Source organism: Vreelandella subterranea, from assembly GCF_900111305.1.
In the GTDB taxonomy this organism is placed as follows: Bacteria; Pseudomonadota; Gammaproteobacteria; order Pseudomonadales; family Halomonadaceae; genus Vreelandella; species Vreelandella subterranea.
On the sequence record NZ_FOGS01000001.1, the window covers coordinates 1 to 57,671 of the forward strand.

Genomic DNA, 57,671 nt, shown 5'->3' on the forward strand with positions numbered 1-57,671 from the left:
CCATGATCAAACTCTTCAGTTTACAATCATTGCGGTTCTTACCTGCCACCCGAAAGCGACAGAAGCGAACCAAACTTGGCTCAAGGTTTTCAAACGTTCTCTCAAGATCCGAAGACCTTGGACGAGTCGCTTGCCTTGATATTTGGTGATTTACCACCCTCATCGGCAAGCGCCCACATGAATTACCTGATCACATTATTAAAGAGCGTTTCGCTGTGCTGCTTGACTGACTAAAAAGTCAGTGAAAGGCTCGACCAACCGTTGAACTGCTTGGCCTCAGCGAGGAAGACGTATTCTACGCACTTCCGAAGGATTGTCAATGACTGATTGGCAAAAATCGCGGCGGCGTGACATGACACATGAACCACGCTCGCTTGCCTAACCCGCTGACAAATCTGAGGTTTTACACCTCATCTACCGCTGGCAACGCTGGGCGTCCCCGGCAGCGGATGCGTACTTTACGGCTTTGCTGGCGGGGACGCAAGGGGCGTGCGAAGATTTTTTAACTTTTCGGTTTCGCCTTGCGCATGACGGCCAACACGGGGCCAGAGAGCACATAGGCACCAAACAGCAGGAGTAGCATGACAGACGGCTCAACGGAGATCATCACAAAACCCAGCACCACGGCGAGCAGCACCACGAAAGGCACCGGCTTTTTAAAGTCGAGGTCTTTGAAGCTGTAATAACGAATGTTGCTGACCATCAGTACGCCAGCCGCCGCCACAACCACCAGCATCAGCAGCTTGAAACCAAAAGCATCCGCATCGAAGCTATGGAACGTCCATACACTCGCCGCCACCAGGGCCGCGGCCGAGGGACTGGGCAAGCCGATAAACCATTTTTTGTCCACACTGCCGATCTGCACATTAAAGCGCGCCAGGCGCAGTGCCGCGCAAGCAACATAGAGGAACGCCACCACCCAGCCGGTTTTACCGATGTCCTGGAGAATCCAGGTAAAGGCGACGAGTGCAGGCGCCATGCCAAAAGAAATCATATCGGCCAGACTGTCGTACTCGGCACCAAAAGCACTTTGCGTATTGGTCATACGCGCAACCCGTCCATCCAGGCCGTCAAGCACCATGGCAATGAAGATGGCGACGGCCGCCGCCGTAAAATCACCATTGATACCCGCCACCACGGCAAAGAACCCTGAAAACAACGCCGACGTAGTAAACAAGTTAGGCAGCAGGTAGATCCCCTTGCGGCGAACCTTTTTGCCATCTTCGACCGCTTCTTCAACCACTTCCGTGTCGCGCAAAAAGGCTGCTGCCAAGTCCTCATTGCCGCCTATTTCTGATTGGCCAGCGGTATCTTGTCGCGTATTGCCTGCCTGGTTTTCGCCAGAATGATCTGAACTTGGTTGCTCTTGATCGCGAGCGTCCTGGGTCATAGGTCTCATCCATTAAAAGTAAATCACGGGAACAGCAGTGACCACTTTCATTCTACACGCTGAAGACTTATCAGCCAGCCAATTGCGCCCGAGCGCGCATAAACAGTCGTGCCATACAAAACGGGGCGCGCCAATGCGCACCCCGTCAGTCACCCCTGTGGCGTTAACTGCTTATCACCATCAGTTTTTAGACTTATCAACCAGTTGGTTAGCAGCGATCCACGGCATCATGCCACGCAGCTTGGCACCTACCTGCTCAATGTCGTGCTCGGCATTGAGGCGGCGACGCGCGGTCATTGACGGATAGTTGCTGTTGCCTTCATTGATGAACATCTTGGCGTATTCACCGGTTTGAATGCGCTTCAACGCATTGCGCATAGCAGCACGAGACTGCTCATTGATGACCTCGGTGCCGGTCACGTACTCGCCATACTCTGCGTTATTGGAGATGGAGTAGTTCATGTTGGCGATGCCGCCTTCGTACATCAGGTCGACGATCAGCTTGAGCTCATGCAGACACTCAAAATAGGCCATTTCCGGTGCATAGCCAGCTTCCGTCAGGGTTTCAAAGCCTGCTTTTACCAGCTCAACGGCGCCACCGCACAACACTGCCTGCTCACCGAACAGGTCGGTTTCGGTTTCATCTTTGAACGTGGTTTCGATGATCCCGCTGCGGCCACCGCCTACGCCTGCAGCGTAGGAAAGTGCCAGTTCTTTGGCGTTGCCCGATGCATCCTGATGAATGGCAATAAGATCGGGAATACCACCGCCCCTGACGAACTCGGAACGGACCGTATGGCCCGGCGCCTTGGGTGCGATCATGATGACGTCGAGATCTTTACGCGGCTCGATCTGGTTGTAGTGGATGTTGAAGCCGTGAGCGAACGCAAGCGTCGCGCCTTCTTTCAGGTTTGGCTCGACTTCCTGCTCGTAAATCGCCTTTTGGTTTTCATCCGGCGCCAGAATCATCACCACATCAGCAGTTTGGCATGCCTCTGGAACAGTGGCTACTTTCAGGCCAGCACTTTCTGCCTTGGCCGCCGACGAGGAACCTTTGCGCAATGCAACGGTGACATCGACACCTGATTCTTTAAGGTTGTTCGCGTGGGCATGGCCCTGAGAACCATAACCAACGATGGTGACTTTTTTGGCCTGAATAAGGGACAGGTCACAATCCTTATCGTAATAAACGCGCATGGCGAAACTCCAAAAGCAGGTTGAATCAGAAAGTTGAATAGCGTGTGGTTCAGCGTTGATGGCCACCCGTGCCGTCTTTCGCGGCACTGGGATATGGCATTGAGATCACTCTACGACAGCATCGCCGTTGCGTAAAACGCTATGTTTGCAACATACTATTTCATTTTACGAAATATAGCCGAGAATACTGACCTGCCATGGACTTCCGCTTACTCAAACACGTGGCCACTCTGGCCGAGACGCTACATTTTGGTCGCGCCAGCGAACTGTGCCATATCAGCCCGTCAACGCTAAGCCGTTCGATCCAACAGGTTGAAGCGGAACTGGGCACTCGCCTGTTTGAGCGCGACAATCGCCATGTCACCCTGACCTCGCAGGGTTTGGCGTTTCACCACTATGCGAAAGACACGCTGGAACAGTGGGAAACGCAAAAGCGGACGCTCGCGGCCACCACCGAACAACTGCGCGGCGAAATCAGTATTTACTGCTCGGTCACCGCCAGCTACAGCTTCCTGTATGAGTTGTTAAGCGATGTCCGCACGCGTCACCCGGGCATTGAGCTCAAGCTGCACACCGGCGACCCCGCCAACGCCATGACCCGCGTGCTGGATGGCGCTGACGATATGGCGATTACGCCGCGCCCGCGCATTCCGCCTGGCGCATTGGCCTTTAAATCGCTCACACGCTCGCCGTTAGTGTTCATTGCGCCAAACGAGACACAGGACTGGCTACCCCTCGAACCCGAAAGCTCGACCGCCGCGCAGTGGCAACGGGTGCCCATGATTCTGTCTGAAGCGGGGCTTTCCAGGGAGCACACCAACACCTGGTTCAAGGCATTGGGCATTGCGCCGCGGATTTATGCCCAGGTGGCCGGGCATGAAGCCATCGTCAGCATGGTGGGCCTGGGGTTTGGCGTGGGTGTCGTGCCGAAAATCGTACTGGATAACAGTCCACTGGCCGGGCGGGTCCAGGTGCTGAACGTGAAGCCTGAGCTACCTCACTACGATGTTGGGTTATGCGTACTCAACCGGCGCTTGAAAAACCCCATGATCGACGCCTTCTGGGCCACCGTCAGCGCTCGTTGAAGAACGTCACTTGTAAAAAAAAGCCGCCCCTTCACAGGGGCGGCCTTCTTGAACAGCATCAACGACCAGCAGTTTAAAGCGACAACACCTTGTCACCACGGGCAATGCCCGACACCCCGGTACGTGCCACTTCCAGGATACCCACCGGCGCCATGGCCTGCAGGAAGGCATCCAGCTTGGCGGCATCGCCGGTGATCTGCACGGTGTAGAGGCTCGGCGTCACGTCGACGACCTGCGCGCGGAAGATATCCACCGTGCGCTTCACTTCGTCACGGGCCGCGCCTAGCGCTTTCACCTTCACCAGCATCAGCTCGCGCTCAATATGGTTGCCTTCGGTGAGGTCCACCAGTTTCACCACATCAATCAGCTTGTTGAGGTGCTTGGTGATCTGTTCGATCACCCGGTCATCGCCCACCGTGGTGACCGTCAGGCGGGAGAGCGACGGGTCTTCCGTGGGCGCCACGTTAAGCGTTTCAATGTTGAAGTTTCGCTGGGAAAACAGCCCGACCACACGTGACAGCGCACCCGGTTCGTTTTCCATCAGAATCGAGATGATATGACGCATCAGGTACGCTCCGTTTTAGACAGCAGCATGTCGCGCATGGCGCCTAACGGCACCTGCATCGGATAGACGTGCTCAAAGGGGTCGACCTTCACGTCCAGAAACACCAGTTCATGCTTGTCGGCAAACGCACGCTCCAGCGCTGGCTCCAACTCCTCAAGGGTGGTCACGGTGATCGCAGTAAACCCATAAGCCTCAATCAGCATATGAAAATCGGGCAGCGACTCCATGTAGGAATGGGCGTGGCGTGACTTGTAGTTCAAGTCCTGCCATTGGCGTACCATGCCAAGCGAGGCATTGTTGAGATTGACAATCTTGACGCCGACACCGTACTGCTTGCAGGTCGATAGCTCCTGCATCATCATCTGAAAACTGCCTTCACCGGTGACGCATACCACGTCATCATCCGGGAAGTTCTGCTTGATGCCCATGGCGGCGGGAAAGCCAAACCCCATGGTGCCAAGCCCGCCTGAGGTAATCAGTCGGTTGGGTTTATCGAACTTGTAGTACTGGGCGGCGAACATCTGGTGCTGACCGACGTCGGTCGTGACATAGGCTTCACCGCGTGTCACCCGACACAGCGCCTCGATCACCTCTTGAGGCTTGAGCGCTTCGCCTGGGCTGGACGGCTCATAGAGCTTGCCCTCGCGCTCAGCACGCCAATCATCAATTTTCTGCCACCAGTCGGTGAGCGCTTCCGGATGCGCAACTTCCCGGCCCTGCACCAGGCTGATCATCTCATTGATGACGCTTGACGCCGGGCCCACGATCGGCACGTCGGCGCGCACGGTCTTGGAGATCGAGCTGGGGTCGACATCAACGTGAACAATCTTCGCCGTTGGGCAGAATTTCGATGTGTTGTTGGTGACGCGGTCATCGAAACGCGCGCCGATGGCGATGATCAGGTCCGCATGGTGCATGGCCATGTTGGACTCATAGGAGCCGTGCATCCCAAGCCAACCCAAACACTGCCGGTCACTTTGCGGGTACGAACCAATCCCCATCAGCGTCGTGGTAATGGGAAAGCCCAGTTGCTTGACCAGATCGGTCAAGCCCTCACTCGCTTTATCAAGCACGACGCCGCCACCCGTATAAAATACCGGTCGCTTGGCCTTGAGCATCATGTCAACGGCTTTCTTGATCTGGCCGGTATGGCCTCGGGTGACCGGGTTGTACGAGCGCATCTTGACCTTTTTCGGATAGACGTACTCGTAACGCTCGGTAGGCGCGGTCATGTCCTTGGGAATATCGACCACGACGGGGCCAGGACGACCGGTGGCCGCCAGATAGAAGGCTTTCTTGAGCACTTCCGGGATTTCGGACGGGTGACGAATCGAAAAGCTGTGCTTCACGATCGGACGGGTCACACCGACGATGTCAGTCTCCTGGAAAGCATCATCGCCGATCAGGTGGCTCATTACCTGCCCGCATAGCACCACCATCGGAATCGAGTCCATATAGGCGGTGGCAATACCGGTCACGGCATTAGTGGCCCCCGGGCCTGACGTGACCAGCACGCAGCCGGGCTTGCCCGATGCGCGTGCGTAACCGTCCGCTGCATGGGTGGCCGCCTGTTCATGCCGCACCAGAATGTGCTTCACCTTGTCTTGGCGGAAAAGCGCGTCATATATATGCAGCGCCGCACCGCCGGGATATCCATAAATGTATTCGACGCCCTCATCTTGCAAGAAGCGGGCAATCATATCTGCGCCGGAAAGCAGTTCCACAGTGTTTCTCCCCTGGAGGTCTCGAGTGCGATCCGCAGACGATTCTACGGTGTCGAGTGCGGCGGTATGCCGCTGCCAGCCATTGCTGGCACCTGATGCCAAACCCTGGCATAAGGCCCGGTTAGGGCCTGCACTCTTGTCACGGCGGTTTGCCGTGTCGGGGCGTTGGCCAGGTCGGGCGGTTAGCCCAAGCCCGGAAGTCCTTCGGCGGGTAGAGGCCTTCGCCTACCCTTCGCGCGGGGAGTGGGGGTTACCCGTTGGTTCCGCGCCCGCAAATCAGGAACCCACAAGATTCCATTAGCATCCTCAGCCTGTCAACCTTCGATCCAGCGAAAGCCGACAAACAGCCTGATTCAGGGTAAAAAAAGCCCCGCAGACGTGGTCAAGCGGGGCTGGCAGGTAAAGAAGCAAAGCTTAAGAGAAGACTAATTTACCTTCTTCTGCGCTGATATGAATGGTGTCGCCGGGCGAGAACTTGCCGGCCAGCAAATCCTGGGACAAGGGATTCTCAATACGGCTTTGAATCGCCCGCTTGAGCGGCCTTGCCCCATAGACCGGGTCGAAGCCCACCACGGCTAACTGTGCCAAGGCATCGTCGCTGATTTCCAGGCTCAAGTCATGCTCAGCCAGACGTGCCTTCAGGCGTTCCAGCTGGATACCGGCAATTGCCTGGATTTGCTCCTGACCCAGCGCGTGGAATACCACCACTTCATCGATGCGGTTGATCAGCTCAGGCCGGAAGTGATTGCCCACCACCTCCATGACGCTGTCTTTCATGACGTCATAATTACTGTCCTGGTCATCACCAGCGCCACCGCCCATACGCTGGATGATGTCAGAGCCCATGTTGGAAGTCATGACGATCACGGTATTGCGAAAATCTACCGTGCGGCCCTGACCGTCGGTCAAACGCCCATCTTCCAGCACCTGGAGCAGGATATTGAACACATCGGGGTGAGCCTTCTCTACCTCGTCGAGCAGCATCACCGAATAGGGTTTGCGGCGCACGGCCTCGGTCAAGTAGCCACCTTCTTCATAGCCTACATAGCCGGGCGGCGCACCGATCAGGCGAGCCACGGAGTGTTTCTCCATGAACTCCGACATATCGATGCGCACCATGGCCTCCTCGGTGTCGAAGAGGTAGTTGGCCAGCGATTTGCACAGCTCGGTTTTACCCACCCCGGTGGGACCGAGGAACAGGAAGGAACCGTTGGGCCGGTTGGGGTCAGCCAAACCGGCTCGCGAGCGCCGCACGGCATTGGCCACGGCCTCGACCGCTTCATCCTGGCCGATCACCCGCTCATGCAATGCCTCTTCCATGCGCAGCAGCTTGTCCCGCTCGCCTTCCAGCATCTTGGCGACCGGAATGCCCGTCCAGCGGGAAACCACCTCAGCAATCTCTTCCTCAGTCACGTTGGAGCGCAACAGCTGATGGCTTGAGGTATCCGTTTCGCTGTCGGCGCTTTCGGCGATTTTCTTCTCCAGCTCAGGGATCTTGCCGTACTGGATCTCCGACATGCGACCCAGGTCACCCTGGCGGCGGGCCTGTTCAAGATCAATGCGGGCCTGCTCCAGCTCGGCCTTGAACTGCGCCGCCCCCTGAATACTGGCCTTCTCGGCTTTCCAGATCTCATCCAGGTCCGCGTACTCGCGCTCCAGCTCATGAATCTGGTTATTGAGCGCTTCCAGGCGTTTTTTCGTCGCCTCATCGGTCTCTTTCTTAAGCGCTTCGCGCTCCATCTTGAGCTGAATCAAGCGGCGGTCGAGCTTATCCATCTCTTCGGGCTTGGAATCCAGCTCCATGCGAATACGCGAGGCCGCTTCGTCGATCAGGTCGATGGCTTTATCGGGCAGTTGACGGTCCGTAATGTAGCGCGTGGAGAGTTTCGCCGCGGCAATAATCGCCGAGTCGGTGATATCCACGCCGTGGTGGACTTCGTAACGCTCCTTCAAGCCGCGCAAAATCGCCACGGTATCTTCTTCCGTGGGCTCGTCGACCAGCACCTTCTGGAAACGGCGCTCAAGGGCGGCGTCTTTCTCGATATTCTGGCGATACTCGTCCAGAGTAGTGGCGCCCACGCAATGCAACTCACCGCGGGCCAGCGCCGGTTTGAGCATATTGCCCGCGTCCATGGCACCCTCGGCCTTGCCTGCGCCGACCATGGTGTGCAGCTCATCGATGAACAGGATCACCCGACCCTCTTCCTGGGAGAGCTCCTTGAGCACTGCTTTCAGGCGCTCTTCGAAATCGCCGCGGAATTTGGCCCCCGCCAAAAGCGCGCCCATATCCAGCGACAGCACACGCTTGTCTTTCAGGCCTTCAGGGACTTCGCCATCGACGATCCGTTGCGCCAGACCTTCGACAATGGCGGTTTTACCGACACCGGGCTCACCAATGAGAACAGGGTTGTTCTTGGTGCGCCGCTGCAGCACCTGAATGGTGCGGCGAATTTCGTCGTCGCGGCCAATCACCGGATCCAGCTTGCCGTCCAGCGCGCGCTGAGTCAGGTCCAGGGTGTACTTGTTGAGCGCCTCACGCTGGTCCTCGGCGTTTGGATCGTCCACCTTGGCACCGCCGCGCAAGCTATCAATGGCCGCTTCAAGCGCTTTGCGGGTAAGCCCGACCTGCTTCATCAACTTGGTGATGGCACTGTTCATTTCCAGTGCGGCCAGCAGCACCAGCTCGCTGGCAATAAACTGATCGTCACGCTTCTGCGCTTCGCGGTCGGTCAGGTTGAAAAGCTTGACCAAATCCCGCGAGGGCTGCACTTCCCCATCGAACTGGCCGACCTTGGGCAAATCGTCCAGTTGCTGAACCAAGCCATCGCGCAGACGCGAACTGCTGGCCTCGGCTTTCTCGACCAGGGCCTTGATGCCGGTATCTTTGGTATCCAGCAGCGCCAGCAGCAAGTGGGCAGGCTCAAGCTGGTTGTGCCCGCGACCCACGGCCAGCGATTGCGCCTCGGCAATGGCGGCCTGGAGCTTGGCGGTAAATTTATCAAATCGCATGATTTCCTCCTGGGGTGGCCGCGCGTTTGGACGTGCGGCGTATCCCGATAACCTGTCGTCATTCGTGCTAATCACGATTAGCTTGACTGCTTAAATGGCGGCAGCGCCGGGAGGTTTCAAGGGCAAGAGTGACGGTCTGCTGATTTACTTGATCCAGATCACGCTGGCCATTCTGCCGGTACGGCCTCCGTCTCGGCGATAGGAGTAAAAGCGTGACTCGCAGGCGGTGCAGAAGTGACCACCGCTGATGTGATGAATGCCCAACGCCTCGAGACGAAAGCGGGCCAACCGGTAGAGGTCGGCCATGTGATGCCCCAGACGATAAGGGCTGTGGTCGAACGCATCCGCCGTTTCGGGCTGCGCTGCCACAAAGGCCCCATAGACTTCGGGGCCCACTTCAAACTGCGCGTTCGATATCGCCGGCCCCAGCCACACCAGAATATCGTCCGGCTCACTGTTCATCGCCGAGACCGTGGCTTCCAGAACGCCCGTTGCCAAGCCACGCCAGCCCGCGTGGGCAACCGCCACCTGAGTCCCCGCCCGGTTGCAAAACAACACCGGCAGGCAGTCGGCTGTCAGCACCACGCAGGCGTAGTCGCGGTCATTGGCAATCGCCGCGTCAGCCTCTGGCGCCCCGGCCTGAAAAGCCTGCTGAACGCGCGCTCCATGGACTTGATTGAGCCACAGGAATGGACGCTCATCGCCGAGCTCTTTTCCGAGTAAACGACGGCACAGGTTAACGTGGTCGGCGTTATCACCCACATGGGCGGCTGGATTGAAGGCCGCAAAATCACCTTGGCTGGGCCCTGTCTCCCGGGTAGTGACGAACGCCCCTACGTTAGCCGGTGCCGGCCAATCTGGCACCAACAGCGTGGGCTTCAGGTCAATGGCATCGCTCATCGCATGGTCTCGCTATCGTCGCGCAGGTAGTCCAACAACATTAGTAGATCATCGGGCAGGCCCGCGTGGAAAGTCAGTGTTTCGCCGCTAACAGGGTGGACAAACCTGAGCTTGCGCGCGTGCAGCGCCTGGCGGGGAAATTCGCGTAGTATGTCTTTCAATGGGCCCGCAGCGCCAGGCGGCAGCTTGGCGCGCCCGCCGTAGAGCTGATCCCCAATCAGCGGGTAGCGGGCGTGGGCCATATGGACCCGGATCTGGTGGGTACGCCCGGTTTCCAGCTGGCAGCGCACGTGCGTATGCGCCCGAAACCGCTCCACCACACGAAAGTGGGTCACCGCCGGTTTGCCTGAGGCGTTCACCGCCTGTCGCTTGCGGTCTTTGGGATGGCGTCCAATCGGTGCATCGATCGTGCTGCCCGCGATCGGTTTGCCAATCACCACGGCATCGTACTGGCGGGAAACACTGCGCGCCTGTAGCTGCTCAACCAAGGCAGTTTGCGCGGGCAGGGTCTTGGCCACCATCATCAGGCCGGTGGTATCTTTATCCAGTCGATGCACGATGCCTGCCCGGGGAACTTCCGCCAGGGCCGGGTGATGGTACAACAGGGCGTTCAGCAGGGTGCCATCCGGGTTGCCCGCCGCCGGGTGAACCACCATATTCGCTGGCTTGTTGACCACCATTACCGTCTCGTCTTCAAAAACGATATCCAGGGGGATCGACTGTGGCTCGAAACGCGTATCTTCTTCCAGTGTCGCTTGCAGCACGAGTGTCTCGTGACCGTGCAACTTTGCCTTTGGCTTGGCTTTTTCGCCATCGACCGTCAATTCACCGGCATTGATCCACGCTTTCAACCGTTCACGGGAGTAATCACTGAACAACTCGGCTGCCGCTTGGTCCAATCGGGCACCTGCCAAAGAGGTTGGCACGCGTTGCGTCGCTTCAACACTGCGAGGCATGGGATAATTTCCTTTGACGACACCCCGGCAATGTCATGCGAAGCCTGCGTTTTTTGCCGAGGTGATTTATAGTGGGCTGACTGTGACTTATTCTACCATTTCTACTCATGGCCATCGTCGCTTTTCGGTGATTGAGGCTTGTTTGCAACGAGGATGATGATGCGCGTTTTTTCCGCTGCCAATCGTTTTGGCGTGTTTGCTTTAAGCTTTGCTTTACTGGCCGGCTGCGCCAGCAATGGCAACAACGACACCGCCTCGGACGAGGACGAATACGCTGGCGTTGCCGAGCGTGAACTCTACGAACGGGCACGTGAAGCTCTAGATGGAAACCGCTTCAATATCGCGGTAGAACGCCTTGAGGCGCTGGACACTCGCTATCCGTTTGGCGAGCACGCCGAACAGGCCCAACTGGAGTTGATCTACGCCTATTACGAGAATGGCAATTGGGAAGAAGCGCGCGCCGCCGCCAGCCGATTCATTCGCCTGCACCCCGACCACCCTCAGGTGGACTATGCCTATTACCTGCGGGGCCTGTCTGCCTGGCAGGCAGGGCGTTTCAGCCTGGAGCGCCTGCGCTTGATCGATATCTCCAAGCGCGACCTGGGGGCCACGCGCGATGCTTACAGCGACTTCCGGGAGCTGATTCAACGCTACCCCCAAAGCGAATATGCGCCGGACGCACAGCAGCGGATCGTGTACCTGCGTGAATTGCTCGCCCGCCATGAACTGCACGTAGCCGACTACTACCTGCGCCGCGGCGCCTATCTCGCCGCCGTTGAGCGCGGTCGCTGGGTGGTCGAAAAATACCCTGAATCCAACGCCACCCACGACGCACTCGCCACCATGGTAGAGGGCTACCAGGGCCTGGAAATGAACGACCGTGCCAACGAGGTGCTCGCGGTGCTGCGTGACAATGCGCCCAACCACGACCAGCTTGAGGGTAACCGGTTTGTACCCAAGCATATCGATTAACGCATCGCTATCCGCTCTGTCAGACGCTGACATGAGCTGACAAAGACGCTGTACAAGTTTTTTTTGGTGACAAAGCCTTAAAGAAGCCATGCTCTCGCTTGGCTTCTTTTTTATTCCTTTTTATCAGTAGGTTAACAAAAACTCACACTAAAACCGCTACCAAAAATTGTACAAAAGCTATATAAATGACTACTATCCTCATACCAACATGATCAAGCACCTGAACGGTGCCTAAGGAGAAACTCAATGCTTTTGTCAAACTCACGGTTCACGGGAACCAAGATCAGCACACGTCTTACCCTGGGATTTTCGGCACTTCTCGCGCTTCTCGTGATATTGACGGGCATTGGCATCTACCAGGTCAACCAGATTGATCGTGATCTCTCGATAATCAATGACGTCAACGGCGCAAAACAGCGCCACGCAATCGACTGGCGCGGCAGCGTCCACGACCGCGCCATCGCGCTGCGCGACATTGTTCTCACTCGTGATGGCAATATTACCTCGCTTCAGGAGACCATGCAGCGCTTGCAGGACAACTACGTAAGCGCCTCGTCAGGCATGCAGAGCGTTATCGCCGAGAACGCTGACATGCAGGGTCAAAACAACAGCGAAGAACAGAACTTGCTCAGCCGTATTGAAGAGCAGGCAGAGTCGACCCGAGCGCTCACCGACGAAGTACTGGATGCCCACGCGCAAGGAAATTATCAAGCGGCTGAGCAGTTACTGCTCGATGAAGCCGGGGCTGCCTATGCCGAGTGGCTCAACCGCATCAATCAGTTCATCGACCATCAGGAACAGCTGAATAACGACACCACCGCGTCCGCGCGTGATACTGCATCGGGCTTTCAGATGCAGATGCTCGGTCTGACGGTATTCGCCTTGCTGGTAGGCGGCTTTATTGCGGTCTTCATGACCCGCCAACTGATGCGTGAGCTGGGCGCCGAGCCCCACGAAGTCAAGGCGTTTGCCGAAGCCATTGGGCGTGGCGAACTGGATAGCCAAGGGCGTCTGAAGAAGGGCGACAAGCGCAGCATCATGGCCTCTCAGGTGGAGATGGCTCGTCAGCTTCAGGACATCGTCGCCGAAGTACGGGCATCGGCCCAGGCGGTCGCCAGCAACAGCGAGCAAATTGCCGAGGGCAATAACGACCTGTCATCACGTACCGAGCAACAGGCCAGCGCATTGGCAGAAACCGCCTCGGCCATGGAGCAGCTCAACAGCACCGTCAAACTCAACGCCGACAACTCCGAGCAGGCCAGCCAGGAAGCGAGCAGCGCTTCCCGCACAGCGACACAAGGCGGTGACGCCGTGCGTCAGGTGGCCGACACCATGAATGATCTCAACAAGAGCTCACAGGAAATCGCCGGGATTATCTCCACCATCGATGCCATTGCCTTCCAGACCAACATCCTGGCGCTGAACGCTTCCGTGGAAGCGGCTCGTGCCGGCGAACACGGCCGCGGCTTCGCCGTGGTGGCGGAAGAAGTGCGCAAACTTGCCCAGCGCAGTGCCGACGCCGCCCGGGAGATCAATGATTTGATCTCCAGCAATCTGGAGCGCGTCAAGCACGGCAACGAGCGCGCCGCCGACGCCAACAAGTCAACCGAAGAGATCGTGGCGGCAATTGGCCGGGTTACCGACATCATGAAAGAAATCAGCCATGCCAGCGCCGAGCAGAGTGCCGGGGTACAGGAAGTCGGCCAAGCGGTTACCGAGATGGACCAGGTTACCCAGCAAAACGCCTCCCTGGTACATGAAAGCGCCACGGCGGCCAACAACTTGCGCCAGAATGCGCATAAGCTGATCGACTCCATGTCCATCTTCAGGCTGCCCTCTAGCGGTTCCGACCACGCGAAAGCCCTGGCCTCGTCTCAGGCCACCGCTAACGCTGCGCCAGCCACCTCTCAACCCGCATTGCGCCAGCAAAAACCCCAGCCCGAGTGGGAAAGCTTCTAAGCAAAAGAACGCTGTCTTCATCGCCACGGATAGGCGCTCACCAAAAGGAAGGCTCCCGATTGGAAGGGAGCCTCTATTTCAGACCCTCTGTGCTGAGTCGGATATGAAGCCCACCCAAAGCCTTATCGTGTTTTTCCTGCTGCCCGTCTTGATGTTTGCCGTTCCTGCCTTCGTGCTGGGCATGCTGGCCCTGAACATTGCCAGGGAGCAGTTCCTCGACAGTCACCAGACGCAATCAGAAGACCTTGCCAACCTGGTTGAAATGGCTACCTTCGAGCGCCGACTTGGCGCCCTTCACGAACGCCTCAGCCAGGTGCTTGCGGAAGCCGACAACGACCAGCTCAGCGCATTCGATAGCTATAGCGAATACAGCCAGATTCACCTAAAGCTGAACGAAATGGGCGAGCGTATCGAGCATTTGGCGTCGTCGGGCCTGGTTGATGGCCTGCATGCCGACAGTGCTGAAACGCTACTGTCCGCTTTTCAAAAATATCGGCGTTTCATCGAAATGGCTAACGAAGCCGCCACGCTGAATCAGACCGACATCAGTTTTTTCATGCAGGAAGCTGAAACCAACTTCAATCATTTCATGATTCTCACTCAAGGTACCTTTGAAACACTCACCGAGCGGGCGAGTGAGCGTCATCAACAAACCTTCCATACCCTGAGCCGGTCTATCAATACCCTTGCCTGGGTAGGGCTGGGGTTATTGGGCATACTGGTCGTTGCCGCCGTCTTTGCCGCCTGGCGCATCAACCGTCGACTGGTGATGGTTGGCGATGCCATCCTGGCACTCTCAAACACTCGCCAGGCACTGCCTGACTTTGCCGATATTCAACGCCTCAGCCAACGTCATCGGGGGCCACTGAAGCGTATTGCATCCGCACTGCTATCGTTTCGAAAAACCGAGCAGCAGCGTCGCGAGGCCGAGCGCAAGGTGCACCGACTGGCCTACTACGACAGCCTTACCCAACTGCCTAACTGGCAGTTAATGAAAGAGCACCTTCACCATTCACTGGATACCAACCAGCGGACGGAAACCTACGGCGCGCTGCTATACCTGGACGTAGACGACTTCAAACGCATCAATGACAGCTGCGGCCACCGGGCAGGTGATAGCCTGCTTCAAGAAATTTCCCGGCGGTTATCGGCCCTTGGCGTCGAGGGGACAACCATTGGACGCATAGGCGGCGATGAGTTTGTCATGATTATCGATGGATTGCCGGCGGACCAACTGAAGGCTGCAGAGAAAGCTGAGCTGCTCACCGAGAAGCTCCACCACGCTCTCGGCCAGCCGTATCTTTGGGAAGAAAAGGAACATTTCCTGAGCACGAGTATTGGCGTTGTCCTGTTTGGCGACGCTGCGTATAGCGTCGACAATCTGTTTCAATATGCCAACGCGGCTGCCCACCTTGCCAAGCAGTCAGCTCCCAACGGCCTGAGGTTTTATGACCCGGCGGTGCAAGCGGAACTCGAAGCCAGAACAGAAATGGAGCGTGACCTGCGCGTGGCCATTGAACGTCAGGAATTCGTACTCGTTTATCAAACGCAGGTCGACAGCACCGGGCGGGCGATTGGCGCAGAGGCGTTGATTCGGTGGCAACATCCGCAACAAGGCTTTGTCTCGCCAGGCACCTTTATCCCCCTGGCCGAAGAAACCGGGCTGATCGTGCCGATCGGTCAGTGGGTGCTTGAAGCCGCATGCGAGCAGTTGGTTGCCTGGGCCGACGATGACAGCACGGCGCACCTGACGCTTGCGGTCAACGTCAGCGCCAAACAGTTTCAGCAGCCTGATTTCGTCGATAGCGTACGCTGCGTTCTCGCCAGGACCGGCGCCCTGCCACAACGGTTGAAGCTGGAAATCACGGAAAGCACGGTGATTGGTAATGTGGACGATACCATTGCCCGCATGCATCAGCTGAAAGCGCTGGGGATCAGTTTCGCCATCGATGACTTTGGCACCGGGTACTCATCGCTTCAGTACCTGAAGCGGCTGCCGCTGGATCAGATCAAAATCGATCAGTCGTTTGTCCGCGACCTGCACAAGGACGCGGACGACATGGCGATTGTGCAAACCATCATTGCCATGGGGCAGGCACTGGGACTGAACGTGATCGCCGAAGGCGTGGAAACCCAGGAACATTGGCGCCACCTGAATGATCGCCAATGCCACGCCTACCAGGGCTATTATTTCAGCAAACCGGCCTCCGCTGTCGAGATGGTAAAGCGCAGCCTGGCACCGCCACCAATGCTCAACTAGGCTCGACTAGGCCTCCTGGCACCCGACTACTCGCCGGGCTGCCAGCCGTTGACGATCGGGTAGCGCCGGTCACGGCCGAAGCCACGCGGGGTGACCCGTACGCCCACCGGTGCCTGGCGCCGCTTGTATTCGCAGCGGTCGACCAGCTTGACGACCTGATAGACATCTTCGCGGGCAAAGCCTGCCTCAATGATGGCTTCGGCACTCATGTCGCCTTCGATATAGCGCGCCAGGATGGCGTCGAGCACGTCATAGTCGGGCAAGGAGTCGCTATCCTGCTGATCAGGTGCCAGCTCGGCGCTGGGCGGGCGTTCGATGACGCGCTCGGGTATCGCCGGTGACTGAGTATTGCGCCAGCGGGCCAGCCGGTACACCCAGGTCTTGTACACATCCTTGATGGCGTTGTAGCCGCCCACCATATCGCCGTAGAGCGTGGCGTAGCCCACCGCCATCTCGCTTTTATTGCCGGTGGTCAGGACCATCAACCCCTTTTTATTGGAAATCGCCATCAGCAGTACGCCACGGCAGCGCGACTGAAGATTTTCCTCGGTGGTATCCCGCTCGGTACCGGCAAAGCTTTCCGCCAGCGTGCCCATGAATGCCTCCACCATTGGCTCGATGGGCATGATGTCGTAGTGCACGCCCAGTAACCTGGCCTGCTCGGCGGCATCCTGTTTGGAAATATCGGCAGTGTAGTGATAGGGCATCATCACTGCCTGGACCCGCTGCGGCCCCAGCGCATCCACGGCAATCGCCAACGAAAGTCCCGAATCAATACCGCCGGAAAGGCCCAGCACCACGCCGTCAAAACCGCTTTTATTGACGTAATCGCGCACGCCGGTCACCAGGGCACAGTAAAGGCTTTCTTCGGGCTCGACCTCAGGTTCTATCTCCCCGGGTTGCGGCTCCCAGGTCGCGGCACTGGTTTGCAGCAACTGCACCGGCATCAAGCCGACCTCCCAGTAAGGCGCCAGCACCTGTAGCTGCCCCTGGGCATCGACACAGCAGGAGCCGCCGTCAAAGACCAGCTCGTCCTGGCCGCCAATGGTATTGACGTAGACAATGGGCCGCTCGACATCCTGAGCTCGCTGCTCGAGCAGGCGAAGGCGTTCACTCGGCTTATCCTGGTGGTAAGGCGAGGCATGCAGGGTAATCAGCACCTCGGCACCGGCCGTTGCCGCGGCCTTGATCGGCGTGCCCTCCCACAAGTCCTCACAGATGGCGATGCCCAGCTTCACCCCTTTGTGCTCGTGCACCAGCGTCTCGGTGCCCGGCGTGAAATAGCGCTGCTCGTCGAACACCTGATAGTTGGGCAACGCCTGCTTGGCGTACTCGGCTTCCCATTGGCCGTTGTACAACAGCCCCGCCAGGTTGTAGCAGTGGCCTTCCCGTACACCGGGATAACCGATGATCACCAGCACGTCCCGTGACATCTTCTCGGCCATGCGGGCACGCGCCTCACGCAGGCGCGTTTCCATGGAGGGACGCAGCAGCAAATCTTCCGGCGGATAACCTGACAAAAACAACTCGGGAAACACCACAATGTCGGCACCGTGCTCGATGCGCGCTTCACGCACGGCCTCAATGGCGCGGGCGGCATTGCCGGGAATATCCCCCACCAAGGGGTCGAGTTGAGCCATGACCAGCGTTAAATCTTGCATGGGCGATAAAATCTCTTGAGAATCTTTTAGAATGGAGACACACCATCAATACGCATTGTCCCGCAAGGGCCGCTCGCAGGCAAAGGCCGCGCTTGCAAATTGCATGAGGGCGACAACAGGATGAACCTTTTGATTATTCGGCTAATTATTTTCGCGGTGTTGTTCTACGCCGGTCTCAAGCTTTTCAGCATGTACCGGCAATGGCAGCAGGAGCGCCTTACCCAGCAGCAGCAGGACCAGCAGCACCATGGCGGCCATATGGTACGCTGCCGCTGGTGCGACGTGCATTTACCCGAAGAGGAAGCGCTGCGCGAGGCTGAGCAGTGGTTTTGCTCAAGCGCCCATCGCGACCGCTTCCTGCAGGAGCAACGGAGCCAGCGTGATAACGACACCGACCCATAGCCTACCCGGCGGTTAATCGCTCTGGCGTCATCCGATACGGCGCCGGATCGATCAACGGCGGGCGCCCGAGCAACTGATCCACCAGCAGGTGCGTTGACGCCGGAGCGAGTACCAGACCATTGCGGTAATGCCCCGCGTTCACCGATATGTTCTTCCATCCCGGCAGTTCGCCGATAAAGGGTACGCCATCCGGCGAGCCCGGCCTCAACCCAGCCCAATGATACGCCACCGGATAATCGGCAAGCGCTGGCACGATGTCCTCTGCACTCTGGCGGAGCGAGATCAGCGCCTCCTGATCGGTGGTCTTGTCGAAACCACACGCCTCAAGGGTCGAGCCGACCAACAGCAGACCATCGGCTCGCGGAATCACATAGCGTCCGTCCTTGAGCACCACGCGCTTTACCAGGCCAGGCGGCGTCTGGTAGGCAAGCATCTGGCCTTTTACCGGCCTCACGGGCAGCGACACATCAAGCGTCTTGAGCAGCGTCCCGGCCCAGGCGCCGCCGCAGACAATCGTATGCGCCGCGGTCAGCGTCCGCTGGGCAGTGCTTACACCCTCGATGCGCTCGCCGTGGCGTACAAAATCCTTCACCTCACACTGCTCATGCAGCGTCACATTGGGCATCGCCGATAACCGGGCACGCAGCGCCTTGCCAAGGCGCGGGTTACGCACGCTGCCCAGCGTTGGCATCCACAGCGCTCCCTCGGTTGGTGGCAGGCAACTTTCCTTGGCCCGCACCATATCGGCGCTGACGCGCTCCAGTGGCTTACCCATCTGCCGCGCCCAGGAAAGCGCAGCCTCTGGATCATCCACACTCAGGTACAGCAGCCCTTTTTGCCGGTACTCCGGGTCGATGCCGGTTTCTTCCAGCAAGCGCAGGGAGAGGCTTGGGTAGGCGCCTTCCGACCAGCGGGACAGTCGGGAAATGGCTTGAGCGTAACGCCAGGGGTACAGCGGCGAGACAATACCGCCACCGGCCCACGAGGCTTCCCGGCCACAGTCGCCACGCTCGACCAGACTGACTTGCTGCCCGGCATCGGCTAGCTGGAGCGCGGTCATCATGCCGATGACGCCGCCGCCCACAATTAAGAAATCGCTCACACACTTTGTCCACTTTGGCTTACATAAAAAAGTATCGGCAACGCCTAAGGTAAGGGTTTCAATACCTGCCGCTCAGTCACGAGCATAACGGCGGGCGTCCAAGGGTCAAGCGCAAGGAGGCGATATGCATCAACCATCCATAGGCCGCATGAGTGGCGCCAAGACGCGGGGATTTACCCTGCTGGAGCTATTGGTCACCCTGCTGATCATGGGAATCATCGCTGTATGGGGCATTCCCAGCTTTCAGGCGCTGGGTGAACGATCGGCGCGCACCGGCGAAGTCAATCGGCTGCAAACGGCGCTGGGCTTTGCCCGCCAGACGGCCATAACCCAGCGCCAGCCGGTCACGCTATGCCCCATTGCCGACTTGCATGATACGTTGCGCTGCGGCGAGAACTGGAGCAAGGCACTGATGGTGGTTCTCGGGGATCAAACGGCGGATATTGCGTCGACCGATGTGCTGCGCGCCTTCCCTGCCAGCGAACGCGTCGAGGTTCGGTACAGCCGGGGCTGGCGGCGAATACGCTACGATGCGCTGGGCCACAGCAGCGGCTATAACGGGCGATTTACCCTTTGCCCCCAGGGCGGGAAATCCCGCACCAGGGGCAGCACCCTGATTCTGAGTCAACTTGGACGCTGGCGGATGGCGCCCGCACCGACCGAATGCAGCGACTAGCCGGGCAAGGCGGGTCGATCAGCCTGTAATGCCGTCCAGGTAACGCTCGGCGTCCAACGCCGCCATGCAGCCGCTGCCCGCAGAAGTGATCGCCTGCCGGTAGACATGATCCATGACATCGCCGCAGGCAAAGACACCCGGCACGCTGGTCGCCGTGGCATTGCCTTCCAGGCCGGACTTCACCTTGATATAGCCACCGCTCATATCCAGCTGGCCGTCGAAAATACCGGTATTCGGGCTATGGCCAATGGCGATGAACAGCCCCGGCGCGTGAATATCCTTGAGGCTGCCGTCTTGGGTCGATTTAACCCGCACGCCGGTTACCCCGGTGTTATCGCCGAGGACTTCCTCCACCTGCTGAAACCACTCCAGCACGACCTTGCCCGCGTCGACTTTCTCAAACAGCTTGTCCTGGAGGATTTTCTCCGCGCGCAGGGTGTCACGGCGATGCACCAGGGTCACTTTAGAGGCGATGTTCGACAGGTAAAGCGCCTCCTCGACCGCGGTATTGCCGCCGCCGACCACCACGACGTCTTGATTACGATAGAAGAACCCGTCACAGGTGGCGCAGGCCGACACGCCCTGTCCCATGAACTGCTGTTCGCTGGGAAGGCCAAGGTAACGTGCGCTGGCCCCCGTCGCCACGATCAGCGCATCGCAGGTATATACACCATTGTCGCCTTTCAAGGTAAAGGGTTTATCGCTTACGCTAACCTCATGGATATGATCGAAAAGCACTTCGGTATTGAAACGCTCGGCGTGCAGCTTCATGCGCTCCATGAGTTCAGGACCTTGTACGCCCTGCGCATCACCGGGCCAGTTATCCACGTCGGTGGTGGTCGTTAACTGACCACCTGCCTGCAGTCCGGTAATCAGCAGCGGCTTCAAATTGGCGCGCGCCGCATAGACGGCTGCCGTATAGCCCGCCGGGCCAGATCCCAGAATGATTAAGCGCTCGTGACGTGTTTGCATGACACCACCTTGTAAAGAGTCGGCTGATAATTTTGCACAGAGTCTGCCTGAAATGGCGTCAAGTACAAGGGATTGCAAGGCCAGCATGGCGCAAAAAGGTCGCTGCGACTTGAAACCGCAGGCGTACAGACCCACCTCTAATAACAACCAAGGGCCATGATGTTCGGGTTTAACGCCCCGGATGAGCCATACTGATAGTCGTCATATCCAGATCAGCCAGAGGAAAGGAAGACAGTGACCGGCGCGCATCGCGCAACGCCAAGCAATAGAGAGGAGAATCGCATGAGCAAGCTTTCTGACACGGAAAAAACATTAACGGTAGGCAATACGTCCTACCATTATTTCAGTCTGCCAGACGCAGCAGACGCCCTTGGCAACATCGACCGGCTACCCAAGACACTCAAAATTCTGCTCGAAAACCAGCTGCGTTTTGCTGACGACGAGAGCGTTTCCCAAGAAGACATGCAGGCCCTGGTCGACTGGCAAAAAGAAGGCAAGTCCAGTCGTGAGATCGGCTATCGCCCCGCCCGCGTGCTGATGCAGGATTTTACAGGCGTGCCAGGCGTGGTCGACCTGGCGTCCATGCGCGCCGCCGTTGAAAAGCTCGGCGAGGATCCTGCCAAGATCAACCCGCTGTCACCGGTGGACCTGGTCATTGACCACTCGGTGATGGTCGACAAATTCGGCAACCCAGCCGCTTTCCAGGAAAACGTCGACATTGAAATGCAGCGTAACCGGGAACGTTACGAGTTCCTGCGCTGGGGTCAACAAGCCTTCGATAATTTCCGCGTGGTACCGCCCGGCACCGGCATTTGCCACCAGGTCAACCTGGAATACCTGGGCAAAACCGTGTGGACCAAGCAGGAAGACGGCCGTACCCTGGCCTACCCCGATACCCTGGTCGGCACGGACTCCCACACGACCATGATCAACGGGCTTGGCGTCCTTGGCTGGGGTGTTGGCGGCATCGAAGCCGAAGCGGCCATGCTCGGCCAGCCCGTCTCCATGCTGATCCCCGAAGTGGTCGGCTTCAAGCTCACCGGCAAGCTGCGCGAAGGCATCACGGCCACCGACCTGGTGCTTACCGTGACCGAGATGCTGCGCAAGAAAGGCGTCGTGGGTAAATTTGTCGAATTCTACGGCGACGGCTTGAAAGACCTGCCGCTGGCCGATCGGGCGACCATTGCCAACATGGCCCCCGAGTACGGCGCCACCTGTGGTTTCTTCCCGGTTGACGACGAAACGCTTAACTACATGCGCCTGACCGGCCGTGAAGACGAGCAGGTTGACCTGGTCGAAGCCTACTCGAAGGCCCAGGGGCTGTGGCGCGAACCGGGCGACGAGCCTATCTTCACTGACAGCCTGCATCTGGATATGACCGAGGTCGAAGCAAGCCTTGCAGGGCCCAAGCGTCCCCAAGACCGGGTGGCCCTTAAAGACATGGCGTCGGCCTTTGAAAAATTCATGCAGGAAGATACCAAAGCAGAGCCGACCGCCAACGGAAAACTGTCCTCCGAGGGTGGCCAGACCGCCGTGGGGGTTGAGCGCAGCTTTGAGCATGACACCAGTCAGGCGGTGAAGCTCGATGATCAGGACTTCAACCTCAACCCAGGCGCGGTGGTGATTGCCGCCATTACTTCGTGCACCAACACGTCCAACCCCAGCGTGATGATGGCAGCCGGCCTGCTCGCCCGCAAAGCGCGGGAAAAAGGCCTCACCACCAAACCCTGGGTCAAGACATCGCTGGCGCCGGGTTCCAAGGTCGTCACCGATTACCTGGAAGCTGCCGACCTGAATTATGACCTGGACGCGTTGGGCTTCAACCTGGTGGGTTACGGCTGCACCACCTGTATCGGCAACTCCGGCCCGCTGGCCGATGAGATCGAAAAGGCCATCTCCGACGGTGACATGGCCGTTGCCTCGGTGCTGTCGGGTAACCGTAACTTTGAAGGCCGCGTGCATCCGCTGGTGAAAACCAACTGGCTGGCATCGCCCCCCTTGGTCGTCGCTTACGCGCTGGCGGGTAACGTGCAGTGCGACCTGAGCAAGGACCCGCTCGGCGAGGACCGCGACGGCAATCCGGTTTATCTCAAGGATATCTGGCCGAGCCAGGCGGAAATCGCCACCGCCGTCGAGCAGGTCAATACCGCGATGTTCCATAAAGAATACGGCGAGGTGTTTGAAGGCGACGATATCTGGAAGGCCATCAAGGTACCCGAAAGCAATGTCTATCAGTGGCCTGAGTCGACCTACATCCAGCATCCGCCGTTTTTCGAGGGTATGGGCCGCGAGCCGGACGCCATCGAGGATGTCCACAACGCCCGCGTGCTCGCCATGCTGGGCGACTCGGTGACCACCGACCATATCTCCCCGGCCGGTGCCATCAAACCCGATAGCCCCGCCGGGCGCTACCTTCAGGAGAAAGGCGTCAAGCCGGTGGACTTCAACTCTTACGGTTCGCGCCGCGGTAACCACGAAGTCATGATGCGTGGCACCTTCGCCAACGTGCGGATCCAAAACGAAATGCTCAACGGCGTAGTGGGCGGCGAAACCCGTCACGTGCCGAGCGGCGAGCAGATGGCGATCTACGACGCCGCGATGAAGTACAAGGAAGAAGGCAAGCCGCTCGTCGTCATTGCAGGCAAAGAGTACGGCACCGGCTCCTCGCGTGACTGGGCTGCCAAAGGTACCCGCCTGCTGGGCGTTCGCGCCGTACTCGCCGAGTCTTACGAACGCATCCACCGTTCCAACCTGATCGGCATGGGCGTGGTCCCCCTGCAGTTCCCGGAAGGTGAGAGCCGCAAGACGCTGGGGCTTACCGGTGATGAAGAGATATCGATTGCCGGGCTCAGCGATTTAACCCCGGGCGGCAGCGTCAAGGTCACCATCAAGCATGCCGATGGCGAAAAAACCGTTGATGCCAAGTGCCGCATCGATACCGAGAATGAACTGGCGTACTTCCGTCATGGTGGTATCCTACATTACGTGCTGCGTAACATGATTGGCGCAGCCTAATCGGGAAACCGACCAATGCTTGCTGGCCCCCACTTTGTGGGGGCTTTTTTTTGCATGACGGTCTAGAAAGCGCGCCGCCGGTAGGTGCGGTATTCCGGGTCCCATGAAGCGCGATCAATGGCAGCACGCAGCTCGGTGCCGCCGGTCTTGAGCGCCACCCCGTTCTGTTGCGCCTGGGCCGCCACTTCAAAGGCAATGGACTGACTGATATCGCGAATACGCGACAGCGGTGGCAGCAGCGCGCCCTTGCCTTCCTTGACCAGCGGTGCCTCCCGCGCCAAGGCCCGCGAAGCACTCATCAACATTTCATCGGTGACCCGCGATGCCCTGGCGGCCACGACCCCAAGCCCAATGCCCGGGAAAATATAGGCATTGTTACACTGCGCAATCGGATAGGTGCGGCCGTTAAAGACCACCGGAGGAAACGGGCTGCCGGTTGCCACCAGCGCCTGGCCTTCCGTCCAACGGATGACGTCCTCGGGCACCGCTTCCGCCTGGGATGTCGGGTTGGATAACGGCATGATCACTGGATGCTCACAGCCCGCGTGCATGGTGCGCACCACCTGCTCGGTGAAAATCCCACGCTGGCCACAGACGCCAATCAGTACCGTCGGCTTGATTTGTGCGATGGTTTCTTCGAGTCCTTGCCCGTTCCAGTCGGCTACCAGGCCTGCCTCGTGGGCCAGGCGGCGTTGAAAATCGCGCTGCCAAGGCTGGTCGTCGGTCATCAGGCCTTCGCGGTCCACCATGTAGATGCGCGCCCGGGCTTCGCTCTCGGTCAAGCCCTCCGTCTGCATGGCCACCACCACCTGTTCGGCGATGCCGCAACCGGCAGAGCCGCCGCCGACGAAGACCACCCGCTGGTCGGCAATGGTCTGCCCGCGGGCCTGGCACGCCGCCAGGAGCGTCCCCACCACTACCGAGGCGGTCCCCTGAACGTCGTCATTGAAGCAGCACAGCTGGTCACGGTACTGCTCCAGCAAAGGCACGGCGTTGGCCTGGGCGAAATCCTCAAACTGGAGCAGCACATTGGGCCAACGGCGTTTGACGGCCGCAATGAACATCGCCATGAACTCGTTGTACTCTTCCTGGCCGATCCGTTCGTGCCGCCAGCCCATGTACATTGGGTCATCCAGCAGCGACTTATTGTTGGTCCCCACATCCAGCATGATCGGCAGCGTGTACGCAGGGCTGATGCCGCCACAGGCCGTATACAGCGCCAGCTTGCCGATGGGAATGCCCATCCCGCCGATGCCCTGGTCGCCCAGACCCAGAATACGCTCACCGTCAGTCACAACAATGACCTTGACGTTGTCCTTGGTGGCGCTGCGCAGGATGTCATCCATGTGCTCGCGGTCCGGGTAGCTGATAAACAGCCCGCGGTGATTGCGGTAGATATTGGAAAATTCCTGGCACGCCTTGCCCACCGTCGGCGTGTAGATGATCGGCAGCATTTCTTCGAGGTGCTGCGACACCAGGCGAAAATACAGCGTTTCGTTATCGTCCTGAATGGCACGCAGGTGAATGTGGCGCTCCAGGTCACTATGGCACTGCTGGTATTGTCGATAGACACGTTCAAGCTGGTCATCGATGGTTTCGACTTTCTGCGGTAACAGGCCGATCAGGTTGAACGCCAACCGCTCCTCCTGAGTAAACGCACTGCCTTTATTCAATAGCGGCATTTCAAGTAGGGAAGGACCGGCGTAAGGAAGGTATAAGGGGCGTTTGCTCGTGGTGGTCATAAGCACTCTCGTTTTTTAGCAAATTTCTATTGCAATGCAGCAACATAGCGCGTCTGCAGCGGTTGAGCGTAATGTAACATGCCCACCCTACAAAGGTAGCAAACAGGCGTTTTAAAGCGACAAAAACGCCCCAACCGAGGTTGAGGCGTCAGATAGAAAAACAGGCTGGAAGTGGCGTTATCTAATGGCTTCTCAACATGTTTTCGCCGTCGGCTTGCGCGCGGCTTCACCGGTGAAAAATAACGGGCGCAGTTTGACGCCTGCCATGTTGCCGACAAATGCCGCCACTAACCAGAGCCAGCCATGCAGGCTGCCGGACGCGATGCCACTGAAATAAGCGCCGATATTGCAACCAAAGGCCAGACGGGCGCCATAGCCCAGCAGCAGGCCACCGATGACCGCCGCCAGTATCGAGCGCAGCGGTATCCTGAAGTTCGGTGCAAAACGCCCGGCAAGGCTGGCCGCTGCTAACGCCCCCAGCATGATGCCCACGTTCATTACCGTGGTCACATCGCCCCATACGCTTGCGCCCAGCGCTGCCGCATTACCCGGTGACTGCCAATAGCCCCACTGGGATACGTCGCCGCCCAGCAGTTCGAAGCCTTTAGCGCCCCACAGCGCGAACGCCGAGGTAATCCCCCACGGACGCCCCGCCAGCGCCAGGGTGGCAAAGTTCAAGACCGCCAGGCCAATGGCGCCCGCCACCAGCGGCCACGGGCCCGTTAGCCAGCGCTGATAGCCCTGCTTGTCTACCGGCGCGGCTTGTTCGAGCTTGCCATGGCGGCCTTTTTCCATCACCACGGTAAACGCAGCAATGGCGGCAAACAGCACCAGGCTAATGGCGATACCGCCACCGGCGCCTGCCACATTCACCAGGGAAACGGGCTGAAAGGCGGGCAGGCTTTGCCACCAGGTAAAGTGCGCGGTGCCAATCACCGATCCAACGACGAAAAAGATCAGCGTGATGACCATGCGGGCATTACCACCACCGGCCGTGAACAGGGTGCCCGAGGCGCAGCCACCCCCCAATTGCATGCCCACACCAAACAGGAAAGCGCCGACCAGCACCGAAATACCTATGGGGGCCACAAAGCCGTACACCTCTTGACCAAACAGGGTGCCCGCGCCCAATGCCGGGAAAAACAGGATAACGGCCAGCGTGAGCATCACCATCTGCGCCCGCAGCCCACGCCCACGCCGCTCTGTGATGAACACTCGCCATGCAGACGTAAAGCCAAACGCGGCATGATAAAGCACCATGCCGAATAGCCCACCGACAATCATCAGCAGGCCGGTATTGGCTTCAAAGACCACACCGATGATCAGCGCGCCGAGCACAATCGCCGCTGTGGCGATAAGTGGCACGCGATACGTAGCGGCGGGGGTTTCAGTCGTTGTCGACATACAATCACCTTCAGCAACACCAAAAGCGCCAGTCGCGACACCGGCGCTTTTGGTTGATATGAGTAATAATGACGAGCTTACCGATCGCTAACGATAGCGTAAAATGCTTTATCCAGCATTTTCTATACCATTAAAGAATATAAACGCAGCACCCGGTGACAGGTACGCTTTTTTAGCCGATTCACCTTGAATCCTCGCCGGTGCGGCTGCATATAAAGAATCAAATTTCCTTATATCGCGAGTCCGTTTATGTCATCCATCATTGATCCTCGCACCGGTGAAGCATTGACCAGTCCTGATACGGGTCAGGACAGCCAGGCCAGTGCCGACCAGCCGCCGGTTCGCCCCGAAGACGTCATCATTGACCTCAACGCCGGTAATATCCAGCAAGTCCTCGAAGCCTCGATGAAAGTCCCGGTACTGATGGACTGCTGGGCGCCGGACTCCGAGCCGTCCAAACAGCTCATGGCGGTATTGGAGCGACTTGCGGTCGAGTACGGTGGGGCCTTCCTGCTTGCCAAGCTGGATACCCAGGCCAACCCTGAGATTGCCAGCCAGCTGGGCGTGCAATCAGTACCCGATGTCAAGCTGATCAGCCAGGGCGGCCTGGTCGACGGCTTCCAGGGTGCGCTCCCTGAAAAACAGGTTCGTGAGTGGCTGAATCGCTATTTCCCAGCCCCGGAAGACGCGCCACCCAGCCCGGAAGAGCAGGCCGAAGCGGCGCTCAACGAGGGCGACCCGGCCGGGGCACGGGACATTTACCAAAACCTGGTCAGCCAGTACCCGGACCACTACCCCTACCAGGTAGGTCTTGCCCGAGCGCTGGTCAGCGAAGGGCGCCGCGATGAAGCCCGCAACCTGCTGGACAACCTGCCCCCGGAAGAACGCGACGCCCCGGCTGCTCGCGGCGTTCGGGCGAGCATCGAGTTCGGCGAGCAGGCGCTGTCCAGCGAGGAAATTGCCGCCCTGGGCGACCGCACCGATAGCGAAGCCCAGTACCAGCGCGCCCTGCGCCAGGTAGCGGACGGTCAGTACGAAGCCGGACTGGAGGCGCTGCTGACGCTAATGAAGCAGGACCGTGCCTATAACGACGATGCCGCGCGCAAGACCCTGCTGCAGGTCTTCGACGCCCTGGGGGCTGATCACCCGCTGACGGTCACCTACCGTCGCAAGCTGTTTGCCCTGCTTTACTGATCGTTTAACGGGCTAGCAATGCATCCATGCGGGTTAATGCCGCCTCCAGCTGTGAGGCGGTGGTGCCAAAGTTGAGCCGCACAAACCCAGGGTGGCCAAATGCCGCCCCGTCTGAAAGCGCCACGCCCGCCTGCTTGAGCAGTGTCGCCTGCGGCGATTCACCCAGGCCCGCCTGGCGCATATCCAGCCACGCCAGGTAGGTCGACGCGGGTGGGTTCATCTCGACTCCCGGCCAGGTCGCGACCCGCGCCTTGAGCGTCGCACGATGCTCGCGTAGAACCCCCAACAAGGCCTGACGCCAGGGATCGCCGTGGCGATAAGCCGCCTCCGCTGCTACCAACCCCAGCACGTTGCCATCCGGCAACAAGCCTTTGGTGGCCTGGGCAAAACGCTTCCTCAAGTGGGGATCGGGTATCACCGCACAGGCAGTGGTCAAGCCTGCCAGGTTGAACGTCTTCGACGGCGCCCAAAGCGTAATGGTGCGCTGGACAAGTGCCGGGAAAGCTGCCACCAGCGGCTGGTGGTGCGCCCCTTCGTCAAGCAGCAAATCGCAATGCAGCTCATCCGACACCACCCAAAGGTCGTGGCGTTCGACAAACGCCGCCAATGCGGCCAGCTCGCCATGCGACCATACGCGGCCGGTGGGGTTGTGCGGGTGACACCAGAGCAGCAGACGCGTTTGCGGGGTTACGGCGGCCTCCAGCGCACCGATATCCAGCCGCCAGTTATCGTCGGCGCTGACCGGCGTGGCCAATGCCGCCTGCTGGGGCAACCGGCCGGTACGCTCGGCCACTGCCAGAAATGGCGGGTAAATCGGGGTCACGGTCAACACGCCATCACCCGGTGCCGTCAGCGCCAGGGCCGCCAGATGCAGCGCTGGCACGACACCCGGCAACCACTGTTGCCACTCGGGTTGAATGGGCCACTGATAATGCTTAGCGCTCCACTCGCATAGGGTTTCTGTTAACGTATCAGGCACTTCACCGTAACCATAAACGCCGTGCGCCACCCTTGCGTGTAGGGTCTCTATCACCGCGGGCGGTGAGCGAAAGTCCATGTCCGCAACCCACAGGGGTAGCACATCATCGGCGTACCGGTGCCATTTTTGCGAGGCCCACCCCTCGTCGGGGTAGCGTCGCTCAATGGGCGTGGCAAAATCAAATGCCATCATTGCTCTCACTTATCTAATCGGGGGTGCTATAAAGCATGCCGCAAGATGACTTTTATACCAAGGTTCGCGAAGGGTGCCCGGCACTTTTGCGCCAATGGCGCGCGCTGGGCCAGGCTGATGCTGACCGGCTCGCACTGATTCTGGCCGAGACGGCACGGGTCGCCAAGCTTGGCGAACCCAGCGAGACGCCATCTGGCGACACGCTGGATGCCTGGAGCCAGGCCCAGAACACCGACATTCCATTATGGGCGCCGCGCACGGCGGTATTCCTGCTTAACCAGATGCCCGCACGCCCCGTGCCCAAGAGCGAAGCCGAAGCCTGCGCCTGGGCTTACTGCTGGTTGCGCAACCGCCATTTTGACCACCTGGAAGACGCACACCAAGCGCTGCCCGCTCATTTACAGGCCCCGTTGCAAAATGCGCTGGCAGCGGCCTGGCGGGACCAGCAAGGGCTTCGCCTGGTGTAATGGCGTGCCATGCGCACTTGACCAAGCGCTTGCTTGGGGTAATCCTGAAGCCTGTCATCGATCAACGGTTGGCATTTCCACGCCACTGACAACTGGCGACGAACACCACGTTAACTGATCTGTTACTGACAACCCGTTACCTACAACAAGCATAAAGGATAGCGCCATGTTCACCCGCACCATCGAGCCTGCTTTTTACGATACTGATGCGCTGGGCCATATCAACAACACACGCCTTCCCGCCTGGTTTGAATTGGCCCGTAACGACCTGTTCAGGTTATTCACCCCCGACCTGAACCCGAACGCCTGGCGGCTGATCATGGCGCGGATGGAGGTCGACTACCGTGCTGAACTGTTTTATGGTCACGATATCGAATTACGTACCTACCTGACGCGCCTGGGCAACAGCTCCTTTACTGTCACCCAGGAAGCGCGCCAGCATGGCAAGTTAACCAATGTCGGGCACACCATTCTAGTGCAGTACGATCATCAGGCTAAATGCACCGTGCCCATCGAAGGCGAATTGAGGGAAGCGCTCTCCGCCCATCTACAGGACGCGCCCGCCCCCGCCTGAACCGCGACGCCCCGTCAACGGGGCGGCCAGGAGTGCCCCATGGCGATCCGCTACAATCTATGGCTAGACCCGGACAACACCGCCCAGCACCGCGCCGTCGAGGCCGACCTTGAGCGCTACTTCATGGAACGCTTTGCCGATTACCCGCATATCCGCTTGTTCGGCGCCGACCCCTACGATTATGATGCGCCGTTCAACCGCCTGTACGATGTACTGATGGCGCGAGCGGCTGAATACTGTGAGCGTACCTGGCATTATGTCGCCTCTCCGGAACAGCTCAATCGCTGCTTTTTTCGCGCCGTTGGCCGGTCCACCAAGTTTGTCCGGGAATAACCGATTTCCCTTACACCTGATGACTGCCTGCAAGAGACTCGCCCATGGTGATTCGCACCAATCAAGCACCCGACGAACGCCAACTGGCGATTATTACCCAGCAACTCGGTCGCCCACCCAAGGGCATCGAGGCCGTGACGGCGACCGACAGCCATGGCACCCCACTGGTGCTGCGCATGGCCCCGGTTGTCGAGGGCAAGCCTTTCCCGACGCTCTACTGGCTGTGCTCCGACGTGCTCAAAATCGAGATATCGCGCATTGAAGCCGTCGGCGTTATCAAGTCGCTGGAGCAGCAGCTACAGGACGACCCCGACTTTCTCGCCGCCTACCAGCAAAGCCACCGCGACTACGTTGAAACGCGCTGGGCACTGATGAGCGATGCCCAGCGTGCCGAGGTCGCCGAGCGCGGCTACACCGAGGTACTGACCCAGCGCGGTATTGGCGGCATCAGCAACTGGCAGCAGGTTCGCTGCCTGCACACCCAGTACGCCCACCACCTTTGCGGCAACAATGTGATTGGCCAATGGCTGGATGCTCACTACCAGGTCGACGCCTGTCTGCCTTGAGCCTTCATCTCGGCCCCATCAGCACAAGGAAGCAAGATGTCCCGAATCTGCGTTTATCTTGGCTCACGGGAAGGCAATAGCCCTGCCTTTCGTCACGCCACCCATGAACTGGGCCACACCCTGGCGGCTCGCGGTCATACACTGGTCTACGGCGGCGCCCGGGTCGGGTTGATGGGTGTACTGGCCAATGCGGCACTTGACGCCGGGGGCGAGGTGATCGGCGTGATGCCGGATCACCTGGTCGAACGCGAGCTGGCCCACTTTGGCCTGAGCGAGCTGATCCGCGTGCCCAACATGCACGAACGGAAGGCCACCATGGCCGCCAATGCCGACGCCTTCATCGCGCTACCCGGCGGCATCGGCACCTTTGAAGAGCTGTTTGAAATCTGGACCTGGGGGTATCTGGGCCTGCATGAAAAGCCGCTTGGGCTGCTCAATGTCGAGAGTTTCTACTCGCCGCTGCTGACGTTTTTGAACAGTACCGTCCAGCAGGGATTCATGGCACAAGCGACGCGAGACATGCTGCTTGATGCCGAAACGCCCGCTGCGCTGCTAGAGGCGCTGGAAAGTTCAGGGGATCGTTAGAAAAAGCCCGATACTTACTGGCAAAGCTGCTGGGTGCGCTGGTAAGTCAGTTGCAATAACCGCGCATCTTCACCGGCGCGGTGGCGGTGGATACCGCGCTCGGCGATGACCGCCTCTTTGGTATCGCTCCATAGCGCCTGCTGGTCTTCGCTGAGCAGGATTCTCAGCGCTTCCAGGCGAAAGCCCGGCAGCATGCCCGCGTGATGAAACAGCAGCGATAGCCAGGTATTGTCGTACCCCCAGCTATCGCTATACGCCTTGCCTTCCTCGCTTAATTCGTCGTTCAGCCAGCGTGCCACCTGACGCACAGGAAAACCCTCGCGGTGCAAGCGCTCCCGGGAGATGCCGTGCAGCAACTCAGCCTTGGGGTCCCAGTGCGTCCATTCATCGAGCGGTTGAATAAGAAACGCACAGGTCGTCCCGTCGGGACGGGCAATACCCACCTCGATCGGGTAGCTACCGCGCCCGAAACCGGACGCCTCAATATCCAACACCGTCGGTAGCGTCTCGGACACGGACGACCTCACTTGCGAAAAAAGGGGCGGCACATCATGCCGCAACAGGGTCAGACGGATCAGCGACCAGGCTCTGCCAATAGGCGGCCTGATCAGCATCCACCGCCAGGCCCAGCTCGCCGACCCGGTAGGCATGCGCCAGACGTTCAGCCGCTAATGAATGGCCGGATTGTGCCGCCCGCGCATACCAGGTCACCGCGTAATCATCACGGCTCGGATACTGCGCGCAGCCGGTCTCATAAATTTTAGCCGCCTGATATTGCGACTTTACATCGCCTGCATGGGCAGCTTCCATTACATAGCGCGCCCCGCGTGCTTTATCGTGGGGCGACAGGCTTCGCTGTAACAGCATGTTGCCATAAACAGAAAGCGCGTCGGGATGGCCCGCCTCAGCGCAGCGCTTGAACAAGTTCAGCGTCAACCGCTGAGTACGCGGTGAGCGTGGCAACAGCCAACGATTTTGAAACAGCCTTTCGGCCAGACGAAACTCGAGCCGAATGAACAAAGATGATGCCTGTGGCATGGCCAACCACCCTGCCTGTTTGTGAAACCTTGGGCCAGCCGTCACTCTCTATGAGACAACCAACCACGCGACAAACCGGCCCTTGGCCGGTCAATGGGCTGGCAAGCATACGCCTGCCATGGCGACGACTCAACCCCTCTTATTTGCTGCCTGGCGAACGCCTCGCTAACATGCCCAACAACCCCGACGCGATGCGCTGAAATTCCCGCGCATTCCGCAGGTCATTGTGTTCATACTAGGAGACCCACCATGCAAACGCGACCACTGGGCAGAACCGGGATGCACGTCAGCCGACTTTGCCTGGGCACCATGACATTTGGCGAACAGAACAGCGAGGCCGAGGCCCACGAACAGCTTGATCGCGCCGTCGCCTTTGGCATCAACTTCATTGATACCGCCGAAATGTACCCGGTGCCCCCCAAGGCCGACACCCAAGGGCTGACAGAGCGCTATGTGGGAAGCTGGCTCAAGCAGCGCGGCGAACGCGACGATGTCATCCTGGCCACCAAGGCCGCAGGCCCCGGGCTTGACCATATCCGCGGCGGGCCGCGCCTGACCCGCGACCACCTCTTCAAGGCGATCGACGCAAGCCTTGAGCGGCTACAGACCGACTATGTGGACCTTTACCAGCTGCACTGGCCCGACCGCAGCACCAACTTTTTCGGCAAGCTCGGCTATACACATAACGAAGAAGAAGATGCCACCCCCCTCGAGGAGACCTTGAGTGCGCTCAAGGAGCTGGTCGACGCTGGCAAGATCCGCGCCATCGGCCTGTCGAACGACACCCCCTGGGGCACCATGCGCGCCCTGCAGCTCTCCGACCAGCTTGACCTGCCCCGCGTGGCCTCGATTCAAAATCCCTACAACCTGCTCAACCGTTCTTTCGAGGTGGGCCTGGCCGAAATCGCCCACCGCGAAGATGTCGGGCTTTTGGCCTACTCGCCGCTGGGCTTTGGCGTGCTCTCGGGTAAGTACCTGAATGGTGCCCAACCACCCAAAGGCCGCCTTACCCTCTATGAACGCTTCAAGCGCTACACCTCGCCGGAAGCCGAAGCGGCCACCAAGGCCTATGTATCGTTGGCGCAGGACTACGGCCTCGACCCCGCGCAGATGGCCCTGGCGTTCGTCAATTCGCGTAGCTTCCTGACCAGCAATATCATCGGCGCCACCACCATGGAACAGCTGGAAAGCAACCTGGCCAGCGAAAGCCTCAAGCTCGACGACGAACTGCTGGAAGCGATCGACGATATCCATCGCCGTATGCCCAACCCCTGCCCTTGATGGCAGACAACGCTATCGACCTTATAGCCTCGGCCATCGCCGAGGCTTGGTATAATACGGATCATTATTTCTGCGACGTCCCAAGGAATCTGCCATGTTGAGCGTTATTTCGCCGGCCAAGACACTGGATTTTGAAACCCCTTCAACCACCCACGACGTCAGCCAGCCGGATTTTCTGAGCGACAGCCAAACACTCATCGATATACTGCGCGACTATTCGCCACAGCAAATCAGCGACCTGATGGGCGTCAGCGATAAACTGGCGGGGCTGAACGCGGCACGCTTTGCCGAATGGCAGCCACCGTTTTCGCTGGAAAACGCCAAGCCTGCGGCACAGGCCTTTCAGGGCGATGTTTACACCGGGCTTGAAGCCGATACCTTCAGCGACGCTGAAAACCGCTATGCCCAGCAGCACCTGCGCATCCTCTCGGGGCTCTATGGTCTGTTGCGCCCACTGGATTTGATTCAGCCCTACCGGCTGGAGATGGGCACCAAGCTGCCCAACCCGGCGGGTAAGGATCTGTATGCCTATTGGAAGCCCACGCTCACCTCAGCGCTTGATGCAGCGATTGCCGACAGCGGTTCCAAGGTACTGGTGAATCTGGCTTCCAACGAGTATTTCAAAGCCGTGGATGCCGGAAAGCTGGATGCCCGGATCATTACGCCGGTGTTTAAAGACGAGAAAAACGGCACCTTCAAGATCATCAGCTTCTACGCCAAGAAGGCGCGCGGCCTGATGAGTGCCTGGATCATTCGCCAACAGGTGAACGACCCCGAGGGGCTGAAAGATTTTGACGTGGCAGGTTACCGCTTCGATGCCGCCGCGTCCCAGGGCGATACCTTTGTCTTCACCCGCCGCGAATCGGATCGTTAAGGTTCCCGCTAGAAAAAGCGGACGGTTCTATCGGCACGCGGTTTCAGGAACTGGCGATGCACGGCGCTGAAAGACGCGGTATCGCAGCGGTGAAGCCACTCATAAGCCACCATATCCGCCGAGACCGCCTGCGCCCCAAGGGCGCAGGCTCGCTCGCGCGCCAAGACGGCCTCCTCGGCACGGCGGCTGGCCGTTGCTTCCGTCAGCCAGTAGACCGCATAGCCCTCGTCCAGCAGCCCCAGCGCCGTTTGCAGGACACAGATATGCGCTTCGGTGCCGCATAGCACCACCTGCTGTCTGCCCGAGTCGCTCAGCGCCTCACAAAATGCCGTTTCTTCCATCGCCCCGAAGTGCTGCTTCAGCCAAATCGTTGGCGCCTGCCGTGCTTCCAATAGTGCCGGTGCCGTACCGCCCAGCTTTTCGGGCATCTGTTCGGTCAGCCATACGGGGATGTCCAGGGCATCCGCTACGCCATACAGCCAATGAGCCTCGGCAATGGCCTGGTCACCCCCGTCAATCACCGGCACTAGGCCGGCTTGAAAATCGACCATCAGCAGTAAGCTTTTATCACGTTGCAGGCGCACGCCATCACCTCGTTTTAGTGGAAACGGCCAAGCCCCACGGCAGACCGCAGCCTATCCATGGTCACCGCCGTTTCTTGCCGCGCTCTTTCAGCCCCTTTCTGCAACACCGCTTCAATATGACCGGGGTCTTCCATGAGGGCGTGATAGCGCTCACGGGGTTTTTCCAGGTGAGCGTTGAGGTACTCGAACACCTGGTTCTTGGCATCCCCCCAGCCGATGCCGTTGGCATACTGCTGACGCATGGCCGCCGTTTCCTCGGTTGAGGCAAAGGCCGCATAAATCTGGAACAGCGTACAGGTATCCGGGTCTTTCGGCTCGCCGGGTTCCAGCGAGTTGGTCTTGATCTTGCGCACCAGCTTCTGCAGTTTTTTCTCGGCGACAAACAGCGGAATGGTGTTGTTGTAGCTCTTGGACATCTTGCGTCCATCGAGCCCACCGAGTACCTGGCTCTTTTCGTCCACCACCGCGTTGGGCAGGGTGAAGTAGTCGCCTTTGTACAGGTGGTTGAAACGCCCCGCGATATCCCGCGCCATCTCGATATGCTGGATCTGGTCGCGCCCGACCGGCACCTTGTTGGCGTTGAACATCAGGATATCCGCCGCCATCAGCACCGGGTAGCCGAACAGCCCCATGGTGATGCCCTTATCCGGATCCTGGTTGCCCGCTTCTTCGTTCTCGGCCACGGCGGCCTTGTAGGCATGGGCACGGTTCATCAATCCCTTGGCGCACACGCAGGAAAGCAGCCAGGTCAGCTCGGGGATCTCCGGGATATCCGACTGGCGATAGAAAATGGCGTTGTCGGTATCCAGCCCCAACGCCAGCCAGGTCGCGGCGATTTCCAGCCGCGACTGCTGCACGCGCTTGGGATCCTGACACTTGATCAGCGCGTGGTAGTCAGCCAGAAAGTAGAACGACTGCACGCTGGGGTCCTGGCTCGCCTCGATGGCGGGTTTGATCGCCCCGACGTAGTTGCCCAGATGGGGCGTACCGGTCGTGGTGATACCGGTAAGGACACGGGTCTGACTCATTGGAAGTTAGCCTATCACTGGAATAATGCGGAACAAACCGAGCATTGGAGTCTACCATGCTGGATATTGCAAGTAGAGGCGTCCTCAACCCCTTAATAGCCTTTACTAAAATGGAGCCCAGGCACTGCTTCCTGCTCCGTCAGTTGCGCTACTAGAGCCATCAATAAAACTTCCCTCACCGATAATGCGGCCAGCCCCCCTTACATCCACGCTTTCTCCCCATAAAGCGCCTCTCAAACCGCCACTTCCGCGAATATCAACAGAGGCAAAGGGCGCATAAATCATGGCCATTGCCTGGGAATTTCCGGTAATTTTGACGTTTTCACCTAATGAGTAAACAGCGAACCTTGGCTGCCCACTTTGCGTCTTCACAGATAAATTTTGCATCTGCAACGAACTTTTTAGGTCTACATCACCTGTCACCAGAACTGTTAAGGAACTATCCCCTGCAAATATAAGCCCTTCATCACCACCGCCTCCAAGGGTTAAGTCGCCATCCACAATAAGCACGGCATTCCCTGTTACTGTTAGGCTGCCGTTTGTTTGGTTAAAGTCCCTCGTTCTCATTACAGGATAATTACCCGTTATCATAGGCACTTCTGATACGTCGTAATCTTCAGCTTCTACCATGACTTGATTTTCACCGGGGTTTTTAGACTCATTAAAACCAATAAGCCCATTACCGCTTATTGTGGCATCAACTAAAGGATATCTCCCAACGCGAACATCGCCATATTCATAAGGGCCTTCTTTCAGCGCCTCTGTTTTTCTATCTAAAGAGGCATATACGTCTTCAATACTCAGTGGATCTTGTCTAACAGAGTCAAAAGAGACATTTTCCCGGAAATTTTTTGTGTCATCTTCATCCCAGTAGTTTGGCGAATCAATCGTCCCAGCCGCATCAATTGAGTCTGGCACCGAAGCACCGCCTTTAATTTCCACGTCACCGCTTGTCGTTATCCCTCCACTCACTCGGGCACTTCCCGTTAACCTAACACCACCCTTGCCTGCCACGACCGCTCCGCTACCGAAGCTATTATTACCGCCGCCTCCCTCACCAGGAGAAGAACCTGAACCACCACTGGCATTTGGGTAAAGCACATAATAATCGACAGCTATGAACTCATTCACCGAAACATCTGCATTACGTTTAACTTGCCCAACAATGAGCTCTGAGCTTTTTCCGGCATTTTGACATTCGGCAAAATAATACCCTGCCACCACATTGCTATTTCCAGCCGCCGACTCAATGGCATTGAATTTTGAAAAATTTGCAGACGCGGCAGCATTACGTTGAACTGATTCTTTCAGCGCTCCACAGCTCACATCACTTTCATTTGTTGCATTTTTCTCGCCTCTGACAATCGCCCCGGACTCTGCCGCCATTTGCGCCAAGGTGGCAGCACGATAATTTCCCGCCAAGCGCTCGTCTACCAAGGCAGTTTGCATACCTGAGAGGCCAAGTGTCATGGCGCCGGCAAGTAGCGCCATCACAATCACTAATGCCGCACCCTGCTGTTTCATGGAGCATCACATCCATTACGATTGGTGTTCAAATTCCCATTCCCAGGCACATAACACCGGTCGTTATACATCTGGTCACCATTCATGTAGTAGCCGGGGTTGTTGGGATCGGGTTGACGGGCATCTTCATCGTTTTCATCATTCTCGTCTCGACTTTGCTCGGTACCTAGTACCGCGGCACGATGGGCGACATGGAAGACAATCGACTCACCGTTATTTTCAATCGGCAGTACGACTCGATAAAGCGCATCGCTATCCGATACTGGCTCGCCCAGCTTGCGCTCTTCCACGAGACAATCCGACAAATTTTCACTGGCAAGGTCTTTCCGGAAACTGATCAGCGGCTGGTTGCCTTCATTGGTATCGGCAACGGTGCAGGTGCATTGGTCTTTTTCCTGCACCTGCTCTAACTCACATTCAAGCGTGAAGCGCCCCGGGCCGTTCTGACGGATCTCGCGGGTAACGCGCTGGGCGATAAATACCAGGTTTTCCTGCTTGCGGCTGATCTTGTCAACGTTTTGAAAGGTTTGAAAAGTAGTGAGAAACAGTTGCCCCGCCCCCAGAATGATGATGGTACCGATCACCAGCGCTACCATCAGCTCTACCAGGGTAAACCCGCGCTGAACGTACCTCATTCCAGGTCCTCCAGGCTAGGCAAGCGAAAGCGGGAGTCCAACTTGTCGTCATCACCGCTGCCCAGCACCAAGATGACCGTGAACTGGCAACTGCTACCTCCACTCTCCCGCGTAATATCGCTTTGCGATTCAACGGCGTTGCGCAGCGGCGAATGGTCCTCATCCTGAAACCAATGGTCTTGCCAGACGGTTTTAACCGCCCCGACATCGATGGCATCACAGCCTTGTCCGGGCTCAAGCGTTGCCCAAAGACGCTCCTGGGCATCAACAGCGGCGACGCTGGCCACCGAGCGCTGGTAGCCCTGGGTCGCACTTTGCAGGGCTTTTAGCTGCATGGCGGCCACGCCCACCAGACCCAGCGACAACACCAGCAGTGCAATCAGTGCTTCAACTAAACTGAAGCCACGCTGTGACATCATAAGGGCACCTTGCGCAAGCTGCCGGTTTCACGAACCCGGATCGTCACAGGGTCGATAGCGTCTCCCGAGAGCGTAATCTCGCACTGGCCATCATCGTCATCACAGTCGCTGATATCCGCATCGCCCAGGCTTTCAAACACTAAAGAGAATCTGTCTTCGGGCTGGGTAATCTTGTCGGTTTGCCCTACGCGCATGACGTTCGCCTCTCCGCCGTCTTGAGCGCTTTCGGCCCAGTAACACCACGGGGCGTCGTTGCACGCTTCAGGGCGGCGCGAAGCGTTGAGTTCGTTGGGCGGGGAAAATTCCACCGTGATGGGCCGACGCTGCTTGATCGCTTCGCTGCGGGCAAAGGTCAGCACCGATTGCAGCTGGTTAACATCACCGGCCAGTTGCTGGCGGGCCATGAAGGTAGTGAAAGCGGGCGCCGCGAGTAGCATCAACAATGCCGCGATAGCCAGCACGATCATCAGTTCAATAAGGGTAAAGCCGCGTTGGGGCATAGGCCTACCAGCACTCATCGGGTTCTTGGTTGCCCTTGGCATCCAGTGTCAACGGCGCATCGCAGCCATCGTCCTGGCCGTTCCTGGTCGTTGCCGTCAATGTATAACCACCGTCTCCACCTTCACTGGAAAAACCAATGGCATAGTTTTGCTCAGGTGACTGTTTCGTTTCCAGACAGCTTGCGGCATAGGCATAAGTGCGCGTGTAGCATCGCTCCAGCTCGGACGCTGCCTGCATGAGCCCCGCATGGGCGTCGGTGCGCAGCGATTTTTGGGCGTAGCGGGTATAGCTGGGGTAGGCAATGGCCGCCACGATGCCGATGATGGCCAGCACGATCATTAACTCAATAAGGGTAAAGCCGCGCTGGCCGTGACGTGACAAGGGGGGATGAGAAACGTAATGCAAGCGGCGTTGCTCCTGTATTGGTTGACTCATACCATTTCAGTATGTCGCAAACCCATACGCATTGCATTACGTAGGCTTGGATTGGCTGCCAGGTATTAGCTGCTGGCGATGACCTGCTCGCGCAGTTCACGAGGCATTGAGAAGGTGATCGTCTCTTCCCGGCCGAGCAGCTCCTGGGGCGCGGTGGCGCCCATGGTCTGCAGACGTTCGATGACACCCTTGACCAGCACTTCCGGCGCGCTCGCCCCGGCGGTTACGCCGATGCGATTGATGCCGTTCAACCACTGAGGGTCGATCTGCTCGGCGTTGTCGATCAGGTAAGCGGGCGTGCCCATACGCTCGGAAAGCTCGCGCAGGCGATTCGAGTTGGAGCTATTGGGGCTACCCACTACCAGCAATAGATCGCTATCGGCGGCCAGTTCACGTACCGCGTCCTGACGATTCTGCGTGGCGTAGCAGATGTCGTCCTTGCGCGGCCCCTGAATCTCGGGAAATTTATCACGCAGCGCATCGATCACCTTGGCGGTGTCATCCATAGACAGCGTGGTTTGCGTCACAAAGGCCAGTTGGGACGGGTCTTTGACATCCAGATTGGCGACATCGTGCTCGTCTTCCACCAGGTAGATGCGCCCACCGCTGGCCGTATCGTAACGACCCATGGTGCCCTCGACCTCCGGGTGGCCCTGGTGGCCGATCAAGATGCATTCCTGGCCGCGCTTGGCGTAGCGCAGCACTTCAAGATGCACCTTGGTGACCAGCGGGCAGGTGGCGTCAAAGACTTTCAAGCCGCGCTCTTCGGCTTCCTGCTGTACCGCACGGGAGACACCGTGGGCGGAGAAAATTACGATCACATCGTCAGGTACTTCGTGCAATTCCTCGACGAACACCGCGCCGCGCTCACGCAGCGTTTCCACCACAAAGCGGTTATGGACTACTTCGTGGCGGACGTAGATCGGCGGCCCAAACACATCCAGCGCCCGGTTGACGATATCGATGGCACGGTCGACCCCCGCGCAAAACCCTCGCGGGTTGGCCAGTTTGATCTCGATGGGGTGTGTTTGCTGCTGTGATTGCATAAGTCGCGCCTTGATGCTGAACACCGTTGGATGAATATCGCCCCTGCCGGTAGGTGGGGGCTCAGTGTGTCGTGACCGGCTTCACGTCGAGCACTTCCACCTCAAACGTCAGGGTACGCCCCGCCAGAGGATGATTAAAGTCGACCTCGATCCGGTCGCCCTCGATCGTTTTGACCACACCCGGCAATTCCGTTCCCGCTTTATCGGCAAATGACATCACCATACCAATTTCGGGCGCTTCATCACCGAAGTCGTCACGCTTCAGCGTTTGAATATTCTGCGGGTTATGCTGACCGAACGCATGTTCAGGGGTAATCTCGAAACTGCCTTCCTGCCCCGCGGCCATGCCCTTGATCGGATGCTCAAAGCCAGGGGGCAGATTGCCGTCGCCATACTGAAAGGTAGCGGGCACTTTCTCTTTGGTCGAGTCGACCACCGTGCCGTCTTCCAGCTTGAGCGTGAAGTGCAAGGACACTTCCATACCGTCATCAATTAAATAATCGCTCATTGCGTTACTCGCAGTTGAAAGGAGGTTAGGACCGCTGGGCTTTTTTGCGTCGCCGTTCGCCCACCACCGACTCCCAGATTAGCCCGGCAGCCCCCAGGGTAATGCCAATATCCGCCACGTTAAATGCCGGGTAGTACCAGCCCGCTACGTGGAAGGACAGAAAGTCGACCACATAGCCGTGAACGAGCCGGTCAAAAAGGTTGCCCAGCGCCCCGCCGATGATCAGCGGCAACGCCACGGCCAGCAGCTTTTCGTCGGCCTTGATCCGCGCGAGCCAAATGGTCAGGCCGATGCTTGCGCCAATCGCGATAATCGCAAAGAACCAGCGCTGCCAGCCGGGATGGTCGGCCAAAAAGCTGAACGCCGCTCCCGGGTTATGCAACAGCGTCAGGTTGAAAAACGGCAGTACTTCCACCGGCTGGGCGTAGTTCAACAAACTGCTGGCCAGGTACTTGGTGGCCAGGTCGAGCACGACCACCGCGACTGCCAGCCACAGCCAGCGCAGCGGCCGGTGCATCGGCGGCCGCTGCGAAGGGGTATCAGGCGTATGGGGCGCGTTAGGCATAGTCACGAATCTCGCCGCTGCCTTCGGGGAGGTTGCTGATACAGCGGCCGCATAGATCGGGATACGCCTCATGGGTGCCTACGTCCGGACGATGATGCCAGCAGCGCTCGCACTTGGTGTGCTCGCTTTGCGCCACCGCGACCTTCAGGCTTTCAAGCTCGGTGGCTTCAGCATTCTTGGCCTCAGCCAGCGGTTTAAGCGTTACCTCGCTGGTCAGCATCACAAAGCGCAGCTCGTCGCCCAGCTTGGTCAGCGTCGCGTTGAGCTCGTCGCTCACGTAAAGCGTGACTTCCGCCGCCAGGCTGCCCTTGATCACCTTCGCATTACGGGCATCTTCCAGACACTTGTTGACCGCATGCTTGACTTCCAGCACCTGCTCCCAGAAACCACGCCCCATCACGGCATTATCATCCAGCGTTTCAAGGCCGGTGTAATAGGTTTCCAGCAGGACGCTGTCGCCGCGCTCACCGGGAATGTGCTCAAAGATCTCTTCAGCGGTGAACGACAGGATCGGGGCGATCCAGCGGGAGAGCGCCTCGACTACGTGGTAAAGCGCGGTTTGTGCGCTGCGCCGGGCCAGCGAATCCGCCTGGGTGGTGTACTGGCGATCCTTGATGACATCCAGATAGAAGCCGCCCAGCTCACGGGCACAGAAACCGTGCACCTGCTGATAGACATCCAGGAAGCGGTACTCGTCGTAGGCGGTGTCGATACGCCCCTGCAACTGCGCGGCGCGGTCGACCACCCACTGATCCAGCGCCAGCATGTCGCCAAACGCCACCTTGTCCTTCGCCGGATCAAAGCCGTTAAGGTTGGAGAGCAGGAAGCGGGCAGTATTACGAATACGCCGGTAGACATCCGCGGTGCGCTTGAGGATCTCGTCCGAGACCGCCATTTCGCCGGAGTAATCGGTCGAGGCGACCCAAAGGCGCAGAATATCGGCACCCAGTTTGTCCATGACCGTTTGCGGGACGACCACGTTGCCGATCGACTTGGACATCTTGCGGCCCTGGGCATCCACGGTGAAGCCATGGGTCAGCAACTGGCGGTACGGCGCGTGGCCGTCGATGGCCGAGCCGGTCAGCAGCGACGAGTGAAACCAGCCGCGGTGCTGGTCGGAGCCTTCCAGATACAGGTCCGCCCGCGGGCCGCTTTCATGGCCATGCGGGTGCGAGCCGCGCAGCACATGACGGTGGGTGGTGCCGGAATCAAACCACACGTCCAGGGTGTCGGTCACCTTGTCGTAATCGGCGGCTTCCGCACCCAGCAGCTCCGACGGGTCGAGCTTGAACCAGGCGTCGATACCTTCCTGCTCGACGCGCTTGGCGGCTTCTTCCATCAGTTCAACGGTGCGCGGGTGCAGCTCGCCGGTCTGCTTGTGCAGGAAGAACGGAATCGGCACGCCCCAGTTGCGCTGGCGGGAAATACACCAGTCCGGGCGGTTGGCGATCATGCTGTGCAGGCGCGCCTGCCCCCAGGCAGGGGTAAACCTGGTCGCTTCAATGCCTTCCAGGGCACGCTCGCGCAGGGTTTTGCCGTCCTTGCCCTGGATATCCATGCCCACAAACCACTGGGCCGTGGCACGGTAGATCACCGGCGTTTTATGCCGCCAGCAGTGCATGTAACTGTGGGTGATCGGCGTGTGGGCCATCAGCGCGTTCACTTCACGCAGCTTGTCGACGATATGCGGATTGGCCTTCCAGATCATCTGGCCGCCGAAGAACGGCAGGTCGTCCGCATAAACGCCGTTGCCCTGCACCGGGTTGAGCATGTCGTCAAATTCCATGCCGTGCTCGCGGCAGGTAATGAAGTCATCCATGCCGTAGGACGGCGCGGAGTGGACAATACCCGTGCTGCCGACTTCGGCCTCGACGTAGTCGGCGAGGTACACCGGCGACAGGCGGTCATAGAAAGGGTGACGGAAATTGATCAGATCCAGCGCCGCGCCCTTGGCGGTGGCAATTACCTCACCGCTCAGTGCATAGCGTTCCAGGCAGCTTTCGACCAGGTCTTCCACCAGCAGCAGCAGACGCTCGCCGGTATCGACCAGCGCGTAGGTGAACTCGGGATGGACATTCAACGCCTGGTTGGCAGGGATGGTCCAGGGGGTGGTGGTCCAGATCACCACGGCAGTGGGCTTGGGCAGCGTGTCTAAACCGAATGCGGCCGCCAGCTTGTCGGCGTCTTCAACGGGGAAGGCAACGTCGATAGCGTCGGACTTCTTGTCGGCATACTCGACTTCCGCCTCGGCCAGCGCCGAGCCGCAGTCAAAGCACCAGTTCACCGGCTTCAGGCCCTTGAACACATAGCCCGCGTCGACCATATCGGCCAGCGCACGAATCTCGCCCGCTTCGTTGGCAAAATCCATCGAGCGATAGGGGTGATCCCAGTCGCCCACCACGCCCAGCCGTACGAAATCGGTCAGCTGGGTTTCAATCTGCGCGGCGGCGTATTCACGGCACAGCTCCCGGGCGGTGTCCGGCGCCAGGTGCTTGCCGTGGGTGGTTTCCACCTTGTGCTCGATGGGTAGGCCGTGGCAGTCCCAACCCGGTACATAGGGCGCGTCAAAGCCTGCCAGGTTCTTCGACTTGACGATAATATCTTTAAGAATCTTGTTGACGGCGTGACCGATATGAATGCTGCCGTTGGCGTAGGGAGGGCCATCGTGGAGCACGAACAGCGGCGCTCCAGCGCGGGCTTCGCGCAGGCGCTGGTAGAGGTTCATGTCCTGCCATGTGGACACCCGCCCCGGCTCCTGCTTGGGCAGCATACCGCGCATGGGAAAATCGGTTTCTGGCAAGTTTAGCGTGTGCTTATAATCCATAGTCCGGTCAGCCGTCGTTATCTTCGGCGGAATCGCCCGCCAAGGAGGAATCAGAAGATGCGGTCTCTCGCCCGAGCGGGGCCGAGGCCAGCGGGAATGTTGCGTTTTTGCCAGCAGCGGCGGTCGCAAAGTAGCGCCGCGCCTGACGCTGATCACGCCCAATCTGCGCTTTCAACGCCTCGATATCGTCAAACTTCACCTCGCCCCGCAGCCGCGCGCAGGGCACCACCGTCATGCGCTGGCCGTAGAGATCACCTGAGAAATCGAACAGGTGAACCTCCAGGGTCGGCCGCGTGGCGCCCACCGTGGGCCGAAAGCCAACGTTGGCCACGCCCAAATGTCGCTCGCCGTTTTCCAGTTCGCCAACAACGGCGTATACACCGCGCAGCGTAAGCGGCTGGGGCAGCATGGGCAGATTGGCAGTGGGCACGCCAATGGTTCGGCCCAACTGCTGGTCGCGCACCACCCGGCCATCCACCGAATAGGGCCGCCCCAGCAGGCGGGCGGCGGCGGTAAAATTGCCGCTGGCCAGCAAGGTACGTACCCGCGAGCTGGAAACGCGTTCATCGTCTACCGTAAAGGTACGGGTATGCTCAACGCCAAAGCCCTGTTCGCGGCCCACGGCTTCCAGCAGGGTGAAGTCTCCGCGGCGGTCGCAGCCGAAGCGAAAGTCGTCGCCGACCACCAGGTGCTTTACATTCAGCCCGTCAACCAGTACCTGATCGATAAATTCACGGCCGGTAAGGCTGCGAAGCGCATCGTTGAACGGCAGGCACAGCACCTGCTCGGCACCGTGATGACCCAGCAAGCGGACCTTTTCACGCAGCCGTGTCAGCCGGGGCGGGGCCTGGTCACCGGCAAAAAACTCCCGCGGTTGGGGTTCAAACACCACCACGGTCAGCGGCCCGCCCAAGCGCGCGGCGTGCTCGCGGCACTGCTGCAGGATCGCCTGATGGCCGCGGTGCACGCCATCGAAATTACCGATGGTTGCCACGCAGCCCCGCGATGACGCCGTTAAATTGTGCAAACCTCGAATGACCCGCATGGCACCTCTGCCGTTGCTAGCCTGCTCACCCGCTCAAGAAGCAGGCAGCAAAGCCACCGATTATAACGAACCTGGCCGCCGTCGTGCAGCGTCAGGCACGCATTTTCAAATGCCGCACCCGCAACCCCAGCGCACCCAACCAGGCAAAGTACAGCCCCGCGCCCAGTGCCACCAGCCCTGACACCCAGGCGACCCGCTGCCACAGGCTCATGGCAAGCCAGGCTGTCCACTCGGGCGCGATGACGTACAACGCAATGCTCATCAATGCACAGCCGCCTAAAAGCTGCACCGCAAAGCGCCCCCAGCCCGGCTGAAACACCAGCACGCCTTCCTTACGCAGTAGGTAACCGAGCAGCCCGGCATTCAAAAACGCCGACAGCGCCGTGGCCAACGCTAACCCGGCGTGGGCCAGCGACCAAACCAGCATCAGGTTGAAGACCATATTGGCGACCATGGCAAAGATGGCCACCTTCACCGGGGTCTTGGTGTTCTGGCGGGCAAAAAAGCCCGGTGCGAGCACCTTGATCAGCATAAAGGCCACCAGCCCGACGGCGTAGGCGCGCAGGCTCATCGCCGCCATCTGGATATCGGTATCGGTCATCGCGCCGTAATGGAACAGCGTGATCAATAGCGGCTCTGCCAATACCACCAGCGCCAGCGCGGCGGGCAGCCCCAGCAGCAGCACCATGCGGATTGCCCAATCGAGCATGGCGGCAAAATGCGTGTTTGACTGGTCAGCATGGCGCTTGGAAAGCGCGGGCAAGATCACCGTGCCAATCGCCACGCCGAACACGCCCAGCGGCAGCTCCACCAGCCTATCGGAATAATACAGCCACGACACACTGCCGGCGGCCAACAGCGAGGCCAGCACGGTATCCAGCAGCAGGTTGATCTGCGATACCGAGACGCCAAACAGCGCCGGCCCCATGAGCTTCAATATTCGCCGGACGCCTTCATGCGCCAGGTTGGGCCATGGAGTGGGCATCAACCCCAGGCGCAGCAAAAACGGCACCTGGAACACCAGTTGCGCCACCCCGGCAATCAGCACGCCCCAGGCCAGCGCCATCGCGGGCTCAGTCATCAGCGGGGTGAGTAACAAGGCCGCCCCGATCAGCGACAGGTTCAGCAGCACTGGAGTAAACGCCGGGACCGCAAAGCGGTTCCAGGTGTTCAGCACGCTACCGGCAAAGGCGGTAAGCGAAATCAGCAGCAAATACGGGAAGGTCAAGCGCAGCATGTCCGCGGTCATGGCGAGCTTTTCCGGGTCGCGGCCAAACCCTGGTGCAAACAGCCAGATCAACCAGGGCGCCCCCAGCATGGCAAGCGCGGTAATCAGCGCCAGAATCGCCGTCAAACTGCCCGCCACGGCATTGAGCAGCTCGCGAATTTCCTGCTTGTCGCGCTGGGTCGAGTACTCGGAAAGTACCGGCACAAAGGCCTGGTTGAACGCCCCTTCGGCAAACAGACGGCGCAGAAAATTGGGGATCTTGAAGGCCACGAAAAACGCATCGGCCCCGTCGCCTGCACCCAATAGCGCCGCCACCACCACATCGCGCGCAAGCCCCATGACCCGCGACAGCATGGTCATGGCACTGACTATCAACCCCGAGCGCATCAATCCACGCCCCCGAGGCTGCTCCTGACCTTCCTGCTGCGATTTCGTGGTCATCGCCTTCGCCATCCTTCCCTTGGCAATCCACAGACACAAAAAAACCGGCCGCAGCCGGTTTTTTAAGGCGCCTGCCGGCTTACGCCGCCAGTGCTTTAATGCGCTTGTTCAAGCGGCTTTTCAGACGTGCGGCTTTCTTCTTGGAAAGGACGTCTTTATCAGCGATGCGGTCGATGACCGGCTGCGCCACCTTGAACTCTTCCATCGCCTTGCCATGGTCGCCTGTCTTAACCGCTTTGAGCACGCGCTTAATGTAGGTACGGACCATGCTGCGTTGGCTAGCTTTCAGGACACGACGGTTTTCGGCCTGGCGGGCGCGCTTGCGAGCTTGCTTGCTGTTCGCCACTGGTATCTCCTTGGAGAATAAGGTTGCCGCTAAAGGGCAACGGATTAACTATGTGTTCGTCGCGAGCCGACACGGCCAATGCGACGCTTCCGTAACAACCAATTGTTTTGGCGGCTAATTTTTGTGCAATAAGCCGACCAAAATAGTGTAGCGAGCAGTTCAATTCAGCTGCCCGCTCACGGGTCTTGTCTGAGAGGATGGCATAGTCTATCACGCAGAATGCGGCCTTGCTAGCGGGTTTCAATAACGCAAGGAGATTGCCATCAGCCCTGTGCGGAGCATCAAACCATTAATCTACAGCAGCCGCTTGTTAACGACTGAGTTCAAGATCTTCCCGAATAACTTCTGGGTGGCGGAAAGCAATCTCGATAAGCGCTTTTGCAGGCCCGGAGGGTTTACGTCGGCCTTGCTCCCACTCCTGCAAGGTACGCGGAGAAATGTGCAGTACCTCAGCAAACTCAATCTGAGTCAGCCCAGTTTTACCGCGCGCTTCTGCCACCTCGTTAGGCTCAACACGACTAATTCGCGCCGCCTTGCCCGCTTTCATTTCTTTAACAGATTGGAGCAACTTGTTGCCAAGCTCCTCTGCACTAAGGGTCTCGCTACTCATTTTCCAGTACCTCACGAATCGACTTCAGGATATGCGCGGGTATGTTCTCCTTGACAGCCTTCTTGTAGATCACCAACAACCAAATCTCACCGTTTGCAAACCTAGTGAAGTAGATGACACGAACCCCGCCACGCTTCCCTGAACCCGCTACCGACCAACGAACCTTTCTACATCCACCGCTGCCTGGTACAAGATCACCAATTTCAGGATTGGCCGCCAGCCAAGTGAAAAAAGCACTTCGCTCCTCCTCATTCCAGATCTTTCTGGCATCCGCTTCGAATGTAGGGGTTTCGATGATAGTCAACATGAAGACTATTATACGTCAATGACGTATCTTTGCAAGATTACGACGTGAAAGGTTAACCGCTCACGAACCTGCTCTAGCTTTTCCCATGACAGGTCATTGCGCTGAGCCAGCAGATTCCTCATCCATTCCTCAGCCCAGACCCAATGACTGATCGAGAGATGAGAGCTCATCAAGCGCTTCAAGCCGTCGCTGATCAATTTCATTTTTATAGGCCATCACATCCATGTACTTTACTTTCCGACTGATCTTACAATCCTAAAAAGCCTCCCACTCAGGCTCACTTTTCTGGGCACTGCGTTGCGGCGTGGCCTGCTTGGGCAGCGACTGAGACGCGGCGCCTGAGGCATCGCCACTAAGCTTGAACGCATCCACCAGGCGGGTGAGTCGGTTGGCTTCCTGCTGAAGGGACGCCGCCGAGCCGCTGGTTTGCGACACCAGCGTGACGTTCTGCTGCGTGGCGGAATCCATCTGCGTCAGCGCCGTGCCCACCTGTTGAATGCCGGATTCCTGCTCGCGCACGGCCAGCGAAATCTCGTTCATCAGCCCTGACACCTGGCGGATAGCCTCCACCGTATCCTGAATCCCCTCGCCGCTGCGTACCGCCTGCTCGGCGCCGCTGGCGATACGCTGGCTGATATCCGTGATCATCTCACGAATCTTTTTGGATGAATCCGCGCTGCGGCTGGCGAGGTTGCGCACCTCGCTGGCCACCACCGCAAACCCACGGCCATGTTCACCCGCGCGCGCCGCCTCGACCGAGGCATTGAGCGCCAGGATATTGGTCTGGAAGGCAATCGAATCGATGACTTCCACAATCTCGCCCACCTTGCGGGAACTGGTCTCGAGCTCGCGCATCAACTCAACAGAGCGCTGAACCTCTTTGACGCCTTTCTCGGCTTTTTCTGCTGCCTGGCTGGAAATGGTATCGGCATTGCTGGCCGACTCGCTGTTCTGGCGCACGATCGAAGACATTTCTTCCATGCTGGACGCCGTTTCCTGCAGAGCGGACGCCTGCTCCTCGGTTCTGGACGCGAGGTCCTCGCTACCGGAGGCAATCTCGTTCGACGCCACATTGACATTGCGGGCACCGTCGCGCACCGCCTGGAAGCTTGTATCCATGCGCTCAATAAAACCATCAAACTCACTGGCCAGCTCACCAATCTCGTCGCGCCGCTGGCTATCAATACGCGCTGTGAGGTCGCCCTCACCCTGGGTAATATCGCGAATGCGCCCACTGACCTGGCGAATCGCCCGGGACATCAGGTTCGGCCCCACCAAGGCGATGGCGAACGTTGCCAGCAGCACCAAGGCAGTGAAGCCCATCACCCAGCGTTGCTGAACGGCGACTGCCGCCAGTGTTTCTTGTTCCAGCGCCAGGCCGCGCGCATCGGCGCTTTCCCCGGCCATGTTGTAAAGCGCCCGCAACGAATTAAAGGCCGCTAAGGAGTCGCCTTCCAACTGCGCCTCGGCGGCATCAAGCTCGCCGTCTGCATGCAGGTCGAAAACACGCTGGGACGCCGCCTCCCATGCCGTGAAACGATCCTCGAACGGCTCAAGCCCTTCGCTTACCTGCGGATATGCCTCTAGCAACGTGAGGAAGTCATGCATTCGGTCGTACGCCTGCTCGGCATTTTCGCGGTAATCGTCGTACTGAGCGCTTGCCCCCTCACTGCCCGGCGCTTGACGTAGTACTTCAATTTCGGCCACCCGTGCCTGGTAGAGATCGCGGTCCGCATTGAGCACCGCTGAAACGGCCGGGTTAAAGGAGCCACTGAACGCCGTCATGCGTTCGCGTATCGACTGGACAAGCAGACTATCGACCACCACGACGCCCAGCAGCGACAAGGCCACCAGGATAAACGCCAGGGTGTATTTCACATTGATCTTGTGGAGTTTCTCCAGCATTGCATCACCTTTTGATTGTCTTGCTTGTTATGGTGATAGCCAACCCTGGCAGAATGTAGCTGTGTCCTGTTTTTTATACTATCGGCTTCGACACGGTGGGCTTGAGTACACACTGTCTAGAAATGTTGCCTTCAAAAGACGTTGTATCCGAGGGGGGAACTCAGCGACTTTATCAGTCTAACATCGCCTGGGTATGCTCGCGCTGCTGCTTCACGGCACTGTCGACAATATCCAGCAGGGCCTGGAAGTCTTTCGGGGATGTTTGATCCAGGCCGTGTATTTCGGCACGCTCGATTGTCGCTTGGGTATCGCGAATTAGCGATTCTAATTCCTGCGCGACGCGTTCGTGTTCATCTGAGTTCATAGTTGGCTCACTTGTTCAGCCGTTGCATTATTGGCCTTGCTGTAGACGCTGCACGCGGTCGTATAATGCCTTGGCACTTTCCACTGCAACGGTTTCGTGTTTATCCAAAGCAAGTGTTACATCGTGGTGATCATCACGGGTGACGGCCTCCAATTCCGTTCGGTAGCGGCTTAGCAAGTGCTGAAGGTTCATACGGATCATCGTCAGCTCCAGCTCGAACTCTATTTTCAGCTTTTCCGTACTCTCTTTTTCCGCGGGCGATTGGCCTGCCGTGATCATGGCTTCCAGGGTGTTGTTAATCTGTCTTTCCAGAGCGTTGAGCTTGGGAATTAAATCGTACATCACCTCGTGGGCAGAAATGCTTTTTTGGCTCATTGGATAACTTCAGCCTATGCCACTTGCCGGTTTATCTTATAAAAAACGGGGCCTTGCGGCCCCGTTATATGTCTTTCAATCAGCCTATTGGCTAACCAATTAACCCAGCAGAGACAGAACGTTCTGCGGGATCTGGTTGGCCTGGGCCAATACCGAAGTACCCGCCTGCTGCAGAATTTGCGCGCGAGTCATGTTGGCCACTTCAACCGCGTAGTCGGCATCTTCGATGCGCGAACGTGCAGCAGAGAGGTTTGTTTCAGTAGTACTTAGGTTCTCAATAGAAGATTCCATACGGTTCTGAATAGCACCGAGATCAGAGCGCAGGGCGTCTACATCAGACAGTGCACTGTCCAAGTCGCTTAATGAAGAACGTTCCTTCTCAGTGACGGCCTCCATGGACAACTCGCCATCAGCATCTTTGTATACTTGGGCGCCAGTATTATCAGTTACTTTGCCATTTTCTTGTGCAAAGTAAGTAGTGGTCGTTACATCGTCAGCCGTTAACTCACCGTCAGCACTTAAGTACTGAACGTCACCACCAGCATTATCTGTAACTTCACCAGCAGCATCTACGTCATACTGAGTGGAATCAAGCGTTACGCTGTAAGCGTTACCGTCTGCAAGATTCTGCAAACCTTCAGCACTAATGGTAGCGCCGGTCACATCAATATTTGTACCGTCACCGGTAAAGGCTGTATCACCAACGGTAATGCTATCACCAGCAGTGGTAGCAACAGCCGCTGCAACGTTAGTTGCCGTTGCTTCAGTTCCAGCAGTTGCATTATTTTTGGTAAGGACACCGCCCTCTAAATATAATTGAGCACCGTCATCTGCAGCAGTCATATTGCCGTTACTGTCGATGATAACGTCTTGGCTACTACCGCCAATATCAACCGTAGCTGCTGTAGTTTCACCTGCCCCAGGAGTGATGGAGGCTGTCACATCTGCCGCTGCAGCATCATCAACATCGAATGAAAAGTTACCGCTCTCGGCATCAAAAGTATAGTCGCCAGCAGCAGCAGCACCTAAACCAGTATCTGTACCCGCGTAAGTCACTGTATCGCCATCAGCTAATGCGGAAAAAAGCGCATCCGATGTAGCAGTTGCATTGTCAGTGTCTTTAGAATACGTAACAGATCCGTTGGCATTGGTTGCACCAGCGGTAAAGCCATTAAGCGTAAGGTCATCAGCAGTAGCTTCTGCATTAGCTACTTCACCCGCACCTGTCACGTTAAAGCCTTCCAGGCCTAATGTTTCACGGTTGATTTGCTTAAGATTTACATCGATAGCTTGGCCATCTTGAGCGCCAACTTGAATGCTAATGGTGCGGCTGGTGGGATCAGAGGCACCTTCATTCGCGCCCAGCACCTTGGTGCCGTTGAAGTCGGTTTCACGCGAGATACGATCGATCTCTTCTAAGCGCTGGTTAATTTCATTTTGAATAGAATTCAAGTCATCCGAAGAGTTAGTACCGTTTTCAGCCTGCACTGCCAGCTCACGAATACGCTGCAAGTTGTCATTTACTTGGTTTAGGCCACCTTCAGCCGTTTGCGCAACGGAGATACCGTCATTGGCGTTACGCTGTGCTTGGGCTAGACCTGTAATCTGACTGCTCATGCGGTTGGCGATGGCCTGACCGGCCGCATCATCCTTGGCGCTGTTGATGCGCAGGCCAGAGCTCAAACGCTCCATAGAAGTTTGCAGATCATTCTGAGATTTGTTCAGGTTCTGCTGGCCGATCATCGATGTGATGTTGGTATTGATCACTGACATGGTGTGATTCTCCTTGCTTGGACACTGGCCTGGAAGGCCCGCTTTTCGGCCACTGTGTGTGCCGTTATATTAATTAACGGCGCCGCGGGGAGAACCTTTAGGGTTAATGCTAAAAAAATACCAAAATACGCCAGAAAAATGTTAACAAACGTAAACACGGTACTTACTGCCATTTTGAGATGCAAACAGGGCCTTTCGGTCCTGTTGATAAAACTCACTCGGTTGCTGGCTAGCTAGCGAACGGGTTACTTGCGGCCCAACTGATAATCCAGCGCATCAAACTGCTGGGTCAAGTATTCGCTGGTACTGTTCATCTGGGCGATCATGGCATCCAGTTGGCCGAACTGAGCGCGATAACGACTAATAGTCCGCTCGATAGTGCTTTCCATACGCTCATAGCGGTCTTTCAAGCTGTCGATGCGATTTTCCGCGCCGCTGATGGCATTGCCCAGGGTACCGTTTTTGCTCATTAGCTGCTCAAGCGTGGTGCTTAGGCTGCTGGCCAACCCTTGAGAGGCATCATTGCCTTCCACGCCTGTAAAGAAGTCACTGAGAGCATCCGGGCTGTTTTTGGCTAAATCGCTGACAGCGTCGTCATCCATTTCCAGCGTGCCGTCGCGCTGCAGGGTAATACCCAGTTGACTCAACGAGGCTAGCTCACCACCCGCCACGCCACTGGTCAGCACGCTGCGCAGGCGGTTTTCAATGGTGCGCACGGTGCTGTCGCCGACCAGCTCGCCTGCCGTATCCGTACCGGCATCATAGTTGGTTGCGGTGCCTATGGTGCTTTTGACGTCATTGAAGGCTTTAACGAATGCGCCGATGGCCTCGCGCACTTTGAGCGTGTTTCGCTCCACGTTGACGGTACTGCTGGCAGTTTCGCCCGCCCCCAGGTTTAGCTCGCCCAGGTTCAGCGTCACGCCTTGAATGGCATCGTCAATACTGTTGCTGGCGCTGGTAATCGCAATGCCGTTAACCGTCAGAGCGGCATCCTGACCGCTTTGTGCGGTGTCGCTCGTGAAGGGGGGCGTGGTAACGTCTGTGCCATCCGCATTCACAAAACTAAAGCCGGTTACCGAGGCATCCAAGCCCGTCTCGCTGGAGCTAAGCGCCAGGCGGTAGCCTTCCCCATCAAAAATCACGCTGGCGCTGACACCTGCATCTTTGCGAGCATTAATGGCATCACGAATATCTTCCAGGCTGCTGTCCGCGGCTACGTCAATATTGACACTAGCTGTTTCTGGACCTGCAAAATCGAGCCGCAGTTGGGTGGCGCCACCCATATCAAGAGGAGTATCGCTATCGGTTACCCGCTGGGAAGCTAACGTGCCACTGGTAGCCAGCGCAGTGACTTCGACGCGGTAGCTGCCGGGCAGGGCATCCGCGCTGGTAGTCGCGGAAATTTCATCGCCACGCACATTGGCGGAAAGACTTTGGTAGAGCTTGGGATCATTCAGCGCATCAACCGCATCCTGGAATTTATCCATGGATGACTGGATTTTGCCGTAGGCGGAAATCTTGGCTTCCTGCTGTTCCTGCTGACGGGTGATCGGTGCGAGTTTGCCGCGTTCAGCATCGTTCAATTGATCCAACAAGCCGTTGAGGTCAAGGCCTGAGCCAATACCTAGAGAGGTAATCGTTGCCATACTGGGAGTCCTCAGTAAAAGGCTAAACCTATCCACTGCACTGCGGGGCCACTCACGCCACGTCAACGCAAAATTTAATAATAATATTATCGGTCAAAGTGAAAACAACTTTAGCGCTTTTTTATTGCTTTAGATATTGATGGCGGCATCGATATGCAAAAAAGCCTGCGCTAGGCAGGCTTTTAAATGTAACCGACTGAATTAACGGAGTGCTAGCGGCCCAACTGAGCATCCAGTGAATCAAACTGCTCGGTTAGGTAGCTACTGGTCTGATTCATCTCGGCGATCATGCCGTCCAACTGGCCAAATTGGGTACGGTAGCGGTCGATGGTTTGACCGATGGACTGCTCCATGCTGGTGTAGCGGTCGCCCAGTGATTCAATCCGGTTTTCACTGCCGCTGATCGCGCCTGATACCGTACCGCTCGAGCTCAACATTTGCTCCACGGCGGTATTCACTTGACCTGCCAGGCCAGGGTTATCGCCACTGCCCGCGAAGAATTCAGATAGAGCTTGCTGGTCGTTGGCGACGACGTCATTTAGCTTGTCGTTATCCAACGAGAGCGTACCGTCAACCTCAAGCGAAATACCTACCTGGCTGAGCATCGAGAAGCCGTCGCCCTCTTGGGCGATACCGCCACTGAGCACGCTACGCATGCGAGACTCGACAGTGCGAACTGTGCTGTCGCCATTGAGCGGCCCGGCCTCGCCGGTCTCCTGGTTAAAGCTGGTCAGCTCGCCTGTTGACTCTTTCAGTGCGTTGAACGAATCCACAAACGACGTGATTGCTTCACGCACGGCGCGGGTGTCCTGCTCTACCGCAACGGTGCTATCCCCCTCGCTTTGCAGGTTCAGCGTAACGCCTTGAATCGCGCCCTCGACCTGATTGGTGGGGCTGGTAATGGCGATACCGTTGACGTTTAAAGCTGCGTCGGTGCCATCCTGCAATGTATTCGCTGTATCAGCGGCGAACGGAGCGGCATCGCTAAATGTGAAATCGCTGATGGACGCATCCGCGCCGGTTTCACGTGAGCTGAGCGCCAAGCGGTCTTGGGTACCATCGTTGATGATAGTGGCGTTAACACCCGCGGTTTCATCCGCGTTAATGGCATCACGGATATCTTCCAGCGAACTGTCAGCGGCGATGGCAACCGTCGTCGTTTCACTGCCGTCGCCAAAGGCGAACGTCATATCCTGGTCAACCGTGGTTAGTGCCGCTTCCGCGTCGTCCACTCCCTCAGAGGCCAGTGTACCGCGTGTGGCCAAGGTATCCACGGTGATGTTGTAGCTACCGGGCATGGCGGTTTCATCGGCGGCGGCGCTGACGGCTTCGCCGCTCACGTTGGTCGATAGGCTCTCGAAGAGAGAACCGTCTGCCAGGGCACTGGCCGAGTCTTGAAAGGTCGAAAGCGCACTCTCAAGCTGGCCATAGGCTGAGATCTTGGTTTGCTCGGTTTCTACCTGTTGCTCAATCGGGACGAGCTTTTCGCGTTCAGCGTCTTGAAGCTGATCGAGCAAGCCGTTCAGGTCTAACCCTGACCCTATACCGAGAGAAGAAATAGCACCCATAAGCTAACCGCCTTTTTTGAAACGAGTGGAGCAACCGCCTTCATCAGCGCCCATTTATAAACCTGATCGGGCTGACGTGTTGCCAACGTCAAATATATTCATGTCGTTACTGATTACCTAGTGACTCGGCTTATAAAGTACAACCTTGAACATTCTAGCCAATTTTTCTGTACCAAAATGTAACCATAGGTATGTAAATGCACGCTATCGCCCTACGCCAAGGTACCTAAGCCCCGCCGCCTCGGCAGCGCTGGGCGTAAATAGGTTGCGTCCATCCACCACCAGCTTGTCGTTTAACTGGCTGGCCAGCCATTCAAGGTCGACGCTGCGGAACGCCTTCCATTCGGTGCAGATCACCAGGGCATCTGCGCCTTTCACTGCCTGGATGCGGTCGCCGGCGAGCAGCAGGTCGTCGCGTTCGCCATAAATCCGGCGACATTCAGCCATGGCCTCAGGATCGAAGGCCTGCACCTTGGCGCCCGCTTGCCACAGCGCTTCCATCAGCGTGCGGCTGGGCGCTTCACGCATGTCGTCAGTATTGGGTTTGAAGGCGAGCCCCCACACGGCGATGGTTTTACCTGCCACATTACCCAGTGATGTTTGCAGCTTGGTGAACAGTGTCTGTTTTTGCTGCAGGTTGACTGTTTCTACCGCGCTTAGCAGCGCCGGGGTATAGCCGAGCTGACGGGCGGTTCGCTCCAGAGCTTGCACATCCTTGGGGAAGCACGATCCGCCGTAGCCACAGCCGGGGTAGATAAAGTGATAGCCGATGCGCGGGTCGCTACCGATTCCCCGGCGCACGTCTTCGATATCCACATCGAGGCGTTCGGCAAGATTGGCCATTTCGTTCATGAAGCTGATCTTGGTGGCCAGCATGGCGTTGGCGGCGTATTTGGTCAGCTCCGCTGCGCGCACGCTCA

General features: G+C 58.1%; 53 protein-coding genes (1 of these 53 running past the window's edge). 15 read left to right on the forward strand and 38 right to left on the reverse strand.

What is annotated here, in order from left to right:
- Positions 1–502: 502 nt before the first annotated feature.
- Both pssA and ilvC read right to left on the reverse strand, forming a co-directional pair.
- Positions 503–1,390, reverse strand: coding sequence for a CDP-diacylglycerol--serine O-phosphatidyltransferase (pssA, locus tag BMX75_RS00005; RefSeq protein WP_092824051.1), 888 nt, complete (start codon positions 1,388–1,390; stop codon positions 503–505).
- 180 nt (positions 1,391–1,570) lie between these two features.
- Positions 1,571–2,587: a ketol-acid reductoisomerase gene (gene ilvC / locus BMX75_RS00010; protein WP_092824054.1), complete on the reverse strand. Its 1,017-nt coding sequence runs from the start codon at positions 2,585–2,587 to the stop codon at positions 1,571–1,573.
- Between the two features lie 197 nt (positions 2,588–2,784).
- On the opposite strand from ilvC, the gene ilvY reads away from it, so the two are divergent.
- Entirely contained in the window at positions 2,785–3,672 is an 888-nt protein-coding gene (gene ilvY / locus BMX75_RS00015) for an HTH-type transcriptional activator IlvY (RefSeq protein WP_066316768.1), read from the forward strand.
- A gap of 73 nt (positions 3,673–3,745) precedes the next feature.
- On the opposite strand, the gene ilvN is transcribed toward ilvY, so the two are convergent.
- The 5 genes from ilvN to rluD form a co-directional block, all read right to left on the reverse strand.
- Positions 3,746–4,237, reverse strand: coding sequence for an acetolactate synthase small subunit (ilvN, locus tag BMX75_RS00020; RefSeq protein ID WP_066316765.1), 492 nt, complete (start codon positions 4,235–4,237; stop codon positions 3,746–3,748).
- A complete protein-coding gene (locus tag BMX75_RS00025) occupies positions 4,237–5,961 on the reverse strand; it encodes an acetolactate synthase 3 large subunit (protein ID WP_092824057.1) in 1,725 nt (574 codons plus the stop codon). The genes ilvN and BMX75_RS00025 overlap by 1 nt, the downstream gene beginning before the upstream one ends.
- Before the next feature lie 414 nt (positions 5,962–6,375).
- Complete coding sequence (gene clpB / locus BMX75_RS00030; RefSeq protein WP_092824059.1) at positions 6,376–8,970, reverse strand: ATP-dependent chaperone ClpB; 2,595 nt, start codon at positions 8,968–8,970, stop codon at positions 6,376–6,378.
- Positions 8,971–9,114: 144 nt separating this feature from the next.
- Complete coding sequence (pgeF, locus tag BMX75_RS00035) at positions 9,115–9,870, reverse strand: peptidoglycan editing factor PgeF (protein ID WP_092824062.1); 756 nt, start codon at positions 9,868–9,870, stop codon at positions 9,115–9,117.
- Positions 9,867–10,826, reverse strand: coding sequence for a 23S rRNA pseudouridine(1911/1915/1917) synthase RluD (gene rluD, locus BMX75_RS00040; RefSeq protein WP_092824064.1), 960 nt, complete (start codon positions 10,824–10,826; stop codon positions 9,867–9,869). Before rluD ends, pgeF begins: the two co-directional genes overlap by 4 nt.
- A 159-nt stretch (positions 10,827–10,985) precedes the next feature.
- Here rluD and BMX75_RS00045 point away from each other — a divergent pair, with 159 nt between their 5' ends.
- The 3 genes from BMX75_RS00045 to BMX75_RS00055 all read left to right on the forward strand — a co-directional run bounded on the left by BMX75_RS00045 (position 10,986) and on the right by BMX75_RS00055 (position 16,017).
- A complete protein-coding gene (locus BMX75_RS00045) occupies positions 10,986–11,798 on the forward strand; it encodes an outer membrane protein assembly factor BamD (protein WP_092824067.1) in 813 nt (270 codons plus the stop codon).
- A 246-nt stretch (positions 11,799–12,044) separates the two neighbouring features.
- Positions 12,045–13,757 carry a methyl-accepting chemotaxis protein gene (locus BMX75_RS00050; protein WP_092824069.1) on the forward strand — a complete coding sequence of 571 codons (1,713 nt, stop codon included), beginning with the start codon at positions 12,045–12,047 and terminating at the stop codon, positions 13,755–13,757.
- Positions 13,758–13,860: 103 nt separating this feature from the next.
- Positions 13,861–16,017, forward strand: coding sequence for a putative bifunctional diguanylate cyclase/phosphodiesterase (locus BMX75_RS00055; RefSeq protein ID WP_092824071.1), 2,157 nt, complete (start codon positions 13,861–13,863; stop codon positions 16,015–16,017).
- Between the two features lie 26 nt (positions 16,018–16,043).
- Here BMX75_RS00055 and BMX75_RS00060 read toward each other — a convergent pair whose 3' ends face one another.
- A complete protein-coding gene (locus tag BMX75_RS00060) occupies positions 16,044–17,678 on the reverse strand; it encodes an NAD+ synthase (protein WP_092824074.1) in 1,635 nt (544 codons plus the stop codon).
- Between the two features lie 120 nt (positions 17,679–17,798).
- On the opposite strand from BMX75_RS00060, the gene BMX75_RS00065 reads away from it, so the two are divergent.
- Positions 17,799–18,080, forward strand: coding sequence for a PP0621 family protein (locus BMX75_RS00065; protein WP_092824077.1), 282 nt, complete (start codon positions 17,799–17,801; stop codon positions 18,078–18,080).
- Position 18,081: 1 nt separating this feature from the next.
- Here the strand turns inward: BMX75_RS00065 and thiO are convergent, their stop codons facing one another.
- Positions 18,082–19,182, reverse strand: a complete 1,101-nt coding sequence (gene thiO / locus BMX75_RS00070) for a glycine oxidase ThiO (protein WP_092824080.1) — start codon at positions 19,180–19,182, stop codon at positions 18,082–18,084.
- 124 nt (positions 19,183–19,306) lie between these two features.
- Between thiO and BMX75_RS00075 the strand changes: the two genes are divergently transcribed.
- Positions 19,307–19,858 (forward strand): GspH/FimT family pseudopilin, encoded by a 552-nt coding sequence (locus BMX75_RS00075; protein ID WP_245748302.1) that lies wholly within the window; start codon positions 19,307–19,309, stop codon positions 19,856–19,858.
- Positions 19,859–19,876: 18 nt separating this feature from the next.
- On the opposite strand, the gene trxB is transcribed toward BMX75_RS00075, so the two are convergent.
- Entirely contained in the window at positions 19,877–20,830 is a 954-nt protein-coding gene (gene trxB, locus BMX75_RS00080; RefSeq protein ID WP_092824083.1) for a thioredoxin-disulfide reductase, read from the reverse strand.
- Positions 20,831–21,112: 282 nt separating this feature from the next.
- On the opposite strand from trxB, the gene acnA reads away from it, so the two are divergent.
- A complete protein-coding gene (acnA, locus tag BMX75_RS00085; RefSeq protein ID WP_092824087.1) occupies positions 21,113–23,845 on the forward strand; it encodes an aconitate hydratase AcnA in 2,733 nt (910 codons plus the stop codon).
- A 62-nt stretch (positions 23,846–23,907) separates the two neighbouring features.
- Here the strand turns inward: acnA and BMX75_RS00090 are convergent, their stop codons facing one another.
- Positions 23,908–25,587: an NAD-dependent malic enzyme gene (locus tag BMX75_RS00090; protein ID WP_092824091.1), complete on the reverse strand. Its 1,680-nt coding sequence runs from the start codon at positions 25,585–25,587 to the stop codon at positions 23,908–23,910.
- Positions 25,588–25,779: 192 nt separating this feature from the next.
- Positions 25,780–26,991, reverse strand: a complete 1,212-nt coding sequence (locus BMX75_RS00095) for a YeeE/YedE family protein (protein ID WP_092824093.1) — start codon at positions 26,989–26,991, stop codon at positions 25,780–25,782.
- Between the two features lie 249 nt (positions 26,992–27,240).
- On the opposite strand from BMX75_RS00095, the gene BMX75_RS00100 reads away from it, so the two are divergent.
- On the forward strand, positions 27,241–28,185 hold the full coding sequence (locus BMX75_RS00100) for a co-chaperone YbbN (protein WP_066316726.1): 945 nt from the start codon (positions 27,241–27,243) through the stop codon (positions 28,183–28,185).
- 4 nt (positions 28,186–28,189) lie between these two features.
- On the opposite strand, the gene BMX75_RS00105 is transcribed toward BMX75_RS00100, so the two are convergent.
- Entirely contained in the window at positions 28,190–29,353 is a 1,164-nt protein-coding gene (locus BMX75_RS00105) for a MalY/PatB family protein (protein WP_092824096.1), read from the reverse strand.
- A 38-nt stretch (positions 29,354–29,391) separates the two neighbouring features.
- Between BMX75_RS00105 and BMX75_RS00110 the strand changes: the two genes are divergently transcribed.
- The 5 genes from BMX75_RS00110 (at position 29,392) to BMX75_RS00130 (ending at position 31,881) form a co-directional block, all read left to right on the forward strand.
- Positions 29,392–29,823 (forward strand): hypothetical protein, encoded by a 432-nt coding sequence (locus BMX75_RS00110; RefSeq protein WP_092824099.1) that lies wholly within the window; start codon positions 29,392–29,394, stop codon positions 29,821–29,823.
- Positions 29,824–29,989: 166 nt separating this feature from the next.
- Complete coding sequence (locus tag BMX75_RS00115) at positions 29,990–30,397, forward strand: acyl-CoA thioesterase (RefSeq protein WP_066316721.1); 408 nt, start codon at positions 29,990–29,992, stop codon at positions 30,395–30,397.
- A 39-nt stretch (positions 30,398–30,436) separates the two neighbouring features.
- On the forward strand, positions 30,437–30,730 hold the full coding sequence (locus BMX75_RS00120; protein ID WP_066316720.1) for a hypothetical protein: 294 nt from the start codon (positions 30,437–30,439) through the stop codon (positions 30,728–30,730).
- Positions 30,731–30,774: 44 nt separating this feature from the next.
- Positions 30,775–31,296: a DUF501 domain-containing protein gene (locus BMX75_RS00125; RefSeq protein WP_066316714.1), complete on the forward strand. Its 522-nt coding sequence runs from the start codon at positions 30,775–30,777 to the stop codon at positions 31,294–31,296.
- A 36-nt stretch (positions 31,297–31,332) separates the two neighbouring features.
- Entirely contained in the window at positions 31,333–31,881 is a 549-nt protein-coding gene (locus BMX75_RS00130; protein ID WP_092824101.1) for an LOG family protein, read from the forward strand.
- Between the two features lie 14 nt (positions 31,882–31,895).
- Here the strand turns inward: BMX75_RS00130 and BMX75_RS00135 are convergent, their stop codons facing one another.
- Both BMX75_RS00135 and BMX75_RS00140 read right to left on the reverse strand, forming a co-directional pair.
- A complete protein-coding gene (locus tag BMX75_RS00135) occupies positions 31,896–32,396 on the reverse strand; it encodes a hypothetical protein (RefSeq protein WP_092824104.1) in 501 nt (166 codons plus the stop codon).
- A gap of 34 nt (positions 32,397–32,430) precedes the next feature.
- Complete coding sequence (locus BMX75_RS00140) at positions 32,431–32,919, reverse strand: tetratricopeptide repeat protein (protein WP_092824107.1); 489 nt, start codon at positions 32,917–32,919, stop codon at positions 32,431–32,433.
- Positions 32,920–33,168: 249 nt separating this feature from the next.
- Here BMX75_RS00140 and BMX75_RS00145 point away from each other — a divergent pair, with 249 nt between their 5' ends.
- Together BMX75_RS00145 and yaaA are read left to right on the forward strand one after the other, a co-directional pair.
- Positions 33,169–34,200 carry an NADP(H)-dependent aldo-keto reductase gene (locus BMX75_RS00145; protein ID WP_092824110.1) on the forward strand — a complete coding sequence of 344 codons (1,032 nt, stop codon included), beginning with the start codon at positions 33,169–33,171 and terminating at the stop codon, positions 34,198–34,200.
- Between the two features lie 94 nt (positions 34,201–34,294).
- The gene (yaaA, locus tag BMX75_RS00150) at positions 34,295–35,074 is read left to right on the forward strand and encodes a peroxide stress protein YaaA (protein WP_092824113.1); all 780 of its coding nucleotides are present in this window, start codon (positions 34,295–34,297) and stop codon (positions 35,072–35,074) included.
- 8 nt (positions 35,075–35,082) lie between these two features.
- On the opposite strand, the gene BMX75_RS00155 is transcribed toward yaaA, so the two are convergent.
- The 23 genes from BMX75_RS00155 to BMX75_RS00270 all read right to left on the reverse strand — a co-directional run.
- A complete protein-coding gene (locus BMX75_RS00155) occupies positions 35,083–35,658 on the reverse strand; it encodes an isochorismatase family protein (RefSeq protein WP_092824117.1) in 576 nt (191 codons plus the stop codon).
- A gap of 14 nt (positions 35,659–35,672) precedes the next feature.
- Positions 35,673–36,686, reverse strand: a complete 1,014-nt coding sequence (locus tag BMX75_RS00160; RefSeq protein ID WP_092824119.1) for a tryptophan--tRNA ligase — start codon at positions 36,684–36,686, stop codon at positions 35,673–35,675.
- Positions 36,687–36,791: 105 nt separating this feature from the next.
- Positions 36,792–38,210 carry a pilus assembly PilX family protein gene (locus BMX75_RS00165; protein WP_092824122.1) on the reverse strand — a complete coding sequence of 473 codons (1,419 nt, stop codon included), beginning with the start codon at positions 38,208–38,210 and terminating at the stop codon, positions 36,792–36,794.
- The gene (locus BMX75_RS00170) at positions 38,207–38,845 is read right to left on the reverse strand and encodes a PilW family protein (RefSeq protein WP_092824126.1); all 639 of its coding nucleotides are present in this window, start codon (positions 38,843–38,845) and stop codon (positions 38,207–38,209) included. Before BMX75_RS00170 ends, BMX75_RS00165 begins: the two co-directional genes overlap by 4 nt.
- Entirely contained in the window at positions 38,842–39,264 is a 423-nt protein-coding gene (gene pilV, locus BMX75_RS00175) for a type IV pilus modification protein PilV (RefSeq protein ID WP_092824129.1), read from the reverse strand. Before pilV ends, BMX75_RS00170 begins: the two co-directional genes overlap by 4 nt.
- On the reverse strand, positions 39,261–39,764 hold the full coding sequence (locus BMX75_RS00180) for a GspH/FimT family pseudopilin (protein ID WP_245748303.1): 504 nt from the start codon (positions 39,762–39,764) through the stop codon (positions 39,261–39,263). Before BMX75_RS00180 ends, pilV begins: the two co-directional genes overlap by 4 nt.
- Before the next feature lie 4 nt (positions 39,765–39,768).
- Positions 39,769–40,200 carry a type IV pilin protein gene (locus tag BMX75_RS18280; protein ID WP_092824134.1) on the reverse strand — a complete coding sequence of 144 codons (432 nt, stop codon included), beginning with the start codon at positions 40,198–40,200 and terminating at the stop codon, positions 39,769–39,771.
- A gap of 65 nt (positions 40,201–40,265) precedes the next feature.
- On the reverse strand, positions 40,266–41,246 hold the full coding sequence (ispH, locus tag BMX75_RS00190; protein ID WP_092824137.1) for a 4-hydroxy-3-methylbut-2-enyl diphosphate reductase: 981 nt from the start codon (positions 41,244–41,246) through the stop codon (positions 40,266–40,268).
- 61 nt (positions 41,247–41,307) lie between these two features.
- Positions 41,308–41,754: an FKBP-type peptidyl-prolyl cis-trans isomerase gene (gene fkpB / locus BMX75_RS00195; RefSeq protein ID WP_092824140.1), complete on the reverse strand. Its 447-nt coding sequence runs from the start codon at positions 41,752–41,754 to the stop codon at positions 41,308–41,310.
- A gap of 25 nt (positions 41,755–41,779) precedes the next feature.
- On the reverse strand, positions 41,780–42,319 hold the full coding sequence (gene lspA / locus BMX75_RS00200; protein WP_092824143.1) for a signal peptidase II: 540 nt from the start codon (positions 42,317–42,319) through the stop codon (positions 41,780–41,782).
- Positions 42,312–45,143: an isoleucine--tRNA ligase gene (ileS, locus tag BMX75_RS00205; protein WP_092824146.1), complete on the reverse strand. Its 2,832-nt coding sequence runs from the start codon at positions 45,141–45,143 to the stop codon at positions 42,312–42,314. Before ileS ends, lspA begins: the two co-directional genes overlap by 8 nt.
- Before the next feature lie 7 nt (positions 45,144–45,150).
- On the reverse strand, positions 45,151–46,188 hold the full coding sequence (gene ribF, locus BMX75_RS00210) for a bifunctional riboflavin kinase/FAD synthetase (protein WP_092824149.1): 1,038 nt from the start codon (positions 46,186–46,188) through the stop codon (positions 45,151–45,153).
- A 91-nt stretch (positions 46,189–46,279) separates the two neighbouring features.
- Complete coding sequence (gene murJ / locus BMX75_RS00215) at positions 46,280–47,857, reverse strand: murein biosynthesis integral membrane protein MurJ (RefSeq protein WP_245748304.1); 1,578 nt, start codon at positions 47,855–47,857, stop codon at positions 46,280–46,282.
- A 79-nt stretch (positions 47,858–47,936) separates the two neighbouring features.
- Entirely contained in the window at positions 47,937–48,203 is a 267-nt protein-coding gene (rpsT, locus tag BMX75_RS00220) for a 30S ribosomal protein S20 (RefSeq protein ID WP_066316664.1), read from the reverse strand.
- 310 nt (positions 48,204–48,513) lie between these two features.
- Positions 48,514–48,813 carry a helix-turn-helix domain-containing protein gene (locus BMX75_RS00225; RefSeq protein ID WP_092824151.1) on the reverse strand — a complete coding sequence of 100 codons (300 nt, stop codon included), beginning with the start codon at positions 48,811–48,813 and terminating at the stop codon, positions 48,514–48,516.
- Entirely contained in the window at positions 48,806–49,120 is a 315-nt protein-coding gene (locus tag BMX75_RS00230) for a transcriptional regulator (RefSeq protein WP_092824153.1), read from the reverse strand. Before BMX75_RS00230 ends, BMX75_RS00225 begins: the two co-directional genes overlap by 8 nt.
- Positions 49,121–49,375: 255 nt before the next feature.
- Positions 49,376–51,025 carry a methyl-accepting chemotaxis protein gene (locus BMX75_RS00240; RefSeq protein ID WP_092824155.1) on the reverse strand — a complete coding sequence of 550 codons (1,650 nt, stop codon included), beginning with the start codon at positions 51,023–51,025 and terminating at the stop codon, positions 49,376–49,378.
- 172 nt (positions 51,026–51,197) lie between these two features.
- A complete protein-coding gene (locus BMX75_RS00245) occupies positions 51,198–51,389 on the reverse strand; it encodes a hypothetical protein (protein WP_092824158.1) in 192 nt (63 codons plus the stop codon).
- Positions 51,390–51,416: 27 nt separating this feature from the next.
- Entirely contained in the window at positions 51,417–51,764 is a 348-nt protein-coding gene (locus BMX75_RS00250; protein ID WP_092824160.1) for a hypothetical protein, read from the reverse strand.
- 99 nt (positions 51,765–51,863) lie between these two features.
- Positions 51,864–53,537, reverse strand: coding sequence for a flagellin N-terminal helical domain-containing protein (locus tag BMX75_RS00255; RefSeq protein ID WP_092824163.1), 1,674 nt, complete (start codon positions 53,535–53,537; stop codon positions 51,864–51,866).
- A gap of 245 nt (positions 53,538–53,782) precedes the next feature.
- The gene (fliD, locus tag BMX75_RS00260) at positions 53,783–55,183 is read right to left on the reverse strand and encodes a flagellar filament capping protein FliD (protein WP_092824166.1); all 1,401 of its coding nucleotides are present in this window, start codon (positions 55,181–55,183) and stop codon (positions 53,783–53,785) included.
- Positions 55,184–55,395: 212 nt separating this feature from the next.
- Entirely contained in the window at positions 55,396–56,751 is a 1,356-nt protein-coding gene (fliD, locus tag BMX75_RS00265; RefSeq protein ID WP_092824168.1) for a flagellar filament capping protein FliD, read from the reverse strand.
- 204 nt (positions 56,752–56,955) lie between these two features.
- A protein-coding gene (locus BMX75_RS00270; protein WP_092824171.1) for a UDP-glucose dehydrogenase family protein crosses the window boundary here: on the reverse strand, positions 56,956–57,671 show its 3' portion. It continues 601 nt past the right edge of the window; the window shows 716 of its 1,317 coding nt (coding positions 602–1,317); the start codon falls outside the window, past its right edge; its stop codon occupies positions 56,956–56,958.

Excerpts from the sequence above, each read along its gene's own strand:
- fliD (WP_092824166.1), bottom strand. The coding sequence starts at position 55,183 with ATGGCAACGATTACCTCTCTAGGTATTGGCTCAGGCCTTGACCTCAAC.
- ilvC (WP_092824054.1), bottom strand. The coding sequence starts at position 2,587 with ATGCGCGTTTATTACGATAAGGATTGTGACCTGTCCCTTATTCAGGCC.
- ilvY (WP_066316768.1), top strand. The coding sequence starts at position 2,785 with ATGGACTTCCGCTTACTCAAACACGTGGCCACTCTGGCCGAGACGCTA.
- BMX75_RS00170 (WP_092824126.1), bottom strand. The coding sequence starts at position 38,845 with ATGAGGTACGTTCAGCGCGGGTTTACCCTGGTAGAGCTGATGGTAGCG.
- ileS (WP_092824146.1), bottom strand. The coding sequence starts at position 45,143 with ATGGATTATAAGCACACGCTAAACTTGCCAGAAACCGATTTTCCCATG.
- BMX75_RS00110 (WP_092824099.1), top strand. The coding sequence starts at position 29,392 with ATGCCGCAAGATGACTTTTATACCAAGGTTCGCGAAGGGTGCCCGGCA.
- yaaA (WP_092824113.1), top strand. The coding sequence starts at position 34,295 with ATGTTGAGCGTTATTTCGCCGGCCAAGACACTGGATTTTGAAACCCCT.
- pilV (WP_092824129.1), bottom strand. The coding sequence starts at position 39,264 with ATGATGTCACAGCGTGGCTTCAGTTTAGTTGAAGCACTGATTGCACTG.
- lspA (WP_092824143.1), bottom strand. The coding sequence starts at position 42,319 with ATGCCTAACGCGCCCCATACGCCTGATACCCCTTCGCAGCGGCCGCCG.
- BMX75_RS00050 (WP_092824069.1), top strand. The coding sequence starts at position 12,045 with ATGCTTTTGTCAAACTCACGGTTCACGGGAACCAAGATCAGCACACGT.
- rluD (WP_092824064.1), bottom strand. The coding sequence starts at position 10,826 with ATGCCTCGCAGTGTTGAAGCGACGCAACGCGTGCCAACCTCTTTGGCA.
- fliD (WP_092824168.1), bottom strand. The coding sequence starts at position 56,751 with ATGGGTGCTATTTCTTCTCTCGGTATAGGGTCAGGGTTAGACCTGAAC.
- BMX75_RS00165 (WP_092824122.1), bottom strand. The coding sequence starts at position 38,210 with ATGAAACAGCAGGGTGCGGCATTAGTGATTGTGATGGCGCTACTTGCC.
- BMX75_RS00140 (WP_092824107.1), bottom strand. The coding sequence starts at position 32,919 with ATGCCACAGGCATCATCTTTGTTCATTCGGCTCGAGTTTCGTCTGGCC.
- trxB (WP_092824083.1), bottom strand. The coding sequence starts at position 20,830 with ATGCAAACACGTCACGAGCGCTTAATCATTCTGGGATCTGGCCCGGCG.
- murJ (WP_245748304.1), bottom strand. The coding sequence starts at position 47,857 with ATGACCACGAAATCGCAGCAGGAAGGTCAGGAGCAGCCTCGGGGGCGT.
- BMX75_RS00100 (WP_066316726.1), top strand. The coding sequence starts at position 27,241 with ATGTCATCCATCATTGATCCTCGCACCGGTGAAGCATTGACCAGTCCT.
- BMX75_RS00255 (WP_092824163.1), bottom strand. The coding sequence starts at position 53,537 with ATGTCAGTGATCAATACCAACATCACATCGATGATCGGCCAGCAGAAC.
- BMX75_RS00180 (WP_245748303.1), bottom strand. The coding sequence starts at position 39,764 with ATGCCCCAACGCGGCTTTACCCTTATTGAACTGATGATCGTGCTGGCT.
- BMX75_RS00230 (WP_092824153.1), bottom strand. The coding sequence starts at position 49,120 with ATGTTGACTATCATCGAAACCCCTACATTCGAAGCGGATGCCAGAAAG.
- BMX75_RS00250 (WP_092824160.1), bottom strand. The coding sequence starts at position 51,764 with ATGAGCCAAAAAAGCATTTCTGCCCACGAGGTGATGTACGATTTAATT.
- BMX75_RS00060 (WP_092824074.1), bottom strand. The coding sequence starts at position 17,678 with ATGCAAGATTTAACGCTGGTCATGGCTCAACTCGACCCCTTGGTGGGG.
- BMX75_RS00115 (WP_066316721.1), top strand. The coding sequence starts at position 29,990 with ATGTTCACCCGCACCATCGAGCCTGCTTTTTACGATACTGATGCGCTG.
- fkpB (WP_092824140.1), bottom strand. The coding sequence starts at position 41,754 with ATGAGCGATTATTTAATTGATGACGGTATGGAAGTGTCCTTGCACTTC.
- BMX75_RS00245 (WP_092824158.1), bottom strand. The coding sequence starts at position 51,389 with ATGAACTCAGATGAACACGAACGCGTCGCGCAGGAATTAGAATCGCTA.
- BMX75_RS00125 (WP_066316714.1), top strand. The coding sequence starts at position 30,775 with ATGGTGATTCGCACCAATCAAGCACCCGACGAACGCCAACTGGCGATT.
- BMX75_RS00095 (WP_092824093.1), bottom strand. The coding sequence starts at position 26,991 with ATGTCGACAACGACTGAAACCCCCGCCGCTACGTATCGCGTGCCACTT.
- BMX75_RS00130 (WP_092824101.1), top strand. The coding sequence starts at position 31,333 with ATGTCCCGAATCTGCGTTTATCTTGGCTCACGGGAAGGCAATAGCCCT.
- ilvN (WP_066316765.1), bottom strand. The coding sequence starts at position 4,237 with ATGCGTCATATCATCTCGATTCTGATGGAAAACGAACCGGGTGCGCTG.
- clpB (WP_092824059.1), bottom strand. The coding sequence starts at position 8,970 with ATGCGATTTGATAAATTTACCGCCAAGCTCCAGGCCGCCATTGCCGAG.
- ispH (WP_092824137.1), bottom strand. The coding sequence starts at position 41,246 with ATGCAATCACAGCAGCAAACACACCCCATCGAGATCAAACTGGCCAAC.
- pssA (WP_092824051.1), bottom strand. The coding sequence starts at position 1,390 with ATGACCCAGGACGCTCGCGATCAAGAGCAACCAAGTTCAGATCATTCT.
- BMX75_RS00105 (WP_092824096.1), bottom strand. The coding sequence starts at position 29,353 with ATGGCATTTGATTTTGCCACGCCCATTGAGCGACGCTACCCCGACGAG.
- pgeF (WP_092824062.1), bottom strand. The coding sequence starts at position 9,870 with ATGAGCGATGCCATTGACCTGAAGCCCACGCTGTTGGTGCCAGATTGG.
- BMX75_RS00160 (WP_092824119.1), bottom strand. The coding sequence starts at position 36,686 with ATGAGTCAGACCCGTGTCCTTACCGGTATCACCACGACCGGTACGCCC.
- ribF (WP_092824149.1), bottom strand. The coding sequence starts at position 46,188 with ATGCGGGTCATTCGAGGTTTGCACAATTTAACGGCGTCATCGCGGGGC.
- BMX75_RS00090 (WP_092824091.1), bottom strand. The coding sequence starts at position 25,587 with ATGACCACCACGAGCAAACGCCCCTTATACCTTCCTTACGCCGGTCCT.
- BMX75_RS00075 (WP_245748302.1), top strand. The coding sequence starts at position 19,307 with ATGCATCAACCATCCATAGGCCGCATGAGTGGCGCCAAGACGCGGGGA.
- BMX75_RS00145 (WP_092824110.1), top strand. The coding sequence starts at position 33,169 with ATGCAAACGCGACCACTGGGCAGAACCGGGATGCACGTCAGCCGACTT.
- acnA (WP_092824087.1), top strand. The coding sequence starts at position 21,113 with ATGAGCAAGCTTTCTGACACGGAAAAAACATTAACGGTAGGCAATACG.
- BMX75_RS18280 (WP_092824134.1), bottom strand. The coding sequence starts at position 40,200 with ATGAGTCAACCAATACAGGAGCAACGCCGCTTGCATTACGTTTCTCAT.
- BMX75_RS00120 (WP_066316720.1), top strand. The coding sequence starts at position 30,437 with ATGGCGATCCGCTACAATCTATGGCTAGACCCGGACAACACCGCCCAG.
- BMX75_RS00045 (WP_092824067.1), top strand. The coding sequence starts at position 10,986 with ATGCGCGTTTTTTCCGCTGCCAATCGTTTTGGCGTGTTTGCTTTAAGC.
- BMX75_RS00055 (WP_092824071.1), top strand. The coding sequence starts at position 13,861 with ATGAAGCCCACCCAAAGCCTTATCGTGTTTTTCCTGCTGCCCGTCTTG.
- BMX75_RS00240 (WP_092824155.1), bottom strand. The coding sequence starts at position 51,025 with ATGCTGGAGAAACTCCACAAGATCAATGTGAAATACACCCTGGCGTTT.
- BMX75_RS00065 (WP_092824077.1), top strand. The coding sequence starts at position 17,799 with ATGAACCTTTTGATTATTCGGCTAATTATTTTCGCGGTGTTGTTCTAC.
- BMX75_RS00225 (WP_092824151.1), bottom strand. The coding sequence starts at position 48,813 with ATGAGTAGCGAGACCCTTAGTGCAGAGGAGCTTGGCAACAAGTTGCTC.